General features: G+C 31.3%; 48 protein-coding genes, 2 tRNA genes and 1 pseudogene (1 of these 51 only partly in view). 19 read left to right on the forward strand and 32 right to left on the reverse strand.

The features are described from left to right. The first annotated feature begins 36 nt into the window (after positions 1-36). Positions 37-1,683 (forward strand): hypothetical protein, encoded by a 1,647-nt coding sequence (locus tag IM744_RS10085; RefSeq protein WP_194508020.1) that lies wholly within the window; start codon positions 37-39, stop codon positions 1,681-1,683. Positions 1,684-1,775: 92 nt separating this feature from the next. Here IM744_RS10085 and IM744_RS10090 read toward each other — a convergent pair whose 3' ends face one another. Then, on the reverse strand, positions 1,776-2,255 hold the full coding sequence (locus tag IM744_RS10090; RefSeq protein WP_194508021.1) for a Dps family protein: 480 nt from the start codon (positions 2,253-2,255) through the stop codon (positions 1,776-1,778). A gap of 101 nt (positions 2,256-2,356) precedes the next feature. On the opposite strand from IM744_RS10090, the gene IM744_RS10095 reads away from it, so the two are divergent. Beyond that, on the forward strand, positions 2,357-3,298 hold the full coding sequence (locus tag IM744_RS10095) for a LysR family transcriptional regulator (protein ID WP_194508022.1): 942 nt from the start codon (positions 2,357-2,359) through the stop codon (positions 3,296-3,298). 68 nt (positions 3,299-3,366) lie between these two features. Here IM744_RS10095 and IM744_RS10100 read toward each other — a convergent pair whose 3' ends face one another. From IM744_RS10100 to IM744_RS10125, 6 genes are all read right to left on the reverse strand, one after another. Continuing rightward, the gene (locus IM744_RS10100) at positions 3,367-3,564 is read right to left on the reverse strand and encodes a hypothetical protein (protein WP_040279783.1); all 198 of its coding nucleotides are present in this window, start codon (positions 3,562-3,564) and stop codon (positions 3,367-3,369) included. A 173-nt stretch (positions 3,565-3,737) separates the two neighbouring features. Further along, positions 3,738-6,299: a T9SS type A sorting domain-containing protein gene (locus IM744_RS10105; protein WP_194508023.1), complete on the reverse strand. Its 2,562-nt coding sequence runs from the start codon at positions 6,297-6,299 to the stop codon at positions 3,738-3,740. A gap of 140 nt (positions 6,300-6,439) precedes the next feature. Further along, positions 6,440-8,002, reverse strand: coding sequence for a helix-turn-helix transcriptional regulator (locus IM744_RS10110; protein ID WP_194508024.1), 1,563 nt, complete (start codon positions 8,000-8,002; stop codon positions 6,440-6,442). Positions 8,003-8,151: 149 nt separating this feature from the next. Then, positions 8,152-10,119 (reverse strand): T9SS type A sorting domain-containing protein, encoded by a 1,968-nt coding sequence (locus IM744_RS10115; protein WP_194508025.1) that lies wholly within the window; start codon positions 10,117-10,119, stop codon positions 8,152-8,154. A 103-nt stretch (positions 10,120-10,222) separates the two neighbouring features. Beyond that, positions 10,223-11,020, reverse strand: coding sequence for a TIGR00266 family protein (locus IM744_RS10120; protein WP_194508026.1), 798 nt, complete (start codon positions 11,018-11,020; stop codon positions 10,223-10,225). 118 nt (positions 11,021-11,138) lie between these two features. Beyond that, the gene (locus IM744_RS10125) at positions 11,139-11,594 is read right to left on the reverse strand and encodes a DUF4442 domain-containing protein (protein WP_194508027.1); all 456 of its coding nucleotides are present in this window, start codon (positions 11,592-11,594) and stop codon (positions 11,139-11,141) included. 144 nt (positions 11,595-11,738) lie between these two features. On the opposite strand from IM744_RS10125, the gene IM744_RS10130 reads away from it, so the two are divergent. The 6 genes from IM744_RS10130 to IM744_RS10155 all read left to right on the forward strand — a co-directional run bounded on the left by IM744_RS10130 (position 11,739) and on the right by IM744_RS10155 (position 16,857). Then, positions 11,739-12,188 carry a DUF4870 domain-containing protein gene (locus tag IM744_RS10130; RefSeq protein WP_194508028.1) on the forward strand — a complete coding sequence of 150 codons (450 nt, stop codon included), beginning with the start codon at positions 11,739-11,741 and terminating at the stop codon, positions 12,186-12,188. A gap of 186 nt (positions 12,189-12,374) precedes the next feature. Beyond that, positions 12,375-12,713, forward strand: a complete 339-nt coding sequence (locus tag IM744_RS10135; RefSeq protein ID WP_194508029.1) for a PadR family transcriptional regulator — start codon at positions 12,375-12,377, stop codon at positions 12,711-12,713. Continuing rightward, the gene (locus IM744_RS10140; RefSeq protein WP_194508030.1) at positions 12,713-14,569 is read left to right on the forward strand and encodes a PspC domain-containing protein; all 1,857 of its coding nucleotides are present in this window, start codon (positions 12,713-12,715) and stop codon (positions 14,567-14,569) included. The genes IM744_RS10135 and IM744_RS10140 overlap by 1 nt, the downstream gene beginning before the upstream one ends. Positions 14,570-14,661: 92 nt before the next feature. After that, positions 14,662-15,150 (forward strand): nuclear transport factor 2 family protein, encoded by a 489-nt coding sequence (locus IM744_RS10145; RefSeq protein ID WP_194508031.1) that lies wholly within the window; start codon positions 14,662-14,664, stop codon positions 15,148-15,150. Positions 15,151-15,185: 35 nt separating this feature from the next. Further along, a complete protein-coding gene (locus tag IM744_RS10150; RefSeq protein ID WP_194508032.1) occupies positions 15,186-15,914 on the forward strand; it encodes a head GIN domain-containing protein in 729 nt (242 codons plus the stop codon). Positions 15,915-16,023: 109 nt separating this feature from the next. Beyond that, on the forward strand, positions 16,024-16,857 hold the full coding sequence (locus IM744_RS10155) for a GIN domain-containing protein (RefSeq protein WP_194508033.1): 834 nt from the start codon (positions 16,024-16,026) through the stop codon (positions 16,855-16,857). 104 nt (positions 16,858-16,961) lie between these two features. Here IM744_RS10155 and trxB read toward each other — a convergent pair whose 3' ends face one another. After that, positions 16,962-17,945, reverse strand: coding sequence for a thioredoxin-disulfide reductase (gene trxB / locus IM744_RS10160; RefSeq protein ID WP_194508034.1), 984 nt, complete (start codon positions 17,943-17,945; stop codon positions 16,962-16,964). A 225-nt stretch (positions 17,946-18,170) separates the two neighbouring features. Between trxB and IM744_RS10165 the strand changes: the two genes are divergently transcribed. The 3 genes from IM744_RS10165 to IM744_RS10175 all read left to right on the forward strand — a co-directional run bounded on the left by IM744_RS10165 (position 18,171) and on the right by IM744_RS10175 (position 20,968). Further along, positions 18,171-18,554 (forward strand): arsenate reductase family protein, encoded by a 384-nt coding sequence (locus IM744_RS10165; protein ID WP_194508035.1) that lies wholly within the window; start codon positions 18,171-18,173, stop codon positions 18,552-18,554. A gap of 63 nt (positions 18,555-18,617) precedes the next feature. Next, positions 18,618-19,652 carry a helix-turn-helix domain-containing protein gene (locus IM744_RS10170; protein ID WP_194508036.1) on the forward strand — a complete coding sequence of 345 codons (1,035 nt, stop codon included), beginning with the start codon at positions 18,618-18,620 and terminating at the stop codon, positions 19,650-19,652. 194 nt (positions 19,653-19,846) lie between these two features. Further along, positions 19,847-20,968 (forward strand): helix-turn-helix domain-containing protein, encoded by a 1,122-nt coding sequence (locus IM744_RS10175; protein ID WP_194508037.1) that lies wholly within the window; start codon positions 19,847-19,849, stop codon positions 20,966-20,968. Here the strand turns inward: IM744_RS10175 and IM744_RS10180 are convergent. The 7 genes from IM744_RS10180 to IM744_RS10210 all read right to left on the reverse strand — a co-directional run bounded on the left by IM744_RS10180 (position 20,958) and on the right by IM744_RS10210 (position 24,997). Further along, a complete protein-coding gene (locus IM744_RS10180; protein WP_194508038.1) occupies positions 20,958-21,521 on the reverse strand; it encodes a hypothetical protein in 564 nt (187 codons plus the stop codon). The two genes, IM744_RS10175 and IM744_RS10180, sit on opposite strands and share 11 nt — an antisense overlap. 70 nt (positions 21,522-21,591) lie before the next feature. After that, positions 21,592-21,729, reverse strand: coding sequence for a hypothetical protein (locus IM744_RS10185; RefSeq protein ID WP_194508039.1), 138 nt, complete (start codon positions 21,727-21,729; stop codon positions 21,592-21,594). 23 nt (positions 21,730-21,752) lie between these two features. Continuing rightward, positions 21,753-21,914: a DUF1328 family protein gene (locus tag IM744_RS10190; RefSeq protein WP_194508040.1), complete on the reverse strand. Its 162-nt coding sequence runs from the start codon at positions 21,912-21,914 to the stop codon at positions 21,753-21,755. A 113-nt stretch (positions 21,915-22,027) separates the two neighbouring features. Next, entirely contained in the window at positions 22,028-22,741 is a 714-nt protein-coding gene (locus IM744_RS10195; RefSeq protein ID WP_194508041.1) for an SOS response-associated peptidase family protein, read from the reverse strand. Between the two features lie 117 nt (positions 22,742-22,858). Then, a complete protein-coding gene (locus IM744_RS10200) occupies positions 22,859-23,308 on the reverse strand; it encodes a ferritin-like domain-containing protein (RefSeq protein WP_194508042.1) in 450 nt (149 codons plus the stop codon). A 167-nt stretch (positions 23,309-23,475) separates the two neighbouring features. Further along, the gene (locus IM744_RS10205; RefSeq protein WP_194508043.1) at positions 23,476-24,558 is read right to left on the reverse strand and encodes a DNA topoisomerase IB; all 1,083 of its coding nucleotides are present in this window, start codon (positions 24,556-24,558) and stop codon (positions 23,476-23,478) included. 4 nt (positions 24,559-24,562) lie between these two features. Continuing rightward, a complete protein-coding gene (locus IM744_RS10210) occupies positions 24,563-24,997 on the reverse strand; it encodes a hemerythrin domain-containing protein (RefSeq protein ID WP_194508044.1) in 435 nt (144 codons plus the stop codon). A 419-nt stretch (positions 24,998-25,416) separates the two neighbouring features. Between IM744_RS10210 and IM744_RS10215 the strand changes: the two genes are divergently transcribed. Further along, entirely contained in the window at positions 25,417-26,460 is a 1,044-nt protein-coding gene (locus IM744_RS10215) for a helix-turn-helix transcriptional regulator (RefSeq protein WP_194508045.1), read from the forward strand. A gap of 129 nt (positions 26,461-26,589) precedes the next feature. Here the strand turns inward: IM744_RS10215 and IM744_RS10220 are convergent, their stop codons facing one another. The 3 genes from IM744_RS10220 to IM744_RS10230 are packed head-to-tail and all read right to left on the reverse strand — an operon-like array spanning position 26,590 to position 27,512. Next, complete coding sequence (locus IM744_RS10220; RefSeq protein WP_194508046.1) at positions 26,590-26,790, reverse strand: hypothetical protein; 201 nt, start codon at positions 26,788-26,790, stop codon at positions 26,590-26,592. A gap of 2 nt (positions 26,791-26,792) precedes the next feature. Then, entirely contained in the window at positions 26,793-27,143 is a 351-nt protein-coding gene (locus IM744_RS10225; RefSeq protein ID WP_194508047.1) for a phage holin family protein, read from the reverse strand. 3 nt (positions 27,144-27,146) lie between these two features. After that, complete coding sequence (locus tag IM744_RS10230) at positions 27,147-27,512, reverse strand: YtxH domain-containing protein (RefSeq protein ID WP_194508048.1); 366 nt, start codon at positions 27,510-27,512, stop codon at positions 27,147-27,149. A gap of 173 nt (positions 27,513-27,685) precedes the next feature. On the opposite strand from IM744_RS10230, the gene IM744_RS10235 reads away from it, so the two are divergent. The 3 genes from IM744_RS10235 to IM744_RS10245 all read left to right on the forward strand — a co-directional run bounded on the left by IM744_RS10235 (position 27,686) and on the right by IM744_RS10245 (position 29,764). Further along, positions 27,686-29,047, forward strand: a complete 1,362-nt coding sequence (locus IM744_RS10235) for an NAD-dependent succinate-semialdehyde dehydrogenase (RefSeq protein ID WP_194508049.1) — start codon at positions 27,686-27,688, stop codon at positions 29,045-29,047. Between the two features lie 11 nt (positions 29,048-29,058). Next, positions 29,059-29,211, forward strand: a complete 153-nt coding sequence (locus IM744_RS10240; protein WP_194508050.1) for a hypothetical protein — start codon at positions 29,059-29,061, stop codon at positions 29,209-29,211. Between the two features lie 76 nt (positions 29,212-29,287). Then, positions 29,288-29,764, forward strand: coding sequence for a hypothetical protein (locus IM744_RS10245; protein WP_194508051.1), 477 nt, complete (start codon positions 29,288-29,290; stop codon positions 29,762-29,764). Positions 29,765-29,943: 179 nt separating this feature from the next. Here the strand turns inward: IM744_RS10245 and IM744_RS10250 are convergent, their stop codons facing one another. The 10 genes and pseudogenes from IM744_RS10250 to IM744_RS10290 form a co-directional block, all read right to left on the reverse strand. Further along, positions 29,944-30,627: a GIN domain-containing protein gene (locus tag IM744_RS10250; protein WP_194508052.1), complete on the reverse strand. Its 684-nt coding sequence runs from the start codon at positions 30,625-30,627 to the stop codon at positions 29,944-29,946. Next, positions 30,608-31,762, reverse strand: a complete 1,155-nt coding sequence (locus IM744_RS10255) for a hypothetical protein (RefSeq protein ID WP_194508053.1) — start codon at positions 31,760-31,762, stop codon at positions 30,608-30,610. Before IM744_RS10255 ends, IM744_RS10250 begins: the two co-directional genes overlap by 20 nt. Then, positions 31,762-32,850 (reverse strand): hypothetical protein, encoded by a 1,089-nt coding sequence (locus IM744_RS10260; RefSeq protein WP_194508054.1) that lies wholly within the window; start codon positions 32,848-32,850, stop codon positions 31,762-31,764. Before IM744_RS10260 ends, IM744_RS10255 begins: the two co-directional genes overlap by 1 nt. A 146-nt stretch (positions 32,851-32,996) precedes the next feature. After that, positions 32,997-33,143, reverse strand: a complete 147-nt coding sequence (locus IM744_RS10265) for a hypothetical protein (RefSeq protein ID WP_194508055.1) — start codon at positions 33,141-33,143, stop codon at positions 32,997-32,999. A 145-nt stretch (positions 33,144-33,288) separates the two neighbouring features. After that, on the reverse strand, positions 33,289-33,435 hold the full coding sequence (locus tag IM744_RS10270; protein WP_194508056.1) for a hypothetical protein: 147 nt from the start codon (positions 33,433-33,435) through the stop codon (positions 33,289-33,291). A gap of 70 nt (positions 33,436-33,505) precedes the next feature. Continuing rightward, entirely contained in the window at positions 33,506-34,846 is a 1,341-nt protein-coding gene (locus IM744_RS10275) for a radical SAM/SPASM domain-containing protein (RefSeq protein ID WP_194508057.1), read from the reverse strand. Positions 34,847-35,142: 296 nt separating this feature from the next. Continuing rightward, a pseudogene (locus tag IM744_RS20660) lies at positions 35,143-35,301 on the reverse strand (IS3 family transposase); the annotation flags it as partial. 89 nt (positions 35,302-35,390) lie between these two features. Beyond that, positions 35,391-35,465 (reverse strand) — tRNA-Pro (locus tag IM744_RS10280). A 36-nt stretch (positions 35,466-35,501) separates the two neighbouring features. Beyond that, positions 35,502-35,590 (reverse strand) — tRNA-Ser (locus tag IM744_RS10285). Between the two features lie 95 nt (positions 35,591-35,685). Beyond that, positions 35,686-37,731, reverse strand: coding sequence for an HD family phosphohydrolase (locus IM744_RS10290; protein ID WP_194508058.1), 2,046 nt, complete (start codon positions 37,729-37,731; stop codon positions 35,686-35,688). Positions 37,732-37,895: 164 nt separating this feature from the next. On the opposite strand from IM744_RS10290, the gene IM744_RS10295 reads away from it, so the two are divergent. Further along, positions 37,896-39,074: an acetyl-CoA C-acyltransferase gene (locus IM744_RS10295; RefSeq protein WP_194508059.1), complete on the forward strand. Its 1,179-nt coding sequence runs from the start codon at positions 37,896-37,898 to the stop codon at positions 39,072-39,074. A gap of 9 nt (positions 39,075-39,083) precedes the next feature. Continuing rightward, positions 39,084-39,833 carry a C40 family peptidase gene (locus IM744_RS10300; protein WP_194508060.1) on the forward strand — a complete coding sequence of 250 codons (750 nt, stop codon included), beginning with the start codon at positions 39,084-39,086 and terminating at the stop codon, positions 39,831-39,833. A 51-nt stretch (positions 39,834-39,884) separates the two neighbouring features. Here the strand turns inward: IM744_RS10300 and IM744_RS10305 are convergent, their stop codons facing one another. Continuing rightward, positions 39,885-41,159: a tetratricopeptide repeat protein gene (locus IM744_RS10305; RefSeq protein WP_194508061.1), complete on the reverse strand. Its 1,275-nt coding sequence runs from the start codon at positions 41,157-41,159 to the stop codon at positions 39,885-39,887. Between the two features lie 27 nt (positions 41,160-41,186). Continuing rightward, positions 41,187-43,736 carry a DNA gyrase subunit A gene (gene gyrA, locus IM744_RS10310; protein ID WP_194508062.1) on the reverse strand — a complete coding sequence of 850 codons (2,550 nt, stop codon included), beginning with the start codon at positions 43,734-43,736 and terminating at the stop codon, positions 41,187-41,189. A gap of 258 nt (positions 43,737-43,994) precedes the next feature. Between gyrA and IM744_RS10315 the strand changes: the two genes are divergently transcribed. Both IM744_RS10315 and IM744_RS10320 read left to right on the forward strand, forming a co-directional pair. Next, the gene (locus IM744_RS10315; RefSeq protein WP_194508063.1) at positions 43,995-46,544 is read left to right on the forward strand and encodes an ATP-dependent Clp protease ATP-binding subunit; all 2,550 of its coding nucleotides are present in this window, start codon (positions 43,995-43,997) and stop codon (positions 46,542-46,544) included. Between the two features lie 85 nt (positions 46,545-46,629). After that, positions 46,630-46,998 carry a hypothetical protein gene (locus tag IM744_RS10320; protein ID WP_194508064.1) on the forward strand — a complete coding sequence of 123 codons (369 nt, stop codon included), beginning with the start codon at positions 46,630-46,632 and terminating at the stop codon, positions 46,996-46,998. A gap of 255 nt (positions 46,999-47,253) precedes the next feature. Here the strand turns inward: IM744_RS10320 and IM744_RS10325 are convergent, their stop codons facing one another. Together IM744_RS10325 and hutH are read right to left on the reverse strand one after the other, a co-directional pair. Beyond that, positions 47,254-56,562 (reverse strand): proprotein convertase P-domain-containing protein, encoded by a 9,309-nt coding sequence (locus IM744_RS10325; protein ID WP_194508065.1) that lies wholly within the window; start codon positions 56,560-56,562, stop codon positions 47,254-47,256. A 370-nt stretch (positions 56,563-56,932) separates the two neighbouring features. After that, positions 56,933-57,671, reverse strand: the 3' end of a protein-coding gene (gene hutH / locus IM744_RS10330; RefSeq protein ID WP_194508066.1) for a histidine ammonia-lyase. Its footprint extends 773 nt past the window's final position; the window shows 739 of its 1,512 coding nt (coding positions 774-1,512); the start codon falls outside the window, past its right edge; it ends in the stop codon at positions 56,933-56,935.

Raw genomic sequence — 57,671 nt, forward strand, 5'->3', positions numbered from 1 at the left:
TAAAAAATTGAAATAAAAATTCAAAAAAAAGAAATTATGAGAAATTTAAAACTAGCCTTTCTAAGCATCATATTTATTGCATGCTGTTTTACATCATGTACAAATAATGAACCCGTTATAGAAGAACAAAATATTGGGGCAAGCACATCTATTACAACATCTTTAACTCAACTAAGAACACAATTTGATAGTCAAGGTGATGTTATACCAACTGAAAACCCAACAGGTAACATCGTTTTTGATTTCTGTTTTGATTTTGTTTATCCATTAAACCTATCATATAATAATGGTACAACCGTTACGATAATTAATCTTGATGATTTAGTTGAAGTCATGATTTACTCATCAGATGATTTATATATCAATGGTATTGAATTCCCTTTTGATGTAGAAGTATATAATGAAGATCAAGATGCAATAGTAGTTGCTACAATTAACAATGAAGAAGAATTTGCTGACTTGTTAGAAGATTGTGATTTTGAAGATAATTGTAACTGCAATTTTGATTATAGTCCTGTTTGTATTGAATTAAATACTTCAAATGGCGAAAGTTTCATAATTACATACCCTAATGCTTGTGCTGCTGAATGTGATGGTTTTACCCAAGCTGATTTTGTAGAAAATTGTTATGGAGATTATAACTCTCCAGGAGGTACAGATTGTTTTACATTTAATTTCCCCATAACTATTATTACGGATAATGGAGCTACTATTACTGTAAACTCACAAACGGAACTCGACAATGCACTTTATAACGCTTACTATTTTAACTTTGTATATTCATTTGATGTTACCTTAGATGACGGAACAGTACTTACAGTAGGTAACGAAGAAGCATTTATTGCATTATTAGAATCTTGTCTTGAAAATAGTGATTGTACACTAGACATAGAAAGTCTACAATTTATATTGATGTCTTGTGATGTATATGATATCGAAATATACAATCAAAATGAAGAGATTGTAGATATTAACCAAGTGATGTTCAATGACGGTGGAGAACTTATTGTGAACGGAGAATTAACAGTAACAGATATTGGCACTTGGAGTGTGACAACCGTTAACAATACAACTACAATAATCATGGATGGTGCACTAAGTTTCCCTCTACTTAACGGTAGTTGGGAGCTTATAGACTGCTTTTCTGGAGATCTAGAATTTTCTAATGGTAATTATACAATTAAACTAGAATGCCAAGACTGTATTTGTACTACAGAAGTTAATCCAGTTTGTGTTGAAGTTGAAACAGGATTAGGTACTGAAATAATCACATTCCTTAATTCATGTGAAGCAGAATGTGCAGGCTATAGTGCAAACGATTTTGTAGACTGCCAAAGTAATACCGCAAATTGCTCTGAAGAAGAATTAGATACTATTTTAAATGATTGCGTTTGGTATGTAAATACAAGTTTATATCAAAATGTAATTCCTGAGTACTTTATATTTAATACAGATGGAAGTTTCTCTGTAGGAAACCCAGAAACAAATGAAACAGTTACTGTAGGTGATTGGAGTACTAACCAAAACCCAAGTACAAATCAAATATCTATGTCTTTTGGCACTGATATGGAACCTTACACACTAATAGCTGCCCTTGATTGGACAGTAGTTGTATGCAGTGAAGAATTTATTTTATTAGAATCTAATAACGAATTTTTACAATTAGAACGTGATTGTAACTAATACCCAATTTTAGTTGGTTGGTTTATTAATTTCCAAAACCCCTTCAGAATATAGTATTCTGAAGGGGTTTTCTTTATTATTTTCTTCGGAAATTAAACCGACTCACCCAACCAAGCTTTCATCATCCAAACTGTTTTTTCTTGTTCGGTAATAAAACCACTCATCATTGAGTTCGTCCCTTCATCATTTGCATCACCAGCATCATTTAGTATTTGACGTTCAATTTTCAGTAATTCAGAAAGTGAATCAACAATAAGTTGCACTGCCTTTTCATCTTCGGAAATATTCTTTCCCACAGGTATTTTAGCTGCTTTAAAATAATCCTCAAATGTATGTAATGGAGTTAATCCAAGAGTTAAAATTCGCTCTGCAATTTCATCTACTTTAAGATTTGCATCTGTATACAATTCTTCAAATTTAGGATGCAATTCAAAAAATCGTTTACCTCTTATATTCCAGTGAATTCCTCTTAAATTTTGATAATAAATCTGAAAATTTGCCAAAAGCGTATTTAAATCACTTGCAATTTCTTTTGTTTTTTTGGTCTCTAAACCTATACTATTAGTTGTCATAATCTTTATATTTTTGTTATACAAATTTAACGAGTATTTGAATCAAATTATCATAGTTTTTATGAATAGTTTTAATATCTTTATAGCATAAATCAATACAAATGACAATTACACAATTAAAATACGTATTAGCAATAGCTGAACATAAAAATTTCACCAAAGCAGCCGAAAAATGCTTTGTAACACAACCAACTTTAAGTACGCAAATACAAAAATTGGAAGATCAATTAGATGTCCAAATTTTTGACAGAAGTAAAAAACCTATTGAATTAACAGATGTAGGTAGAAAGATTGTACAGCAAGCAAAAAATATAGTTGATGAATCTGAACGTATCCAAGACATCGTAGATCAACAAAAAGGATTTATAGGTGGCGAATTTAGAATAGGAATCATCCCAACGGTAATGCCTACTCTTTTACCTATGTTTCTTAAAAACTTTATTAAAAAATACCCAAAAGTAAAACTCAAAATAGAAGAGTTAACTACCGAAGAAATTATAACTCGTATCATGGATGGTCATTTAGATGCTGCAATTGCTGCAACTCCATTAGAACATGAATCTATTAAAGAGCGCGTATTGTATTTTGAACCTTTTGTCGGCTACATCCCTAATGACCACAGATTAAAAAACAAGAAAAAAATTGACGTGTCTGATTTAGACTTAAATGACATGCTTCTCTTAGAAGATGGACATTGTTTTAGAGACGGAGTAATCAATCTTTGTAAAACATTAAAAAATCATGATGACGATCAATTTCAATTAGAAAGTGGTAGTATAGAAACTTTAGTTAAACTATCAAACGAAGGTTTAGGCATGACACTTCTACCTTATTTAAACACATTAGACCTCAATGAGAACATGTCTAAAATGTTACATCATTTCAATGATCCTTCTCCAGCGAGAGAGGTGAGTATCATTTATCATAAAAATGAACTTAAAATGCAAATCATAGATGCGTTACATAATGTGATTTCTGGTGTTATTCGTGGAGCTATTGCGTTTCAAAATGTAGAGATTATTAGTCCGTTGCCAAAAAAATAATAAACTCTAATTATTTGAGGTTGGCACATTTCAGAATAAAAAAAAGCGACAATTACGTCGCTTTTTTTTTATGGTTTTAATAAAATTAAACATTGATCTAATTCAGGGTTTTGCAGAATTAAAGATTTAATATAAATCTTAAGCTCTTCAATTTCGTACGGTAATAATCTTTGAAGTGCTTTTTGTAATTCTTTACAAAACAATGTGCTGTCAAAACTGACTTTACTAAGTACGGTTTTAGTGTACTCAAACATTGCTCTTGCCATTTTTTTGGTTTTAGGTTAAATAAAAAAGTAGATTTACTGTATAGGCTTTGTTTTAATTATTACATCATAAATGTAGTAAAAAATATGGTTCGAAATTGCCTCTAAACAAAAGTTTAACAAAAAGGCCTAAAAAGTTAAACCTTTTAGACCTTCAACATTGATTTAACTTATAATTAATTGATAATCACCTTTTGACTAGAAACAAAGTTTCCATTTACCATTCTTATAACATATACACCTGTAGAGATATTTTTAACATCGATAGTATTCACTCCAGGGTTAAGTTGACCTTTAGAAACAATACCTCCAACAACGTTATACATTACATACTCAAAAGTATCTGTATTATTAGGTATTTTGATATTTAACTTATCTTCTAAAGCTGGGTTAGGATAGATAATTGGTGTTTGATCTGCAGTAGTAGCAATTTCATTAACACCTAATGTAGTATTATTGATGCTTATTTCCCATAGCCCACGACCATACGTTCCAGCAACCAATTTATCTACTGTATAATTAATTTCAATATCACTAATATTTACATTAGGTAAACCTTGACCAAGTTTTTCCCAGTTTCCAGTACCTGTCTTAAAATAAGCTCCAATCTCAGTACCTGCAAAAAGAATTTCGTTAGCACCTTGATTTTGTTTAAAAACGACTTGTGTCATTTTAACATTTGGTAATCCTGCAGAGATATTTGTCCATGAGCTTCCACCATTTGTTGATTTAAATACTTTTGATCCATCAACATAACCGTTTACCGTAGCATAAATAGTGCTATTATTATTTTGGTCAAGCGATAATGAATTTAATTTAGCATTTGCTTCTGGTTCTGAAATTGCAGACCACGCAACACCATCATTACTCGATTTTCTAGCTCCATTTTCACCAATAACTAGTAAGTTATTTCCAAAGGTTTCGATATATGAGATTTGTCCTGCTCCAGAATTTAGGTTTGACCAATTTGCGCCTTTATCTGTAGTTTTGTAAACTTCAGCAAATCCGCCATATAATGTCGTCGGTATTGTAGAATTCATTTTTAATGTCCATACAAAAGGTGCTCCAGTTGTTGGAGTAGTCAAAAAGGTAGCTGAGTCATAACTAGGAAAACCGATATCTGTTCTACTTAAAACACCATTTTGTGCACCTAAATAACGTATTTGTGGGTTTGTATAATCAATAGCTGTACATGTACCGTCACCTGCTAAAGCAGATACCCATTGTAATGTACCATTTTTCATTTCTAAACTATAACCATCATTATCTTGATTACCTATTATTTTATGGTCTTCACTTTGTGGAGAAATCGCAACAGAATAAATTTGAGTAACTATTACACCATCTGAAATATAATTAACAGTAGGCTTCTCATCTGCAATACCAGTGTAATTAAAATAAATTAATCCACCATCATTAACTGCCCAAAAATCATAGTTTGAACCAGAACGAGCTCCCATTTCATGAATATCTGCATGACCATAAGAACCTGCTGAAGTGTTGTCTTCCCAAGCATTATTTAAAGTAGTGTACCAAACACCTCCATTATTATCTGAGTTAATTGCATCAACACCACCAGAAATAATTAAACCATTTTTAACAACTATTGCTTGATTATAAACACCTTGAGCATTGTATCCAGTTGAAGGAATCCCTAGAGCTGTTAATGTTGGCGTAGCATCTACTGGATTATAAGTAGATACTTGTCCTGCTTCATTTTGAACATAGAAAATACCAGTAGCTTCATCAGCTGTTGTAGCATGTCTTGTATAACTATTACCTTCAACTATCAACTGTATCCATGTTTCTCCATTATCCGAAGAAAACAACAATCCTCCCCAACTATCACATGCCATGATATTTGTTCCGTTTCTATGAAACTTCCCTATTGCAGCATCGTTATAATTATGGGTGTATTTATTAGTCCATGTTAAACCTCCATCTGTAGTTTTCTTAATATATTGATTGGTTCCTACAATAACAGTATTATCATCAATAACAATCAAGTTAGATGTTGTTTCTTGTTGGTCTAAAGTAAATGATAATCCTGTAGATTGGTACGTTTCACCAAAATCTGTAGATTTTAAAACACCTATTGATTTAATATGATCTGCATCATAATCTCCAGTAGATACATATATCGTTCCAGGAGTGTTAGCATCAATAGAAAGAGCATCAAGATCTGTAACTCCAATTGCTGCCAATTGATCTAGTTTTGGAGACCATGTAGCTCCATTATCTGTAGATTTCCAAATTCCTCCTACTGGAGCTGTTACAAATAAAACACTTTGTGCTTCAGGCACTTTAGAGAATTTCTTATAACTTGTAAGTCGTCCCATTTGCGGAGCATTAGGGTAACCATTAGCATCTGGAACCGTTTGAGGTCCAACATTTGACCAAGATTGTGAACTTTGAGTTGATCTACTAAAATTATTTGAAGCTATAGTTCCATCTGCATTTAATAATCCAGCGTTATAAAACCCTAATAATTCACTTGGAAAATTCCCTTGTAAATCTACACGGTCTTTCCAATAAAATGCCCAACGCTCAAACTGTTTAATTTTTTTAATATCTGTTTTAGATGTACTTTGTGTTAATGGTGCAAGTTCTTGCCTCATTTCATTGACGACATCAAAATAATTAGCTCCCTTTTTTAAAGGTGCTTTTTTGTAATCTGTGGTTTGGGCAAAAGACAAAACCGAAAAGATTAAAAATAAAAGAGTAATAGTTCTTTTCATAATAGTAATTATTAATATTGATTAATAGCTTAAAAAAAATTCAATTACAAATATGAAAATGTTACACATACAGTCATGCAATAACAACTACGCATTAACTACGCATATTGAAAAAACCGATAAAATGATATTAATAATGGTTAGTTAAACGTATTTTGAAGGTGATCAGCTAAGTTAGTTAGATTAGAATCTAATTCTAATTTTTTAGTAATTCTATAGCGTGTACTTTCTACAGATCTTATCGAAACATTTAGAAAACTAGCTATTTCTTTATTTTTAAACCCAGTAAATATGTAGTAGCATATTATAATTTCGGAGTCATTTAATTGTGGATAAACGCTCTTAATCTCATTGAAAAACTCAGCGTTTAAATCATTAATTAAGTCTAGATGACTTTCTCCATTTGTAAGTTCTGTCGCTGATTTAAGATGAATATCTTTATAAAGCTCTTTAATATTTTTACGTAATTCTAAAGGTTCTGAAACTGTAGAAATCACTTTAACCTCATCTTTCACTTTTAAAATATACTGTTCTAATCCAACAACTTTTACTTTAAGCTTTTCATTATTTGATTTTAAATGTTGAGAATTTTTCTCTCTACTCATATAGCCTTCAATACTATTTTTAAACTTTTTATAGTTTATCGTTACAACAACTAGGAAAACTAAAAGAACTAAAGAGAGTATAATCGCTAAATTTCTATTAAAAATTTTTTTAGTGCTTTCATTGGTTAATAGATTTTCAGACTTTATTAAAGATTCATTGATGTTAAGACTAGCAGTCATATTCTTTTCCAATAATTTATCCTGAAAATTAGCTAGAGAATCAATGTAGTTAGATTTACCAACCAAATCATCAATTTGCTCATAGTAACTTTTATATATATTGAAATATAACTCAATATCACTCGTATTCATAGCATATCTTTCAGCTTCTGCTTTTTTTAGATAATACATTGTAGAATCCAAGCGTATCTTATCAAGATGATACTCTGCAATACATAACGTTATGGATACTTTATGAACGTCATATAGGTATTTAGAGATTGTACTGTCTTTTTCTAACGCATTTAAACGCTGAAAATAAGTGTGTGACTTTTTAAGATCACCTTGATGGATATAATTAGAACTCAACATAAACAACGCATACATATAGTAATAACCGTCATCTTTAATACTCTTATATTCAGACAGATGTTTTAAAATTAGCGCATTACTTTTTGCATAATTTTTTTTATGAAGTTCTATATAGGCATACATCTGTTTTACTTCTGCTAATCCATTGATGTTATTACCTTTCTTATAATACGATTCTGCATCTTTGAGATAAGTGAAAGCTGTAGAATCCTGTTTTGATAAATACGTATTGTAGAATAACTCTATTGAAGATAGACCTGCAATGTCAAAATTATTCTCATCTTTTGCATATTTTAGAGCCAATAAAGAATTGTGAAAAAGTTCTGCTCCATTATTCAACTTATCGCTTAAGAGCACTTTCAGTCTATAATAGTCTGCTAAATGACCCTTCATGTTCAACTCTACAGGTTCGGGAATAGAGTCTAAATAAGCTTTAGCTAATTCTGGTTGATCTTCATAAGTATTATAAGCAGAATCAATGTGTTTTAGACAGATATCTAAATTTGAATTTTGAGCATAAATAGACAGATTAAAAATTAATAATAGAGTTGATAATACTATTTTCATAAGTTGGCAGAGGACTACTTTGATCCAAAAACAAATATAAGGCTCTTCAATTTCTTAGGCTAAGAAAATTAAAAAAGGCTTTGTTAAAAACAAAACCTTAAAATAAAATTAGAAAGCATCAAAACAAATCCCAATACTCTTAATACAAACTATTCTTTAATAATCTTCAAAGTTTCATTTCCTCGATTTGAAAACACCTTTAAAAAATAAATTCCAGAATCTAGTAAACTCAAATCCATTTGATGGCTAGCATCATTAAATTTCGAAGTTAATATTGCTCTTCCATTGATATCATAGATACTTGCTGAATTAATAACAGCTTCACTTTCTATCGTTAAGATATCATTTACTGGATTAGGATATATATTAGTTTCAACGAGGTTAGTGTTTAAAACACTTAAATTATCTTCTGCAATTTCTGTAGTGTAAGTATTAGTGATTATTGGAGCATTAAAATCGAAATAAATTTCTGCTTGGTTAGAAAATGTATCTCCTAAAACTAAACTTTCTAAGGTTTTAATTTTATAGAGTACATAACCATCATTAGTAGCATCATCAAAAGGTAAATTAATATTTTCAAAAATAAACTCGACGTCATTTTGAGTATTAATTCTTGTATAATAATCATGACTACCATCTAAAGGAACCAACGTATTGATATCAAATTTTGTATCATCAATATTATTTTTTACAACTATATTAGTTGCATTTGCTGTACCCAAGTTTTCAAAACGGATCATATAATGTACATACTTGTCAACATCATCAGGTTCAATTGTCTCTCCTTCTAAGCATGTAATATCGTTTGGGTCATAAGAATTAATGACGATTTGCTTTAAACCGAAATCGTTATTATTTGGAGTTTCATCATCTTGTATTGGATAAATTGTAGCTTCAAAATTTAGTTCATCTCCTGAATTTAATGGATAATTCGGATTTGTAGGAGTATTCAAAATGAAATTCACTTCTATTTCTCTAGTTTCAAAAGGTGCCAAATCAATATAATCCCAAGACAGTACATTATTTATGTTAGATATTTCAGAAGGTATTGAGCTTTGATACTGCATATAATCGCTATCAAAACTATAATCAAGATTTACATTTCCAGTCAACATTGTATTACCAATGTTTCGATAAACGACTTTATAAGTGGACTCAAAACCAGGAATCGCATCCGTAATTGGGATAATAAAAACTTCTAAATCATTATGAATTCCATTTGGAATGATGCAAAAATCCTGATTATAAGGACTTACCTCTTGAGGAAAACTGACTGTAATATTATTTTGTGGAAATGAGAAGTAATCAGAATTTTCAAATACTGGTGTTAATGTATTTGTACCTTCAGTAACTGGTATACTATAGTTTCCTGATGCATTAGTATAATAGGTCCAATTAAAATTAGCATTAAAAATATTTATTTTTAAGTTTGAATACAAGTAGTCATTTAAATCACAGCCATCAAGATTTGTATCGACTTTATTTTCGCCTTCAACAATAAAACTTTCACCACCTAGTGTAAATGAGCAATAAGAATTGGCAACAAGATTAGGAACTTCATAATTAATTAAATTAGTAACTAATGGTAAATCTATGTCATCAATACACATATATGCTAAGCTTGGAACATCAACTATTTCTATTTGTTGAGTGAAAGAATTACCATTTTTGATATTAAAATAAACAAGATTATAGTTTGAACTACATTGTAAACTAGTTAGAAAATAATTATTACTTATATCTAAACTACCTAGGTCATTAAAATTCAAAGTAAGCTCAGTTAATAGTAAATTGGAACTTAAATCAATATTCGTCAAACCATTATGATTACAATATAATATACTTAAATTGGTAAAATACTCTATACCTTCTATTGAAAGTATATTGCTAGAGCTAAGGTTCAAATAAGAAACAGATAAAGCTTCATTTATTTGAATTTCTCCATCGTTATTTACATCTATCTGATAAGAATTACCATTTAGATCTTTAGCTATAGAATTTGAATTATCAGATTCTAAAAGTCTATTTTTAAAATTAGCATCTGGTATATCAATAATTTGTGAATGACCAATAAGAATAGTAAACAAAAATAGAAAAGAAGTGAATAATAGTTTCATGTTGTTAGTGTTCTGGTTTAGTGTATATGCTATAGATACTCAAAACTAAAAAAGGTTGCGTCAAAACACAACCTTTAAATACATTTCTTACAGGAATTAAATTTTAAAATCGATTATCACCATCTAAAATATCACCCAATCCTCCAAGTATACTACCTTCTCCTTTACTATTTCCTCCTCTTGGTAATGAAGCTATTACGCGACCAGCTAATCTACTAAACGGTAATGATTGTACATAAACAACTCCTGGACCTTGAAGTTTTGCATAGAATAAACCTTCGCCTCCAAAAACAGTGTTCTTGATACCTCCAATAAATTCTATATCATAATCTACATCTTGAGTAAACCCAATAATACAACCTGTATCTACTCTTAATATTTCTCCAGGCTGCAATACTTTTCTAGCTGTAGTTCCTCCTGCATGAACAAATGCCATACCATCACCTTCTAATTTTTGCATGATGAATCCTTCGCCACCAAAAAGTCCGCGACCTATTTTTTTAGAAAATTCTATCCCTACGCTTACACCTTTTGCTGCGCATAAGAATGCATCTTTTTGGCAAATGAATTTACCATTATACTCTGTAAGATCTATTGGAATAATTTTTCCTGGATATGGTGATGCAAATGAAACGTTACGTTTCCCTGAAAGATTATTATAAAAAGCAGTCATAAATAGGTTTTCACCTGTAAGAATACGTTTTCCTGCTCCTAGTATTTTTCCGAAGAAACCTGTATCCTTTTGAGAACCGTCTCCAAAGATGGTTTCCATTTTAATACCGTCATCCATCATCATGAAGCTTCCAGCTTCTGCGATGACGCCTTCTTGAGGATCGAGTTCTATCTCGACGTACTGCATTTCTTCTCCGTAAATTCTAAAGTCTATTTCGTGTGATGTCATTTTTTGATTGTTTAATTATTGATTTGCTTATATGTTGAATAGTTTACCAATTTGTTACATGGTTCTATAAATTTAATCAAATTATTCTCTAATCAAAAAACCTTTAATACAATGACAATTAAGACCTTACTTTAAGCGTCCACTCAAAATTAAAATCGGAGACTTGTAAACCTTCTTTATTAATTCCTTTAGAATTTAAGGTTACTGTTTGTCCTTCTCCAGTTTCTATAGCTTTTGCAATTGCATCATCTATTTTTTGTCCTTGATCACAAGTAAATGTAATTCTACCAGTAGCTTTTTTAGTAAATGAAGCATTATTACTGGCTACAAGCATTGATATTTTCTTTCCACTTGATCTAATTTTAGACATTACCAAAGCTCCTGTTGTTAACTCTGCTGCCATACCTTGCACTGCCCAAAACATAGAATTAAATGGGTTTTGATTAAACCACCTGTGCTTTACTGAAACCACACAAGTGGTATCATTTAATGACTTTGTACGCACTCCACAAAAATATGCAGATGGTAGTTTAAATAATAAGAAGCTATTGAGTTTACTAGGTGAAACGTTCATAAATACTAGATGTTTCAGCTAAAATATAGAAAATATTCGGAATAACAATTTGTTAATATTATGTTAAATTTAAGTACTATGCGTAACATAATACCTTTTTAAAGACATATATTTGTATAAGAAATTACTATATGCTTTTTAATCATGACAACTAATCATCAAAAAAACATCGCCACATTTATTCATTTATCAACCTTTAGTAGGTTTTTAATTCCGTTAGGAAACTTCATAGGACCAATTGTTTTATGGATTATGAATAAAGACAAATCTGAATTTATAGACAAACATGGTAAGCAAGCCATTAATTTTCAGATGAGCATTTTATTATATGCTGTAATTATTGGAACGTTAACTATTCCATTTTTCATTTTTAAAGTTTTTAACGGTTTAGACTTTATTGATTTTCATGGGTTTCATGATTTTCATATTAATGTTAATGAGCCTTCGCCTCTATTATTAATTTCGGGAGGTATTTTAGGATTTCTTGCAGTTGCAGGATTTATTCTAGAGCTTATTTTTATAGTTATTGCGAGTTTAAAAGCTAGAGATGGTGAAATTTATGAATATCCTTTAACCATCAATTTTTTAAAATAAAATTATGTGAACTAATCACTCACTATTTATATATAACCATCAATTCAACAATCAAAAAATGAACAGTTTATTAAAATTTGAATCTCTTCGGAAAATGTCAAGACAGTCTTCACAATTAGTGTTAGACCCTCAGGATTTGCTTCAAGCCAATTTCCGAAGAAATTTAAAAAACATTAGAAAGAATTTATGAAAATAGAAAACACAAAAGCTCAAATGCGAAAAGGTGTCTTAGAATACTGCATTTTATCAGTATTAAAAGATGATGATGCTTATGTTGCAGAAATATTAAGCACACTTAAAGACGCAAAACTACTTGTGGTAGAAGGTACAATTTATCCGCTTCTCACAAGGCTTAAAAATGCTGGATTACTCAATTATCGTTGGGAAGAATCCACATCTGGACCACCAAGAAAATATTATGGTCTTACAGAGACAGGACAGTTATTTTTAAAAGAATTAACAACAACCTGGAACGAATTACAAAACGCAGTTAACATAGTAACAAGACAAAAAAACACGAAATAATGAATAAAACAGTCAACATAAATTTAGCAGGTATATTCTTCCACATAGATGAAGATGCTTACCTAAAATTACAACGCTATCTTGAGGCTATAAAACGTTCATTTACAGACTCTCAAGGAAGATCTGAAATTATAGCAGATATAGAAGCTCGTATTGCAGAATTGTTTACAGAGCGTGTACAAAACGAAAGACAAGTTATTGGTAATAAAGAGGTTGATGATGTGATTACAATCATGGGACAACCTGAGGATTACCTCGTTGATGATGAAATTTTTGAAGATGAACCTCAACAAAAAACATATTCTAGTAAACGTACCTCAACAACTAAAAAACTATATAGAGATACAGATAACTCTTATGTTGGAGGTGTATCATCTGGATTAGGTCATTATTTTGGTATTGACGCGGTTTGGGTTCGTTTAATATGGATCTTACTCATCTTTGGTGCAGGAACTGGAGTGTTACTTTATATCTTACTTTGGATTTTTGTTCCTGAGGCGACTACAACTTCAGAAAAATTACAGATGAAGGGTGAGCAAGTCAATATCTCAAACATTGAAAAAAAAATCAAGGACGGATTTGATAGCGTCTCAAGCGCAGTTCAAAACGTAGATTTCAAGAAACATGGTGACAAAATCAAGGAAGGTTTTGAAAATGTGTCTGATTCTATTCAAGAAGGTGTAAAAAAAGCAGATTTACCACGTCAAAGCGAACGTATTAAATCATCTTCTAGCTCTTTTTTTGAAGCTATAGGTAATATTTTTATGTTCTTTTTGAAGTTGTTTGCTAAATTCTTTGGTTTAATAATCATGTTTGTAGGAGCAGTAACAATAATTTCTTTAATCATTAGCTTATTTAGTTTGAGCTTCTTAGATAGCGTTCATTTTCCAGGAGTTGATTTCTATAGTGTTACAGATACATCAGGAATGCCAGACTGGTTGATGTCTATATTGTTATTCTTTTTCTTCGGAATCATAGCCTTTTTTGTATTCTATTTAGGATTAAAAATATTAATTTCTAATATGAAATCAATTGGTAAAACTGCTAAATACACTTTACTAGGTTTATGGATTATTTCATTCATTGCATTATCTATAACCTTTATAAAATTTGGATTAAGCTATAAAGAAGAAGGTTCTTCTATTAAAACCGAAAAATTAGCTTCCATTAAAGCAAATGATACGTTAACGATTAGAATGACAAACAATGATTTAATCACAAGTAGTTATTCTAGAAGGTTTCATAATTTTAAAACTGCATATAATGACAATGATGAAAAAATATTATACAGTCAAGCTATTAGACTTATCGTAAGATCTACTAAAGATAGCGTAGCCAAAATAAGAATTGAGCGTAGTGCAAGAGGTTTAGATTTTGATGATGCTAAAAACAGAGCTAAAAACATACGTTATAATTTCAATTTAGCAAATAACGAATTACTGTTAGACAACTATTTGACCATACCACTTGATGAGAGTAGAAAAGATCAAAAAATAACAGTAACCGTTTACTTGCCAGAAGGAGCTATTCTCTATGCAGATGAAAACACGTATCATTATCATAGTAACGATCATTACTATAATGACATACTAGACCATAATATGGAAGAACGCCATCTCAAAATCATAAGCAATGGAGTTGAGTGTTTAGATTGCCCAATTGACGAAGAGTTTAAAACCGAAGTTAATATAGAAGATGAAGAAGGCAATGGACTGCAAATTAATGAGGAAGGCATTAGAGCAAAATCTGACACCAATAGTCTTCAAATTGATGAGGATGGTATCAAGGCAGAAAGCGAAACGATTAGAGTCAACATTGACGATAATGGTATAAATATTACAACAGACGATAATTAACAACTCAACCTAATCAATCAACGGTTCAAGTATTTAAAATTTAACTAACCAACCAATTTTTTAATATTTGAACCATAATCATCAATCAAAAAATGAAGCAGTATTTACATCTAATTTTATTTTTCTTCGGAATAGGATTCAGCCTCAGTGCTCAGTCAAATGAATATTCTGAAGTCTATAATACATTAAAAGCTAATGATAGCTTAATATTTGAACGTGCTTTTAACCATTGCGAATTACAACACCTTGAGTATCTAATTCCTGAAGATTTTGAATTTTACCATGACAAAGCAGGAATTTTAGACTCTAAAGAGGCCTTTATAAAAGTGATGCAAGATGGAATTTGTAATTCAAATAATACAACTAAATCCACAAGAGAATTAGTTGGCAATTTAGAAATGTTCCCATTATACAATAACGGTAAATTATATGGAGCATTACAAAACGGAATCCACAAGTTCTTTGAAACCACCAACGGAAACAAAGTTTCTGGTAGTACCGCAAAATTTTCACACTTATGGATTTTAGAAAATGATAAATGGTATTTAAAGCGTGTTATAAGCTTTGACCATCAAATGTAATAACAATATTAATCATCAATTAAAAACAATCAATCATGACAACATTAACAAAAATCACAATTGCAGTACTAATGAGTTTACTGCTATTTTCTTGTAATTTTGACATTAACTTAAACTCAGGAGTTACAGGAAACGGAAATGTATCAACCAAAGACCGTACATTAACAGAAGACTTTACTAAAATAGAAGCAAGTAGAGGTCTAGATGTATATCTCACACAAAGCGATTCTCCATCATTAAAAGTTCAAGCAGATGAAAATCTACATGACCTTATTATTACCGAAATTGAAAATGGTGTATTAAAAATCTATGCTGAAAACAACATTAGAAAATCAGAATCTAAAAAAATAATGGTTAACGTTGCAAATCTAACCGCAATTAGTGCTACAAGTGGTAGCGAAGTGTATTCTACCAATACAATTATGGCAGATGCTATAACAATAAGCACAACAAGTGGAGCAGACATTGAGCTTGATCTAGAAGCACAATCCACAACATTAGAATCTACTAGCGGAAGTGATATTAAAGTAAAAGGTACAACGACAAAACTAAGTGCATCTGCAACTAGCGGAAGTGATATTGATGCTCAAAACCTTATATCACAAAACTGCACAGCCTCTGTTACTAGTGGAGCTGATATTGTTGTACATGCTGAAGAAAAATTTACAGCTAGCGCAACTAGTGGTGGAGATATTAAATACTACGGAAATCCAAAAAACGAAAGCATTTCTGATGCTGTCTCTGGTAATATACGAAAGCAATAAACCCATAAAAAACCCAACCAATCACTAGTTTTTTTAAAACCATTTCAAACTCAAATCAAGTTTGGGATGGTTTTTGTTTTATATTTGTTCTAATAACAAACAAATTATAATGAAAAACATTACTTTACTTCTATTACTAGTATTTGGTTTTGGCACATTTAGTTTTGCTCAAGAACAAGAAAAAATAAAAGGTGATAGAAACTTAACGATAGAACAAACTTACATAGATGGGTTTAAGAAAATCGTTGTTGGAAAAGATTTTGAAATTGAGCTTTATTATAACAAAAAGCCTTCGGTAGAAATTGAAACAGATGGTAACCTACATGAGTATATTGATATAAAAGTTGTTGATAGCGTTCTCACCATTACAACTACTCAAGAAATTCGTGCTAGAAAACTTAATATTAAAGTCAATTATGGAGATGCTTTCTCAGATATTGAAATAAAAGAAAATGCAGAGATTCGCTCATTAACATCATTAGAGTTAAATAATGCTTCACTAAAAACTAGTGGATCTGCTAGAGCATACCTTAATATTAAAGCGAACAGCTTTAGTTTTGTAAGTACAGAAAAAGCTAAGGTTAAGCTTAATATTACTGCGACTAACGTTACCATAGAAATTAGTGATAACACAAAAATGGATGCTTTAATAAATGGTACAGATGTAAAAATGGATTTATATCAACGTGCCAGTGCAGATATTGAAGGTACAGTAACAAATCTCAATCTTAGAACAGATAATAACTCACAATTTAATGGTAAAAACTTAACAGCTAAATCGTGCACTGTTCTTGCTGAAATGGATAGTGATGTTTATTTAGAAGTTATAGATGCAATTACAATTGATGCTACTGGAGCTAGTGAGATTTATCTCTTCGGAAATCCAAAAATTTCAATTAACAGCTTTACTGGAACAGTTAAACTACAAAAGAAAGAGAAGTAGAGTTATCAAGTTTCCGAAGTCAATATAATTTAAAACATAAATAAAAAGCCGAAGTATAAACTTCGGCTTTTTATTACAATTTATTTAAAAATCAGGTATTTTACCTAGTTGTAATTTGATGTAGAAACCTCAAATGTAGAGTCTTTTGCAGCTAAATAACGTTCTGCATCTAAAGCAGCCATACAACCCGTTCCTGCAGCTGTAATTGCTTGTCTGTATACATGATCTGCAGCGTCACCACTTACAAAAACACCTTCTACATTTGTTTTAGACGTTCCTGGTTTTGCATTAATAATGTAACCTGTTTCATCTAAATCTAAATAGTCTTTAAATATATCTGTATTAGGCTTGTGACCAATAGCTACGAAAAATCCTGTTATAGGAATTTCTGATTTTTCATTAGTCTTATTGTTAACGACTCTAACACCTGTTACTACTTGTCCGTCACCTAAAACTTCTTCTGTTTCTGTATTGAATAAAATTTCAATGTTTGGTGTGTTTTTAACTCTAGCTGCCATGATTTTAGAAGCTCTGAACTCATCTTTACGTACCAACATTGTTACTTTTTTACAAAGCTTTGATAAATAGTGTGCTTCTTCACATGCACTATCTCCTGCTCCAACAATAGCAACTTCGTGATTTCTATAAAAGAATCCATCACAAACAGCACAAGCAGAAACGCCTCCACCTAATTTAAGGTACTTCTGCTCTGAGTCTAAACCTAAATATTTTGCAGAAGCTCCTGTAGAAATAATCACAGTATCACAGTGAATTTCTTTTGTTTCGTTTACCCATACTTTATGTACATCTCCAGAGAAATCAACTTTAGTTACCCAACCATCACGTACATCTGTTTCAAAACGCTGTGCTTGTGCTTGGAGTTCCATCATCATTGCTGGTCCAGTAATTCCATCTGGATATCCAGGAAAATTCTCAACTTCATTGGTTGTTGTTAATTGTCCGCCTGGTTGTGTTCCTTGATATAAAACAGGTTTCATATTTGCTCTTGCAGCATAGATAGCTGCTGTATAACCAGCAGGACCAGAACCTATGATTAAACATTTTACTTTTTCTATTGTATCTGACATGTTTTCTTTTTTGTATTCGGTTTATTATTAACAAAAGTAGGATTTTTGATGAAAAGCTTACATCAAAGTTATTAACAGTTGAAATACCTTTATTTGATTTTTCAATAGTAAAAACCCACCAATTGAGTTAATCATTATTGAGTTTGAGTTAAGGCCAAAGAATGCTGTAAATTATATTTGTTTTAATAAAAATATAGAATGGGAATTATAGCAAAACACGATAACATGAATAAAATATATTATAGTTCTAAGTCTTCTATTGGCAAAAAGACATTGGCATATCTAAAAGCATCACATAAAGACTTATTAGATATTGATATTACTAAAACTAAAATTACAGGTACGCAATGGAAAGAAATTGCTCAAAATCTTGATGTAACTATAGACAACCTGGTAGATAAAAAATCTTTTGATTTTACAGCATACAAAGATTCTAATGTGGAGTTGAGCGAAACAGATTGGATTAAAGTTTTAAATAGTAGTCCTGAGGTACTCACCTACCCTATTGTTATTTTAAGCGATGTGTTTTATCAAATACATAATTCTTCGGAAATAGAAAAACTACTAGAACCGAACAGTAAAGGAATAGACGAAAAGAGATATATATAAAGGGCCTTTATATGTTAACTATATAGTAAATTTAGTTTTGCAAATAATTAAGCACCAAGTCAAATGATTAAAACCGTCACTATAAATGATACAAATATCTTAGGTATAATTTCATCATTATCTAAGCAGTTAGATATTGAATATACTAATGAAGGTGATGATTATTGTATTGATCTTGACAAAAAATTTGGTAGTGGTTATATAAGAGGTATTCAGTTTTCTCATGGCTTATCTGTCATTGAAGTGGATATAACATCCAAGAAAAAAATAATGTTAGAGTTTATTAAACAAGATATTAATACGCTTCAACTATTATTTAATATAGATTCTATTTTATTACATCAAACTACTGAGAGTGGAGAAAAACATAGCGTAAACAAATTTCAATATTGTATGTTTTCTAATGCTATTACTAATACACATCGCTTTAAATTCCAAAAAAATAAGCCTTATAGTTTTTTTATTATTCTCATAAATAGAAGAGAATTTGAGGAAAAACTGATGAGTATAGTAGATACCATGTCTGAAGATTTACAACTCATCTTTAAAGATGTTAATGGTGTTAACTTAATTCATCATACCGAATATTTCTCATTAGAAATTGCTCAATTTATTGAAGAATTTAGACAATGTGAATTAGAAGAGTTTATGAAACCCATCTATTTAGAAGGTAAAGCCTATGAAATATTAACCTCTCAATTACAATCTTTCAATAATGGAGATGACTCCAAAAATAAAACCTTGCTTAGAAAAGCTACCATTGATAAAATCGAAAATGCTGTAGCTATTATTAAAGAAGAATTAGATGTTAGAATTAACGTTTACTCCTTAGCAAAAAGAGTCGGACTTAATCAAAACACACTACAAAATGGTTTTAAAAACTTATTTCAAACCTCAGTTAATGATTATATCAAAAATCTTCGTTTGGATAAGGCAAAAATATTAATTGAGAATTCTGAATTAAACATCACTGAAATCACATATAAAATTGGAATAAATAGTCGCAGCTACTTCTCAAAATTATTTAAAGAAAAATTCAACATTTCACCAAGTGAATATATATCTAATGTACGAAACAAAGAAAACCAATCAGCTTAACGCATTAAAATCAACAAATCACACTTTAATACTATAAAAATTGATAGGTTTTTACTTTCAATAACATTTCAATAGTGCTATACAAAGTTTCTATTTTGTTAATCAATTGATATGCTTTCTTCTTTTTTTGTTGTTCCGCTAATAATCACACTTACTAACTAAATTATTTAATAATTACTAAGAAAAAACTTAGCATGAAGACTATTGAAATAATTGAAGTAAAACACAAACCTCTAGCAAAACAATCTTTCTCTCATTTAGAAAATGTGAATTTGATTGAACAAAAAGATATTTCCCTTTCAGACCAGTTACTCAACTTTGTATCTGAATCTATTGATTTTGAATCCAATCATACTGTTAATGGTACAAAAGAACTACTAATTAAAAATAGCTATGGTGGTGGCAAAATTGATTCTACAACTTTCGAGAATCAATTAAAAGTCATCAATTTCGATGTCTGTCTCAATGATGATTTAATAATTGACATATCACATAAAAAAGATACGCTTTACTTTATTTATACGTTTGAAGGTAAATGTTATCATAGTTTGAACAACTCTAAGAAACCATTTCAAGTTAATGAGTTAAGAACATTCTCTTTTTTATCTTGTAGATCTAATCATAACCAATTAATTATAAAAAAAGGACGTCCTTTTAAGTGTAATATTATAACTATAGATAAAGATGTTTATGTAAAGAATTTTGTTTTAAATCTTAGTATTGCTAATGGACCTTTGCATAATCTTCATACAATTTTTGAAACACTCAAAGAGCAACAGTTAGATTGCTCTTTTAGCTTAAACATTTCTAAAGAACTAAGAACAATTAATTCACAATTAAATAATGAGAGTATAACATCATCTCTTGAATTACAAAGTAGATATCAACTTATATTGTCATATCATATTGAGCAATTATATATAGTAAAGTTTAACAAAGAAGTTAATTATAGCATATCCAATTCTGAAATAAAAAAAATAAAAACCATTAGTAATCATATTATAGAAAACCCAAGTTTAAATCATTCTCAAGAACAGCTTTGTTCACATTTTTTTATATCACAAACAAAGTTACAAACGGGTTTCAAAGCTTTACATAAAACTACAGTCTCAAATTTCACAAGAAATGTAAGATTGGAGAAATCTGAAGATCTACTTTTTAATTCAGATTTAAACATTTCTGAAATTGTGTATAGTGTAGGTTTTACTAGTAGAAGTTATTTTAGTAAAATTTTCAAACAAAAATATGACTGCAATCCAACTGCATATAGAGCTCAGTTTATTAAAAACAAACATTATCTAACTCTTAGTCATTAGAAGAGTTGGCTTTATCTTTTTGTTCCTCAAGATCTTCTTCTTTATAGATGAGTTCATGATCTTGCTTTAAGCCAACTATTAAAATAATATTTGTTACAGTATTGTAAAGCATTAATATAACGACTACCATAGCACCACTTAATACAGATGATATGAATAAAGTTATCCAGTAAATGAAGCTAAACCAACCAGTTGGCACTTCACTAGACTCTGTTATTGGAATATTAAAAAGCTGAAACATAATAAGTGTTACAATAAATAAAATGGTATCAATCTTAGCTATATTAAGGACTTCAAGATAATGTCCATCTTTTAATTTAGATTCTGTACCAGAACTAATTCCTAATAAAGTAAGAAGTAAAGCTAAAATTGTTGCTGATGCTAACACAATTGTATTACACAACATATTTATTCCCGAAAGAGAGGCTTCTAGTAAATTTTTAGCTTCATATCCAGATATATTACCTAATAAAAATACTCCAGTAGTAATTATAAAAAAGGTAATAACTCCTCCATAAATAGCTCTTTTATTATTAAACAGAAATGTTTTCATATCTTTTAAAACTTAATTTTTGATAAAAAAAAGCCTCATTCCTGAGGCTTATCTATTTTAATTAAATTTATTAATCTACAGCATCTTCTACGTCATCTGCCACATCTTCTACTGCGTCCTCAACTTTGTCTCCTGTTGTTTCTCTACAGCTTGTAAATACTGTTGAAATTGTAAATAATACTAAGAATACTTTTGCTATTTTTTTCATAATTGATTGTTTTTAGTTAATGATTATTTTTTTATTACACCCTTGAATAAAGAGAGTACAAATAATACTATAAATATGAAGAATATAATTTTAGCAATTCCTGCTGCTGCTCCTGCAATTCCTCCAAATCCTAGTACTCCTGCGATAATTGCGATTATTATAAATGTGATTGTCCAACGTAACATAATTTTAAGTTTTTAAAGTTATAACCAAACTGACTATCAGCTCAGTACATAACAAATATCGCAAAATCAAGCCAACCTACTTAGCTCATTTCATGTTAACATTAACTCTTACACTAATTCCGAGATACATGCATAATTGTTTGATATTGATCACTGTTAACGATGCGATTAAACAACTTAGAGTTTTTATAAAAATTATTTTCTATAGGATGAGAGATAAACTTATAACGATCATGCGAATTCACTAATGATTTTAAATCTTTTATTTTTAAATTAGAATTCAACCAAGCTTCGTGATCTTTCTGTTTTAGTATTAAAGGTTTCTGTTTGCCTATATTGGGTATGTGATCATACTCAACTCCTGCATCTGTAACTAATAAAGAGCAAGTCAAAAAGCCATCATTTATTTTATTAAATATTCCAGCGATACAAAATGGCTTATGGTTTTTTAAATGAATATGATGTGGTTGCAATTTCCCTTCTACTAATTTTGATGTAAAATATCCATTAACTACAATAAGACAACGTCTTTCATCTAATGATTTTGAATAAATCTCTTCATTTAAATTAGCGTCATCTATATTCGTGTTTAGAGTATTTGTAAAACTTTGGAAAGTGTCCCAATCATCTTCGTAACCTTGAGGGAGTAATCCCCAAATCGCATAATCAATAGTTGCTGGTTTTTCCGAAGTTATAATTGGTACATTCGATTCATTTAAACCATTTATTATTGCCTTAGGTTCATACAAATTTGGATATTTAAAAGGAGTTCTAAATTCATTTTGAATATCTAGTTGATCGCAAGTATTAGATAGTTTATAAAACATATTTTTTTATAAAGTAAATGAAAATTACAAGTCTTGATTAACTCAAACAGAATAATAACGTCTTCAAATGAAAAGACACCTAAAAGGTGCCTTTTTTAATTAAAAATTTATTAGTGATTATCTCAAATCTTCTAATGTTTTAATATTTGATAATCCGTTTTCAATTGTGCTTTTTTGAGTAGCTAAGATTGATTTTGTAGATGATGGTAAACTTGTCTCATTTAAAACTTCTGCATATTCATCTATCGATGCTTTTTCTCCTCTTATAGCTTCCTCTAACATGGACTCTTCGTTATCTGCAGAGAATAAAGATTTCACGTCCATCCACGCTCTGTGTACTGTTCCTGTTAAACTTCCTCCTTTATCAACATCTTGATTAAAAGCTTTCAATTCACTTTTTAATTCGTGCCCAAAGTTATAACGTTCTTGTGCTTTTTGGCTGAAGTATGATTTCAAGGCTGCATGTTCAACATTCTCTGCTGCTTTTTTAAAACCTTTCTCAGCATCGTATGTTTTTTCTAATAAATCGTTTAATTTTTTTCCAACTTCTTCTGTGTAAGTGCTCATTTTCATTTGCTTTAAATTATACGATAGTTTATTTATTGATGTCCATCGATTTGCATCATAGTTAATAGATTAACTTTCTTTCAATGCTAAATTACAATACTTATATAGTGTTGATTACTTTGATTAGTTCAAGTTTTAACTCAATCAATACGTTAATAAAATTTTAACTAAATACTGGGCTTGTAACCCTTAATAAGTTCTAACACCGAGTTTTCTGTAGGTGTTAAATGTGTAGAAATAATAGGAGAAGGTTCAATAGTTGTAAAAATATCGTGTAAGGTATCGTTCTTGTAAGATGACACTATAATAGGATGTACATAATATTTTCTGCATACATTTCTCGTGTTTCCTAAAGCAGTAGCAGTAGAATCAAAAGCAGTCAATAAATTGTTTTTTATTTGTTTTTCTGAAATTGGCCTATCGTAATCCATTAACGTTTCAAAAAATATAACGCTAGCTGACCAAGTTCTAAAATCTTTTGCAGTGAATGATTTACCGGTAATATCTTTTAAATAATCGTTAACCATAGTGCTATCAACCCTATGCTTTTCTCCAAATTTATCATAAAATTGAAATAACTCCCAACCAGGAAGATCTTCACATTTACTTACTAAATTAACGAGTTTTTTATTTCGAAGTGTTATACTGTGCTCTTTACCTTTTTTTCCAACAAATTCGAATCTTAATCGATCTTTAAATAAATGAACATGTTTATTTCTAAGTGTTGTTAAACCGTAAGTTTTATTCTTTTTTGCATAATAGTCATTACCTATCCTAATATGGGTTTCTTCCATAAGTTTTACAACAAGAGCTAATACTTTAGTTTTGGTCCAATCTTTTTGGATGATATCCTTTTCTACTTGATTACGAATGTCTGGAAGAGAAGCACCAAACTCTGCCATTTTGAAAAACTTAGTCTGGTTTTTTATTTTATTCCATACAGGATGGTAACGATACTGCTTTCTGTTTTTAGTATCTCTGCCTGTAGCTTGAAGATGACCGTTTGGTAATATTGAAATCTTAACATTATTCCATGCTGGAGGAATGACAAGTGATTTTATTCTCTCTATATGAGTAGTCTGAGAAATTGATTCCCCATTATTGAGATACGTAAAATGCTCTCCTTTCTTCTTCCGAAGAATAGATAATTGATGTGCATTAACATAAACCAAATCTAACTTTTCAATGGCAGATTCTGGATTTCTGTCAATACTTTTAAGTAATGACGCTGTTAATTTCCTTTCAGCCATTATTTTACCTGTGAGATGACATGTAAGAGTTATAACTTTTTGCTAAATCCAACTTTTGTTTATCAGTTAGAACCTTACCTGATAATTGAAAAAACTTATGCTCTTCATCTTCTAAATGATGCTCAACTTTATGTTTTAAATCTTTAGCGATTTTTAACCAAGCTGGAGAATCATAATCTGTCTCTTCTAATTTTTCAACTAACTCATCAATCTCATGATGCTCTGCAATACCATGACGTGCTTTATCTTGCATCATATCTGAGTCAATTAATGGTTTGTAGTAATGACGCTCTTCTGCGTCTGCATGGATTCCTAATTCTAATTTTAAGGATTTAAAAATCTCATCACGTTCTTTAGTATCCCCAGAGGTTTTAACTAATTTGTCTAACAATTCTCTTTGAATGTCGTGATCTTTTCTAATAGCTTCAAATATGTTCATAGTACAAATATTTTTAAATTTCTATAAAAACCTCAGTGATTTAATCACTGAGGTTTATCTAACCAATCAACCTATCACTTAGATATCGACCTAAATGATAATATTTAAAATTACCATATTTTTAATGCTCAAAAGTGCTCTATCTAAATAGATATTGACGCAAATAAAAAAACTCAGTAATATTAATATCACTGAGTTTCTACTAACCAACCAACTTCATAAATATTGAAGTGTATGCTACCAAAACAAATATATTTTACTTAAAACCAATTTAAGTGCTCTATTAATTAATACTTTGACGTTTTCCGTTATGGTTGGTTAAAAAAAAAATTAAACTTGCCACACCATAGTTATTTAAGATTAAATTTGTGATTAAGCATTTTGAATTAAACATAATTAAAATTTAATACGACTGAGTCATGATTGAAATTGAAATTATTGCTGAGAGCTCTAAAGACACTTTACATCAAATACAAGATGTTTTGGGTGGTAATATAACAGAGACATCAAATGAATTTAATCTTATTTTTGATAATGAAAATGCAAAAGGGACGATTAAACATATTCCTTTTGATTGGGGAGTTAACCTCCTTGTTTTTGATATTACCTTTTTTAAAGAGTTTATTTTAAAAATTAAAGCAAGTGAGTTTAATCCAATTCGTTTTATCTACAATTATAATGGAGACTTCAAACATAGATTTGGCATCAATAATGAAGAAAAATTAGTAGAGCAATTTCACTCATTAATTTTCACTAATAAGACTGGAGGATATAACTATGTTCATTTTCCGAAGCATAAAAAACTAGAAATTAGCAGTATTCAAATTGTTAGAAAAAAATTTTTAAAAAAGAGAACCACTAATGTATCGTCATTAAATAATCGCTTACATGAGGTGTTTGTTGATACAGATCATGATGGCCGATTTTCTCATTATGGTGCACTAAATTTAAGAATGTCTGATTATACTAAAAAACTTAAAAAGATCAAGTCCAAAGGTATGGTTCGTATTCTCAAAATTGAATCTATTATATATGACATGTTATCCTTACATATAGAACAACATAATAAATTTCACAGAGGTGTTCAATTGCCTACGTCTTTATCTAAAACAGAATTAAAGATTGTTAGAAAATTAGGCAATAAGATTATAAAAGAACCTTCATATAATTATTCTTTAGACCAATTATCTGTAGAATCTGGTTTATCTCAAGCTAAGTTACAAGATGGCTTTAAGTTTTTATATAATAGAACCGTTACAGAGTATGTAAGACATATAAGATTAGAATCTTCTCGCGAGCTTATGCGTATGGCAGATTTAAATGTATCGCAAGTTGTTTATAGTATTGGATTTACTAGTAGAAGTTACTTTTCTAAAATATTTAAAGAAAAGTATGGCGTCACTCCTAACGAATACAGAAAAAACGCACTTAATAATTTAATCGTTGAAGAATCTGCAGCTTAAAGCTTCATTTATTTAATAGTATAAAAATAATTATATCATTACATATAAATTACTCAAATAAATTCGCAAACAAAAAAAGCACAGATTATACAATCTGTGCTTTTTTATTTATTATTTTTTAATGATATCTTATTTGATAATTTTCTTGAGAATCATAAATGAACTAAATTTAGTAGCATACTTGACTACAGTTTGCATCCAATGATAAGGAGCCAAATCATTTTTAATTTCACCTTTAACACCTTTAAGTTCCTCAAGCGCTATCTGTCTTTCTAAGCTTAAACGCTTTAGATTAAAATCTATGTCATCAAATGTTTTATAATTTTTCATATTTACTCTTCAAAAAATTTATCGGCTACAGAACTAATGATTTTAGTATTTATCCTTTCTCTCAAGTAATAAACAATTAGAGAAATGATAAGAAACACAAAACCAACAATTAGATACCCAAGTGGCATATTTTCTAGCGCTTCTCCTAAAGCCATTGCACCTGCTATAGCCATAAAAATAAAACCTAGTGTTAATAGAACTCCAATAACTGCAAATTTTGTAATTAAACTTAAAATCAATGTTAGCTGCTGAAACACTTTTAACTTAAAGTATTCTTTCGAGGCTTTAACATATCGCTCTGCAGTGTCTGTTGCCTTATCTGTAGTTTCGTTTAAAGATTCAAAAACAGTCATTTATTATGAAGTTTTTTGTAGTTTTTTATTCTTAGCCTTTAACTCTGCCAATTTATTTTCTAACGTTGTAATAACGTCATCTGCTTTGTGGCTCGCGTCAGTTACGATACTTTCAACCTTCTCATCTAAAGTTTGCTTTTGAGATTCAACAGTCGTCGCTACTCTATCTCTTAAATCATTAGCACTTGCAGATACTCTTTCTTTTAAATCTACAGCAGTGCTAGCTAATCTTTCTTTTTGTAATAGGGCTTCATCAGCAATTTTCTGTCTTGTATTTACTCCTTTATCTGGCGCAAATAAAACACCTAATGTAGCTCCAATTGCTGTACCTGCTAAAATTCCTATAATTATATTACTTTCTTTTCCCATGATATTAAAATTTATTTGTTAATTGTTTCAATACAAATATCTAACATATCACAAAACTGAGTTGACGCTAATCATATAAATATTGACTTAAACCAAAATTGTATAAACGTCAATACTTTTTTCTTATGAGTTAAGCTGAAATTGGACAACTCACTAATTTTAAAACAAAAATCATGTCAATAATAGAAACCACAAACCCGTACACTAATAATAAGATTAAAAGTTATACTAAGTTTACTTCAGAGAAAGTAAATTTAATGCTTAAAACAGCTGATAACACTTTTAAGGAATGGAAATTAGTTAGTTTAAAAGACAGAGCAAAGCTACTAGACAATGTTGCTAATGTTTTACATGAAAACATTGAATCATACAGTAAATTGATAACTGACGAAATGGGAAAGCCTATTTCTGAAAGCAAAGCTGAAATAGAGAAATGCATCCTACTTTGTGACTTTTATAGAAAAAATGCCGATTTATTACTAGCAGATGAACTTATAAAAACAGAAGCTCAAGAAAGTTTTATAAGTTACGATCCATTAGGTGTCATATTAGCAATAATGCCATGGAACTATCCATTTTGGCAAGTCATGAGATTTGCAATACCAACATTAACATCTGGTAACACAACACTATTAAAACACGCTTCAAATGTAACAGGTTGCTCATTAATCATCGAAGATATTTTCGAAAAATCAGGATATCCAAAGGGGTGTTTTCAAACATTGCTTGTTGATCATAATCAAATTGAAAAAATCATTGAAGATGACATTGTTAAAGCAATCTCACTAACAGGTAGCGAAAAAGCTGGAAGAAAAATTGCAGAGATAGCTGGTAAAAATCTAAAAAAGTCAGTGCTAGAATTAGGAGGAAACAATGCTTGTATTATTCTAGAAGATGCAAATTTAGAAAAATATATGGATACCATAGTCAAATCTAGAATGCAGAATACAGGTCAAAGTTGTATCGCAGCAAAACGATTTATTGTTGTAGAGTCCATTTATGATAAATTTCTTAAAAATTTTACCACTAAAATAAAAGATTTAAAGTCTGGAGATCCATCTAACAAAGACACTAATTTTGGTGTTATGGCAAGACAAGATCTTGCCAACACTTTAAAAGAACAGGTCGAAAAATCTATTAATAAAGGTGCAAATGTTTACTTCGGAAATAAAAAAGAACGAACCTATTATCAACCAACCATTCTCACAAACGTAAAACCAGGAATGCCTGTATTTGATGAAGAGACCTTTGGCCCAGTAGCATCAATAATAAAAGTTAAAGACAAACAAGAAGCATACGATATGGCTTCAAATTCAAAATTTGGACTTGGCACAATGATTTTTACTAATGATATTGAAGATGCAAAAAAACATATTTCAAATATAGAAGACGGATCATTCTTTATTAACGAACTAGTAAAATCTGACCCTAGACTACCTTTTGGAGGCACTAAAGCTTCAGGCTACGGAAGAGAGTTATCTAGAGAAGGCATCTTAGAATTCGTAAATAAAAAAACTATATATATTAATAAATAAAACTATAAATCATGAAATTCATAAAGGAAGAAGAAGAAAAAACAAGAGATTATATTTTACAAAAAGATAGCACAACAAAAGCGACATCAAAATCCATAATAGTTATATTAATTTTACTCGTTCTTGCTGTAATCGCATCAGGAATATATTTTTTAAACAATTAATTTAATTCCACTACAAGTTATTACTCGTGTTTTTTTTGTAAATTTAGTACAATTCACAACTTAAAACCATCTCATTATGAAAGCTTTATTCTTATCATTTATATTTATGTTATTGGTTTTTTCTTGTAAGCAAAATCCCAAAAATGAAATTAATGAAGCAGTAATAGATGTTTCAAATCCTGAAACTATAAATTCATTAGAAGGTGCTTGGGAACTTGTTGGTTATTATAATTACAAAGACAATAAAGTTATTGATTCCTTCAAAACATCCGAAGGATATAGACAAGTAAAAATGTACACACATAATAAAGTAATGTGGAGTAAATATGTCCCTTCTGACTCATCTGAATGGTTTGGTTATGGAAAATACTCCATAAAAGAGTCTGAATTAATTGAAGAACTTGAGTATGGATCTGAAATGATGAGTAGAATTATTCAAGAGAAAAAAGAATTTAAGCATGAACTTATTATAAATGAAGATTTTTTTAGCCAAATAGAAATTGATGAAGATGGTAATAGAATCTATGCAGAAAACTACAAACGAATAGAATAAAGAAAGTTACTATAATCTTTTTATGATTTGAAATTGTAGAAATTTTAAATAATCAAAATATTTAAAAATATAAATTCCTTACAAATTGATAATATTATTTGGAGCATTAATACTATCATACCATCCTAATATTATTATTCATAATTAAGTATATTTACTGTTTTTAATTATAGCAAACCTCAATTCTTTTGTGCATCTTTTTTTGTTTCAAAAGATAAATTTTGAACATCTATATCTCCCATTTCATCAACGTAGGAAATAAAATCAATACACTTACCTTGTAAAACAATATCTCCATTACCTGTTAATTTGGCATTAATTATTTTAGTATCTAAATTAAATAAATTAATATCTCCATTGCCTTCCAATTCTATGCTTAAGTTATTAGCTTTAACTAATTTTTTAGATTCTATATCTCCATTACCTTTAAGAAAAAAATTAATATCTGAAGCTGTTATTAATTCAGTTTTTAAAATTATGTCTCCATTACCTTTTAAAGAAATCATATTAAGATTTTCGCTTAAAGGTATATTAATAATTATGTCACAATAATTATTATTACTTAGAAAACCTTTAGAAGAGCATTTTTCCTCGTAAACACCTTCATCAACAAAAATCTTTAACACACCACCTTCATTTATGACATTAACATAATCAATAATTCTTTCATCAGCTGAAATATCAATGTAATCACTATCGCTATCTATTAAGTTCACAGTTGGACTTCCTACTAATTCAATTCCTTCATAATTAGTGAAATTGATCTTTTTACTAATCTGTTTTACTTTACTTTGGGTATTACACGAAAAAAAGCTAGATAATAAAATAATCAAGATTGTAAATTTAATCGATGGGTTTTTCATTTCTAAAAATTGGTTTTATGAATTTAAATAAAGTTGCTAGCATCACAGATGCTATGATTAAGGATATTAAAAGTTTAAATACAATGCCAAAATCATTTATAATTAAGTCTATAAATCCTTTTTCTTGTAAAGAAGAATAAAATTCATTTATAGATTTTGGTATACTTGGCAAGTATTTATGAATTAAATAAAATACGAAAAGATATTGCCCTATACTATAAATTAACATGGAATAATTTAGTTTTTCTTTCCTCTTTATTAATTCAATAAAATAAGAATATGATTTTTTATTTAAATTAGGAATATTAAAATAATCTGAAATAACCCAATAACCATCATTTCTTACAAAAGGGAATAACGAATATGCCATTACAAACAAATTCGTTTTTATTACTAATAACACTAAATATGTAAAATGGTTATATTCATTAAATAGCAGTACATAAACTAAAAAAAAACAATTGATAATCCCCTGAAAATAAACACCTCCCAAATTGACAATTACTCTTTTATTCTTATTGAGCTTCCAAATTCTGGTAACATTTGAATACAGTACTGGAAAGAAAATATAAAATCCAAAACCAATCTCTTTAGGTCTAATCTTGTAGTGGCTTGATGCAGAGGAATGACCCAATTCATGAAAAATCATTATTGTTAAAATTGCTAAGTAAACAATAACAGTATCAAATAAAGTAACCTCAAAAATGGTATGTTCTTGGTATTTGTTGTTGGTAAAAAAATACAAGAAAACACTCAAAGCCAATACAAATGGAAAAAAAAATTTAAAAAAAGATTTGTCGAAAAAGACACGTAAATACTCTGATAATAGAACGACAGATTTTTCTGGTAATATTTTAATTGCCAAATTAATATAGCTTTTAGATGTCTTTTCTTTGGTAATTATCTTATCTATTTTATCAGATATTAATTGTAGAATCTCGTCATAGTCGTTTAAATTAATTCCATGGTCTCTAATAAATTGATTTTTGTTGTGTATATTACTTTTTATTTCTTGTAAAATTTTATAAAACAATTCACTTACTGAATAATAATTATCATCATAAATTACAATGAAGTTATCATCAATATCACTAAGTTCTAGTTTCTCGATATGTTCTTTAATTACTAAATCCATTATATAAAAACTTCTTTAATTATTAGACTATCTCTAAGGTTATCATTCTTTATAAAATATTGTAGTTCTTTGCCATTTAATACAATTTCTTTTATATACATTTTGTTTATAAATCCATATAGAGCTTCTGATAATTGTATGGTCTCAACATTTATAATATCAAACAAGTAAAAATTTTCTTCACGAATTAAAAAATCATATTTTTTTTGATTGAAAGTATAATTTTTATCTAAAACCAATTTCTCTTTGTCTATTTTTTGTTCGTGATTTGCATAATATTGATGAATAGTGTGCAATGTTTCCCATTGCGTTGGATATTTATTGAATAATGGCTGGAAAATTTCCCATAAATATTGAGTTGCATATATAGCAGATTGATTTTTATCTGACAAATTACTTATTATAGGCTCACAAATTTCAATAATAATTTTGTCTCCTTCAAAATATGTAAAGATTGGTACTAAAGGCATCTGAAAATGACTTGCTAAATGAGGAATACCTCTTCTTGCATATATTTCAACATCGTTTAATTTCACAAGAACCTTATTCTTATTTTCTTTTATGTTATCGGCACCAGCTCCAATGTCTACATAGGAAAAAAAGCTTTTTCCTTCTTTTCTCTTTTTTAGAATATTTGCCATACCAGCTCTAGTGTCACCTACTCCAAAATTTTCATCAGTAAGATCAATGTTGTTGTTTTTTGCTAAGTTTAAGTATTGATCTTTTTTGTTATAAGCTTCTGTGCTTCCTATAAACAAAAAATTTACCTTTTTCTCACATAAAAAGAAAGGCAGAATTATTAATGGCCCTAAATGAAAAGAACAATAAAATGATGGTTCATTTATTTTTAATTTTTCAATTCCTTTTACAACTATATTTTTTCTTATCTCTTTATATTTTTCTGAACTTTGTTGTGAATTGATACTATCATATAAATATTTTTTGTAAAAATCATCATCACTTAAATGACTATTTTCTGTGACTAACTTTCTTTTATTTGCTATTACTTTCAAAAACTGAAGTCTAGTTTTTGAGTCAACAGAAGACCAATCATTTATTTTTGTATTACCATTCGTTAATCCATTCATGAGACTACTTTTAATATTTTTTTTAGGTAAGTGAACTAATCATGTGTTGCACTCACTTCATCATTCAAAATAATTTTAATTGTTATGATAAAACTTTAAGTATAATTAAAAAAGAAGCCCTAGAAAATCACTAGGGCATCCTATGATTATTTAGGCTTGCATTCACCATTAGAACCGCAACAACAACCGTTTGTCGCATCTTCAGCTTCTACAGCTACTAATTGAACCATCTCTAGTCTTTCTTCAAGTTCAATAACATCAAACTCTCTTTTTAAGTTTTCTAACTTATTCATAATAATAAAATTAAATTTATGCCTACTCTTTTGAGGGTTTTCGACTTTCCCCTATTGTTGACCAACAAATTCCTCTTATCAATTTTTAGTAGTAATATTTCAAATAAAACCCCAGACAGATATTAATCTAGGGCTTTGAATTCAATTATGCTGGCTTACAAGTACCATCGGAACCACAGCAACATCCATTAGTTGAATTTTCAGCTTCTAAGCTAATCAACTGAACCATTTCAAGTCTTTCTTCTAGTTCAATTACATCGAACTCTCTTTTCAAACTTTCTAATTTATTCATAATTATTAAATTAAATTTTCGCCTACTCTTTCTAGGTTTTTCGGCATACACCTCTATTAAAAGGTCTCATTTACAATTGTAAATACTTATCTTTATTTTTACTGAATTCTATTAATAATCTATCTTCAATGTTATATTTTATTGGAGGGCATGGAGATATTCCTTCTTTCCATAATTTTGGGCAAGCTCCTCCGCAAATTGGAAGGATTCTACAGTCAGTACATGGTATTTCTCCATTTAGTATATCATCATTCCAAGACGAGTAAGGTCTATTCTTATTTATATATTCCTCATCATTCAATTTACCAACTTTGTATAAATCTTCTTTTTCATATGCAGGCACCTGAGAAATTTCAGTACAATTATATACATCTCCATAAGCATCAAATACTTCAGCATGCTCGTAAAGACTAGTACAAACAATATGGGTTTTAGCACCTGGCAATATTGATAATGGATGCTTTTTCTCTATTAGTTCTAGAAAAGTATCTATTTGAAATTTTGCATATTCTTCATGAGTTAATGATTTTAAATGTGCATCATTTCCCCAAGAATGTATTGGAGCTGTGTAAAAAGAAATTTTATTTAATATATTTTCTTTTTCTAATAAATCAATTAAAGCATAAGTGCTTTCAAAATTTGAAGTATCTACATTACAACGAACTGTTATAGAACAATTAGACTGATCAAATCTTTCATCATTAACTATATTTTTTAAATTATTAAAAATTAATTTAAATGTCTTTTCTTTTAACTTTGTGTGCCTTCTTATGTCGTGATGTTCTTCAGTTCCATCTAAAGTAATTTCAAACTTATTTACTTTGTATTTTTCTACTAAGTCAAAAAATATTTGTTTTTTCAGACTGAGACCATTAGTTACCATTTTTGCAGAATAGCTACAGCTTTTTGTACTGGCTAGGTTCATTAACTCAACAGATAGCTTTCTTATATTTTTTAATCCCATTAGAGGTTCTGCGCCAAACCAACCGATATGTAATTCTTTGTATTCTTTTAAATTTAAATTATTAGAAATTCTTTTTAAAATTTTCAAATTCAAACTTTCATCCAATAAATCTTTGGTATGTACCTGCCCACAATAGTCACACCCTAATTGACAATTCGCAGATGGAGATATAACTTGATATAACATATCCTCATTACTTATAGCTGTTTTGTTTTCTTGTATAATGTGATTGAGCTCATTAAAGTTTTCTTCTACTATTACGTTTAAAGAAATTAATTTTTTCAAGAAGCTTGAATCCATGTCAAAAAAAGAACCAGCTATTAACTTATCATACAATTCTATTTTTAATAATGTCAGAGTAGTAGATACTGTAGAATAAACCAATCTATAATTTTGATTTATTATGGGTTCTGAAAAAACCAGATAATGTGATAGTTTATATTTCATGTTTTTATTCAAACATAGGCATATAAACACTTAAGTGAGTAAGCTTAAAACATAAAAAAAGTAAGGAGCATCCATACTTAAAAAAACCATAAAACCCTGATTTAATGCTAAATAAAATCCTTTTCTTTAGTTTTAAATAGGAGTTCTTTATTATAGAAACTCTCTGTATTAAAAATTTGTTTCAAATGGCACCTCCGTTTTTCTAGAGCAGAAAAAGAATTCCTAAAAGGTCTTCCACAATAGTACCCTACAGAAAGTTCTATAAATATTCTCTAGGATTAAATCAGAAAATACTGTCTTCTAAGGAATTTTAAAACAGTATTTCTGCCTTGTATACTATATACTTTTTGAATCTGTTTGTAAGTGTAGTTAAATTTTTCTACTTCTGTAACTAAGGCTAATTTAAAACCTAAATTGTAATCGCGTTGTTTACTCTTAACAATCTTTTTATCTATGCTTTTTCTAATAAGTTATTTTGTGTCAACTTATTTTAGGGTACGATATGTAAATAAAAAAAGCTGAACATCTGTTCAGCTTTTTTTAGTCGGGGTGGCAGGATTCGAACCTGCGGCCTCCACGTCCCAAACGTGGCGCGATAACCGGGCTACGCTACACCCCGAATTGATTATCTTTTTAATATCACAAATAAAATTTGCGGAGAGACAGGGATTCGAACCCTGGGTACCTATTTCTAAGTACGACGATTTAGCAAACCGTTCCTTTCGGCCACTCAGGCACCTCTCCGGTAAATTATGAACTTAGCATTATATCTCAAATGCGGATGCAAATGTAAGTTTTCATTAACAACAACGCAACAATTTTTTAATTTTTTTTTAAAATTATTCTGGGTATTCAATTCTTAGGTGAAATATGTTCGCCAGCTTAGCTTTTAAGACTTTCTTTATAGACTGTATCTCTTTAAAAGTAATATTAGCGTTCAAAAACTGACCATCTTCCATTTGCTTATCTATAATAGATTCTACAAATTTATCAATCTTAGTAGATGTAGGCTCTTTTAAACTTTTAGATGCTGCTTCTACACTATCACACATCATCAATATAGCTGTTTCTTTACTATATGGTTGTGGTCCTGGATATCTAAAATCTTCTTGCTTAGTTTCCTCGTTTAAATCTTTTTCCTTCCTATAGAAGTAATAAACCAAACTTGTACCATGATGAGTTCTTATAAAATCAATCACTCGATCTGGTAAATTATTTTTCTTAGCAATCTCAATACCATCCAAAACATGGTCAATGATAATTTTAGTACTCTCACGTGGCGACAACTCATCATGAGGATTTATTCCGGTGGCTTGGTTCTCTGTAAAATAAGTTGGATTTTTCATTTTCCCAATATCATGATATAAAGCTCCCACTCTAATTAACATAGCATTTGCTCCAACTTCATTTGCTGACGCTTCTGCTAAATTAGCGACATTGAGCGAATGATGAAATGTTCCTGGTGCCTTATTAGATAATTCTTTTAAAAGCTTTGTATTGGTGTCTGAAAGTTCTAATAAGGATACATCTGAAACCAAACCAAACAGTTTCTCATAAATATAGATAAGTGGCTGAACAAATAATGTAGCAAGTCCACATATTACAAACAAACCAAATGTAGAAGGATCTATGCTTGTTATATTACCTTCTTGTATTACGAAAAAAGCAAAATACGCAATAATGTATATAAGTGTGATTTGACCTACGGAAATAAATAAATTTGCACGTTTATATAATTCGGAAACTGTTAATATAGTGACAATACCAGCTATAATTTGAAGAAACATATACTCATAACTATTAGGCACAATAAAGCCTAACAATAATACTGTGAGTACATGAGCAAATAATCCCAATCGTGCATCAAAAAATGCTTTCAAAACCAATGGTAGAATACATAATGGTACTACATAAACATATTTTGAATTATAATTAATGACTAATGTTGTCAATAGAATCATTAATAAAATATTGAAAAAGATAAAGGTCACTTTAGTGTTATCTAGAAAGACTTCCATTCTATATTTCCGAAGAAATAATAAAAGCATCAATAATGTCAAGGCTACGAGTAAAGAATAGGCGAAAATGATTAAATTATAATTTGAGTCATTCCAAACTTGAGATTCATATTCGGTTTCAAGTGATGTTAAAACATCGTATTTATTGCCTTCTACAATCTCTCCTTTAGAAATAATGAGTGTTCCTTTTTCAATACTACCTCTAACACTTGATATAGCCTCAAGTTTTTCATCTAAAGCATTCTGCGTCAATGATGAGTTAAGTTTTAAATTAGGCTTAATAACATCAAAAAAGAGAGAGACAAATGTTGCATCATATTTGGATAATCCATTAGCACTCAACTCATTTTCAATGATGCTTCTAAATCCATCTAACTTAGTTAGATTAGAGAATTGAGTTTCTCCATCTTGGGTTTGCCCATCTACTAAAATGACGTTTTTACTTTCAGAATATTCGTAGTCTTCATCTAAAACTCCAAATTCATAAATAGAATTGATTGTGGTTTGACCTACTTTAAATAAATTTCGATTTTTATTAATTACACTGTCTGCAAATGACGTTTTAAATTTTTCTGAATAGGCATCTAAAATACTAGATTTTATAGATTTATCAATATCAAAATATACTGCACTTCGATCTGAAGCCTCATTTTTTTCTTGATCAATTTCTTTAGAAGATTTTTTTATTGCAAAATCAAAAGGCGCAAGAAGACTTTCTGATTGCCAAGGTTTTCCTTTATCAAAATCGTATCTAAATTTTCCGCTCTTCGGAAATAAATAAACGATCAAAAAAGTCGTACTTAAAAACAAAAGCACTTTATACAAAAGCGCATGATTACGATACCATTTATTAATTATATCATTCATTTTAAAAAAATTTAAGCACTTCAAATAAATCAAAAACGCTTTTGAACTGAGTGCTTAGACTTTCAAAAGTAAGAAAATATAATAGAACTCATGTAATTGTATCTAAGCCTCTATTTAATTAAAAAATGATTAATTTTGCAATAAGAAAACAAAACAAAATCAAAATGAGTAGAGAGGTCGTTATCGTATCAACTGCAAGAACTCCAATTGGAAGTTTTTTAGGAGCATTATCAACTATTCCTGCACCAAAATTAGGAGCTATAGCAATTAAAGGTGCATTGGATAAAATAAATCTTAAACCAGAATTGGTTGAAGAAGTTTTAATGGGAAATGTTGTACAAGCTGGAACTGGTCAAGCTCCTGCAAGACAGGCAGCAATTTACGCTGGCATTCCTGATACTGTTCCTTGTACTACTATTAATAAAGTTTGTGCTTCAGGTATGAAAGCTGTTATGCAAGCTGCTCAATCTATTGCTCTTGGTGATACAGATATAGTTGTCGCTGGTGGAATGGAAAACATGAGTTTGATTCCACATTATCTTCATGCGAGAACTGGTACTAAATTTGGACCTACAACTTTAGTTGATGGTATGCAAAAAGATGGATTAGTTGATGCTTATGATGAAAATGCAATGGGTGTTTGCGCAGATGATTGTGCAAAAGAATATAAATTTTCTAGAGAAGATCAAGATGCTTATGCAATTCAATCTTATAATCGCTCGTCTGCAGCTTGGGAAGCTGGTAAATTTAATAATGAAGTCGTACCCGTAGAAGTACCTCAGCGTCGTGGAGAGCCAATTATAGTTGTTAAAGATGAAGAATACAGTAATGTAAGAATGGATAAAATCCCTACATTAAGACCTGCATTTACAAAAGATGGTACTGTAACTGCTGCAAATGCATCTACTATAAATGATGGTGCTGGCGCAATGGTTTTAATGAGTAAAGAAAAGGCTGAAGAATTAGGTTTAACTCCTTTAGCTACAATAAAAAGTTATGCTGACGCTGCTCAAGAACCAAAATGGTTTACTACATCACCTTCTAAAGCATTACCAAAAGCTTTGGATAAAGCTGGAATGACTATAAGTGATGTTGATTTTTTTGAATTTAATGAAGCTTTTGCTGTAGTTGGTTTAGCTAATATGAAAATTTTAGGTTTAAACGATAGCAATGTCAATGTAAATGGTGGCGCAGTTTCTTTAGGTCACCCATTAGGTTGTTCTGGAGTAAGAATTATCATTACCTTATTAAGTGTTTTACAACAAAACGATGCCAAAATTGGTGCTGCTACTATTTGCAATGGTGGTGGTGGAGCTTCTGCAATTGTAATAGAACGTAATTAATATATTTTAATGCAATACGGAATTTGTAATCTGAGCATTGTACCTCTTAGAATTGAACCCAGTGATCCAACTGAGCTTGTTTCTCAAGTGCTTTATGGTGAAATCTTCAAAGTGTTAGAACAGCGTAAAGCATGGAGTAAAATTCGATTAGCTTTTGACAAATATGAAGGCTGGATAGACAATAAGCAATATCTAGAAATCACTGAAGAAGATTACAAAAATATAAAAAGTCAAAATCACAAATTATCTTTAGACTTGATTGAATACGTTCAAGATAAAGATAATAAGTTATATACAATTCCTATTGGTTCTTCCTTAAATGGATTAGAATTGTTGGATCATACTTTTGATGGTAGTTATACTACTTTAAAACAAGATAAAGGAAACCTGATAACAACAGCTTTCACCTATCTCAATGCACCATATCTTTGGGGAGGAAAAACTCCTTTTGGTATAGATTGCTCTGGTTTTACACAAATGGTCTATAAATTAAATGGCTATGCTATTTTAAGAGACGCTTCTCAACAAGCTACTCAAGGACAAGCATTAAGTTTTATTGAAGAAAGTGAGCCTGGAGATTTAGCTTTTTTTGATAACCAAGATGGACAAATTGTGCATGTCGGGATTATTATGGAAGACAACTATATTATTCATGCTCATGGAAAAGTAAGAATAGACAGACTAGATCACTCAGGGATTTATAATGTAGATAGACAAATTCACACGCATAAACTAAGGGTCATAAAAAAAATTATATAAAAAAAAGCGATTAGAAATTCTAATCGCTTTTTTTATATCAATTACAGAACTTTAATTTCCTGCTTCAAGTTCTTCAATTTTAGCTTTCATAGCTTTGTACTTATCAGTTTGACCACTACCTCTGTATATATTCATTAAGGTTTGTGCTGCTTGAATATCTTTTGGCTTCAACCTTAGCGTAGTCTCTAGATATGGTATAGCAGACTCAAATATCGTAGTCCTTTTAGCTCTTAATTCATCATAGCGTTTATTATCTGCACTTGAATTTCCAAGAGAATTCATTTCTTCAACTATAGCTCCTTCTTCAGCTAAAATTAAAACAGCCATATTATTATAAGCATCTGTATATGATGGATCTAATGCGATTGCTTTTTCATAGTACTTCATTGCAGCTTCTTTTTCGCCAGCTTCTGCAGCAATAACTCCTAAGTTATATTGTAATTCAGGATTATCAGGATCTTTTAAAGTAGCCTCTTTCATTAATTCTGTAAAACGCTCTTTATTACCCATTTTCAATTGAACATTAGCTTCAGAAATCAATAATCCTAAATCATCAGGATTTTGTTCTCTAGCTAACTTCATTGCTCCAATAGCTTTTTCATTATCACCATTACTTAAGTGAATTAATGCTATATTTTTAACTATCTCTGCAGACTTAGATTCTGTTTTCTTATCTTTTGGTGCTGTATGCGTTCCTGCTCTTACAGATAAGTCTCTTAATGATTTATTATCAAAAGTCTCAACCTCTCCAGACTCATTATTAACAGCATTGTATTCTTTCCCGATACCTGTAAAACCTAGATCTCTAAGTTCTTCATAGTATTTAAGTGACGTATTATAATCTTGACCTGTCACTGCTGTAGATGCAGCATAGTATAAGTATAATGTATCTTTAGGAGACATACGGTAAGCTTTATTAAAACCTGCAGATGATGCAGTGTAATCTTTACTTTGTAAAGCTGCATTAGCTTTAGTTAGAAAGTTATTAAGCATTTGAGACTTTAAGTCATTAATAGTTGAACCATATTTACCTTTAGTAGATCCTTCAACTTTTTGCACCATATTGAAACTTTCAATGGCTTCATCCATATCTGAATTTGAACCTGTACCATTAGCATATAATGCTTGACCCTTTAGGAAATAAAATTTAGCTTTTAATTTGTCATCTGCATTAGTTATTAGTGATTCTGCAGATTGAATTGCTGATTTTGCATCTGCAAAATTACCTGATTTAATTGCCTTCTCAGCTGTTTTAAGCTCGCTCTTTTGTGCAAAAGAAAGCGTACTTACTAACAGTGCGATTGCAACAATAAATTGTTTTTTCATTATTAGTTATTTTTAGTATTAATATATTTATTCTTCTTCGTTAGAATCAAGAGTTATGCCATTTTCATCAACATCTTGATTATCAATATTCTCATCATCAGATTCCTCTTCTTCGTCTTCTTTCATGACCTTAGCAACTGCTGCGATAGAATCACTTCCTTTCAAATTAATGAGTTTTACACCTTGTGTTGCTCTACCCATAACACGTAGATCTGCAACTGCCATCCTAATAGCTATACCAGATTTATTAATGATCATTAAATCATCTTCATCTGTTACTGTTTTAATAGCAACTAAGTGACCTGTTTTTTCTGTAACAGAAATGGTCTTCACTCCTTTTCCTCCACGGTTGGTGATTCTATAAATAGCTTCTCCATCTTCTGGATCATCGATATAGCTTCGTTTTCCGTAGCCTTTTTCAGAAACAACTAAAACAGATTCTTCTTGAGGGTTCTCAATAGCTATCATACCAATAACTTCATCTTTATCATTAGATAAACGAATTCCTCTTACACCAGAAGCATTCCTACCCATTGGTCTAGTTTTCTCTTCTTCAAATCTAATTGCTTTACCAGATTTTAATGCTAGCATCACTTGACTATTACCTGTCGTTAGTTTTGCTTCTAGTAATTCATCATCCTCTTTGATTGTAATAGCATTAATACCATTAGTACGAGGTCTAGAATATTGTTCTAAAGATGTTTTCTTAACCTGACCTTTTTTAGTAGCCATAATCACATAATGACTATTGATATAGTCTTCATCTTTTAAATCTTGAGTACAGATAAAAGCCATGACTTTATCATCTTGCTCAATATTTATTAAGTTTTGAATTGCTCTACCTTTTGAAGTCTTACTTCCTTCTGGAATTTCATAAACACGCATCCAGAAACATTTTCCCTTCTGTGTGAAGAACAACATATATTGATGGTTTGTACCAACAAATAGGTGTTCTAAGAAATCCTCATTACGAGTTGTTGATGCTTTTTGACCAACACCTCCTCTATTTTGAGTTTTATATTCTGTAAGTGATGTTCTTTTAATGTAACCTGCGTGAGAAATAGTAATTACCACTTGCTCATCAGGAATCATATCTTCGATACTTAAATCACCACCAGCATATTCTATTACAGATCGACGTTCATCACCATACTTATCTTTAATGACTAAAAGTTCTTCTTTGATAATTTCATAACGACGATCTACTTTATCGAGAATATCTTTTAAATCCTCTATAGTTTTCATCAACTCGTCATACTCATTACGAAGCTTGTCTTGTTCTAAACCTGTAAGTTGACGTAATCGCATTTCTACGATTGCTTTTGCTTGTATTTCTGAAAGTTCAAAACGCTCAATTAATTTAGCTCTTGCTTCATCTGCATTTGAAGATGCACGAATAATTGCAATAACCTCATCAATATTATCTGAAGCTATGATTAAACCTTCTAAGATATGTGCTCTTTCTTCCGCTTTGCGTAATTCGTATTTTGTACGTCTTACAATAACTTCATGTCTATGCTCAACGAAATAATGAATCATTTCTTTAAGATTCAATAATTGAGGACGACCTTTTACTAATGCAATATTATTGACACTAAAAGAAGATTGTAATGCTGTATATTTATACAACATGTTTAAAACGATATTAGGAATTGCATCACGCTTTAAAACGTAAACAATACGCATCCCGTTTCTGTCAGATTCATCTCTAATGAGAGAAATACCATCTATCTTTTTATCGTTAACTAAGTCGGCAGTTTTTTTAATCATGTCTGCCTTGTTAACTTGATAAGGAATTTCAGTAACAACAATACTTTCTCTTCCTTGTACTTCTTCTATTCTCGCTTTTCCACGAATGACAATTCGTCCACGACCAGTTTTAAAAGCTTCACGGACACCATCATAACCATATATTGTTCCTCCTGTTGGAAAATCTGGAGCCTTAATATGTTGAATTAATTCATCAATTTCGATGTCGTTGTTCTCAATGTATGCAATAGTACCATCAATAACTTCAGATAAATTATGTGGAGGCATATTCGTTGCCATACCTACTGCAATACCAGAAGCTCCATTGATTAACAATCCTGGAACTCTCGTTGGAAGCACTGTTGGCTCCTGTAGCGTATCATCAAAATTTAATTTATGATCTACTGTTTCTTTATCAATATCTGCCAACATTTCTTCAGATATCTTCTTCATTCTAGCTTCAGTATAACGCATTGCTGCAGGACTGTCACCATCAATAGAACCAAAGTTTCCTTGACCATCAACGAGCATATAACGTAAACTCCATTCTTGAGCCATACGAACCATGGCATCATAAACAGATGTATCACCATGTGGATGGTACTTACCTAGAACCTCACCAACAATTCTTGCTGATTTTTTATGAGCAGTATTTGACCTAACACCAAGTTCATGCATACCATAAAGTACACGTCTGTGAACTGGTTTTAAACCATCTCTCACATCTGGTAATGCACGTGACACAATGACCGACATTGAATAATCAATGTACGCAGATTTCATTTCATCCTCAATGTTGATAGGGATCAATTTCTCTCCTTCTTCCATATATTATATAAATTAGATTTTTTGTAGGTTTTCAAATCAGGCTAAGATAAGGATTTCCGTAGTGTTTAAGCGCGTTATCTATTCTAAATTTAGAACTATTTATTAACAAATTTCATGTAAACTTTTAATAAGTCTTTTGTTAAAAACTTTGAATTTGTAAAGTTTTTTTACTCTATTAGTAGCAGACCTTTATTTAAGGTATAGTTTTTGCCTTTTTATAGGTAGATTTTATTATTTTTAATGCAGAAAGAGATTACTATGGATGACAATTTTTCCCCAAGAGTTAAAGATGTAATTGCGTATAGCAAAGAAGAGGCATTGCGATTAGGTCACGATTTTATTGGTACTGAACATTTAATGTTAGGACTACTTCGTGATGGTAATGGTAAGGCTATAGATATATTAAATGCGTTGGATGTTGACCTTAACCACTTAAGAAGAAAGGTTGAGATTTTAAGCCCTGCAAATCCTAATATAACTGTGTCTTCAAATGAAAAAAAGAATTTACATCTCACAAGACAAGCAGAACGTGCTTTAAAAACTACATTTTTAGAAGCTAAGTTATTTCAAAGCACGTCTATAAATACTGCACATTTACTGTTGTGTATTTTAAGAAATGAAAATGACCCAACTACTAAACTTTTAAATAAGTTGAATATAGATTACGATAATGTAAAAGAACAATTCAAATTTATGATTACAAACGATGATGATTATTTAGAGATTCCAAAGAGTGAGTCATTCTCAGATGATGAACCTAATCAAGAAGATGAAGCAAAAGAAAATCCTTTTGGACAATCCACTGGTAAATCAACAAAAAAATCTAAGACTCCTGTTTTAGATAACTTTGGAAGAGACCTCACTGTTATGGCAGAAGAGGGTAAACTCGATCCTGTTGTTGGACGAGAAAAAGAAATACAACGCGTCTCACAAATTTTGAGTCGTCGTAAAAAGAATAACCCTTTATTAATTGGTGAACCTGGAGTAGGTAAATCTGCAATTGCTGAAGGTTTAGCTCTCAGAATTGTAAAACGTAAAGTATCCAGAATACTTTTCAATAAACGCGTAGTCACTTTAGACCTTGCTAGTTTAGTTGCTGGAACCAAATATCGCGGACAATTTGAAGAACGTATGAAAGCGGTTATGAATGAACTAGAGAAGAATGATGATATTATTCTTTTCATTGATGAAATTCATACCATTGTTGGTGCAGGTGGAGCTACAGGAAGTTTAGATGCTTCAAACATGTTTAAACCAGCATTGGCTAGAGGAGAAATACAATGTATTGGAGCCACTACATTAGATGAGTACAGACAATACATCGAGAAAGATGGTGCATTAGAGCGTCGTTTTCAAAAGGTAATTGTGGAGCCAACTACTGTAGAAGAAACTATTGAGATTCTCAATAATATCAAAGGTAAATACGAGGAACATCACAATGTAGATTATACAGATGCTGCAATAGAAGCTTGTGTAAAACTTACCAATAGATATATGACAGAGCGTTTTTTACCAGACAAAGCTATTGATGCTTTAGATGAAGCAGGTTCTCGTGTACATATTACAAACATTACTGTGCCTAAACAAATTCTTGAACTTGAAAAGAAATTAGAAGAAGTCAAGGAAACCAAAAATACGGTTGTTAAAAAACAAAAATACGAAGAAGCAGCTAAATTAAGAGATGATGAAAAACGTCTTGAAAAAGAATTAGCAATTGCTCAAGAAAAATGGGAAGAAGAAACCAAACAACATAGAGAAATTGTATCTGAAGACAATGTAGCAGATGTCGTTTCTATGATGACTGGAATACCTGTAAATAGAATTGCTCAAACCGAAAGTAATAAATTAGCCGAATTACCAGAATTAATTAAAGGTAAAGTTATTGGTCAAGATGAAGCTGTTGCTAAGGTCGTTAAAGCTATACAGCGTAATCGTGCTGGACTAAAAGATCCTAACAAGCCAATTGGCTCATTTATATTTTTAGGTCAAACAGGAGTTGGAAAAACACAATTAGCAAAAGTTTTAGCTCGTGAGTTATTTGATAGTGAAGATGCACTCATTAGAATTGACATGAGTGAATACATGGAGAAATTTGCGATCTCTAGATTAGTTGGAGCACCTCCAGGATATGTAGGTTATGAAGAAGGTGGACAATTAACAGAGAAAGTGCGTCGTAAACCATACGCAGTAATTCTTTTAGATGAAATTGAAAAAGCACATCCAGATGTCTTTAACATGTTATTACAAGTTTTAGATGATGGTTATTTGACAGATAGTTTAGGACGTAAAATTGATTTTAGAAATACAATCATCATTATGACCTCTAATATTGGTGCTAGAAAACTTAAAGATTTTGGACAAGGTGTAGGTTTTGGTACATCTGCTAGATCTGCTCAAGCAAGTGATAATACGAGAAGCATTATTGAAAATGCACTTAAAAAAGCATTTGCTCCAGAGTTTTTGAATAGAATTGATGACGTTATGGTCTTTAATGCTTTAGAAAGAGAAGACATCGATAAAATCATTGATATTGAACTAGCGCACCTCATGAAACGAATTAAAGATTTGGGGTATGAACTTAAGCTTACAAAAAAAGCTAAAGATTATATAGCCGAAAAAGGATTTGATAAAGAATATGGAGCAAGACCATTAAAAAGAGCTATTCAAAAGTATATTGAAGATGCACTTGCCGAAGAGATCATTAATTCTCAACTTCAAGAAGGAGATACTATACATATGGATTTAGACAGTAAATCAAATGAATTGACAATTAAAATTGTTAAGCCTGAAACTAAAACAGAATCTTAAATAGTCACTTATAAAAATAAAAAAGCCTCTTAATATTAAGAGGCTTTTTTTTTGTTTCAAGGTTTTTAATGTTTAACTTTAGAATATGACAAATAGCATTACACTTGATTTTTGTGAAATTCATCTTTATGAACACTACATGATCGTTACTGTAAACGCAGGAGTCAACATGACTATGTATAACAATACCACTCTAAAACAAGTTGCCGATGCGCATTTTAGAAACAAACCATTTGTCTATATCACACACAGAGTAAACTCTTACTCTGTAGATCCAGCAGTATATAAAGAAACTTCAAAAATTAATAACCTCGTTGGGTTTTGTGTCGTTTCAAAAAATTACATGGCTAAGACTACTGCACAAATAGAAAAGCTGTTTTTAAATAATAAGCCTTTTGAAATTTTTAATGATTTAGCTCAAGCTATAGAATGGGCAAATTCTGTAGCTAAATAAACTTTTCCTTGTCTCTTCGGTCCCGATAGTTATCGGGATTAAAACTCACCACATTTTATAATTAATTCACTTGTATTGCCTATCTATTTCTATGTTTAATGCTGAAATAGGAATACTTCACTCCTATTCATTTAAAGCATTATTTGTTAATGCAAAGCACATTTCCGTAGAAAAATAGGTACAAAAAAAAGGCAGCTATAAATAGCTGCCTTTAATATATACCCCTAGAGAATTTCTCTAATTATTTATCAATTATTACTTACCAGAAGAAACTATCTTCTTAGTAACAGATCCTTGACTAGTAGTTAACTTCACATAGAACATTTGACTTGAGTATCTAGATAAATCAAACGTTGATACATCTTTAGATCCTGTAACATAATTCTTGTTAGTTTCACTAAAGACTTGTAAACCTTTAGTATCAAATAACTCAATAGTTACATCTGTATCAAATTCAAATGAGTAAGCAATGTTTACTTCATTGTCAAATGGTACTGGGTAAGCAGTAAAGTCGATTTTAACAGTATTCTCTTGATCTGCTAATTGCTGTCTCGCATTAGCTGGGTCACAAGTTATAGATAACTCATAATCACCAGTATTATCACTAAATCCAGTGACATAGACTTGATATTCTTGTCCTACAACAGATACGAATTCAACTTGAGAATGGAAACTACTATGCGTACAATTTGTAGCATTTGTAGTATCATCATCACCAACTACACATGTAGCAGCTTCATCTGTAAAGACACCTAACTTAGTATCATACGTTGTATTAGCACTACATGTAGATACTGTAACATAATCTCCTGTACCAATAAAGGTATAGAAATCACCTTGTCTATCTGTTAAGCTAGTATCACAAGAAGGTAAACCTGTATTTACGTCAGAATCATCAGTATTACCGTTTACAACATCTCCACAAGCAATATCACCTTGAATATCACCTTGACCAACAACTGTAATTATTTGATCACAATTGTCTGAATTACCTGATTCATCAGTTGCAGTCCATGTACGTATAATGGTTGTTACACCAGCATCGTTAGTAGATGAAACATCAGAATACGTTACCTCAGGCTCATCATCACAATTATCTGAAGCTATAGCATAACCTGTAGCATCTGGTGTAATATCTACACCATCATAAGTTATGTTCACAGCCCAGCTATGTAAAACTCCTACATCTCCTCCAGCGTCATCAATAATGAATAATTCCCAAGTACCATTCTGATCTCCAGATAAGGTTGCTATAAAGTCAGCAAACGTTACCGTACCATCATTAGGCTTGTAAGAAGCATCTATAGCATCATTAAAAGCGTCAGTAAGAATTGCATCTGGTGCAATTGGTGCTGCAGCAGAATCACTAAATGAGATATTTGTATTTACAAAATCAACATTGTCAGTAGAACCATTACCTGTATCATCTGGTATCAATAAGATAGCTTCAACTCCTGAAGGAGATACAAGCGTAATCTCTAAGTCACCTGACCAAGTATGTGAAATATTCATATCAATTGTGATATCTTGGATAGTAGCGTTAGCTGGCATTCCAGATACTTCAGCAAAATAAGAAACCTCACCAGAAGTAGCTCCAGGAACAATTTCTCCTCCTACTGAGTCAACTCCACTTGCAAGTCCAGTAACACTTCCGTATATCTCAACATCAGCAGGACATGCAATCTCTGGATTTACTATATCATTAGCACAAGGATCTATAGACCACGTATAAACAACATCACAGGTATCTGTGTTACCACAGCCATCATTTGCAGTGAATGTTCTTATTAAAGTGTAATCTTCAGTAGCAGCTCCTCCATCTTCACAAGTAACATCTAATAATTGACAAACAGAACTACCTGGATCCCAATCACTTGATTCACAAGACGGATATAAATCATCTACATTAGAGAACCAAGCTATTTCTCCTTGCTCTTTAACAACCCATTGATCATTTTCAAATGATAATGAATAAGAATTATTAGGGAACTCTGGAGAGTTTCCAGGATCAAATGTTGCATAACCGTTAACATCAACACCTGTTGGCTCGCCAAAAATAACGCTACCATAGATAGTTTGATTAATCAAACAATCAAATGTAATTCCAGACAATACCTCACTAACTTCAGAAGTTAAAACATCTGAATAATCTTGAGTTTGACCATCAGCTTGACAGTTATCTGTATAAAATGCTTTATCAGCAAATGCAGTAGGCGCTTCAGCAACTATACCAAAGTCTTGACCTTCTGGACAAGTTACAACTGGTGCAGTTGTATCTCTAATAATATATGTACAAGTGAACAATTCATCTGATTTGTTACCACAAGCATCTTCAGCTTCAAAGCTTATAGATATTGTAGTTAAACAATCTCCTGCATCTATTAGAACATCTATAACTTCTAAACTGATATCCTCAAGAGGCGTACAGTTGTCAGAAACACATTCTGCAATTGGTAAAATTTCTTGTCCAGCAACAGTCCAAACTGTTAATGGATTAATAATATCACCAACATTCAATGAAATAGTTGCACTAGCTGGGCAAGATTCGATTTCAAATTCTTGGAATTGACATTCAAGATCAAATTCTGGACCTGAAACATCACCACCTTGGTAGTTCACTTTTACAAGAGAAGATTCGTTTCCACAAGCATCTACTGCTGAGTATTCAAATACTCTAATCCACTCACAGTTTGTACCGTAAATTTTCTCAACTTTAGTAACAGTTACTTCACTACAGTTATCTGCGTAAAGTGCTGCAATCTCCTCTTCACTAGGTTCTCCTAAATCAGAATCGATACATAAGTCTAAAGTATTTTGACCCATTGGTAATTCTCCTTCTAATGTTGGAGCCATTGTATCTGCACCACTGTTTACGATTACGATGTTATCTGCATAGTTCTCACATGCATCAACAACAGTATACTCATAAGTTGCAGTCCATCCACAATCATCACCAGTAATTACTGGCTCTAATGGAGTAATAGTTACTGTTCCACAATTATCTGTGTAAGCCTCGTTAAGAGCATCTAATGATGGTGCACCAGGATTATCACTTAAACACTGTAAACCTGTAACACCTTCTGGTAATGTTCCTGTTAATTCAGGAGCAGATTGATCTCCACCGTTATAGAATACTTTTACTGGATTAGCAAAGTTTCCACAATCATCTTGGATTTCATATCTGTACATTACTGCCCAATGACAATCATCTTCTTGAGGTGCAGATACTGTTTTAGTAACATTTACGTTACCACAGTTATCTGTAAATAAAGCAGCGATTTCAGCTAGAGTAGGTCCTTCTGGACGATTTTCAAAACATAAGTCTAAGTTAGACTCACCTTGAGGTAATTCTCCTACTAACATTGGTGCTGTTTCATCAATTACTGTAATAGTTTGACTAGCAGTAATTGTACGATCACAATCATCAGTGTACGTAAAGTTCACTACAAAAGTTCCACAGCTTCCTTCGAAAGCTTCAGCTTCACCTTGAACAGATCCAGAGATTAAACAAGCTCCAGTTCCTTCATTTGAATATGATAAGAATTCTGGCTCATAAGATGCTAAATCTTCACATGCAATAGATGCATCTTCAATTTCATCAAATACTGCCATTGGTGCTGGCTCAACTGTAACAGTTTGGCTAGCCTCAATTGTTCTATCACAATCATCTGTGTAAGTCCAGCTTACTAATATAGTTCCACCACACTCTGTATAATCTGGTGTAGCTTCTCCATTAACAGAACCTTCTATTAAACACACTTCGTTAGAAGCTCCGTTTGTATAGCTTAAAGATGCTGCTATAAATGAGTTAGCTTCTTCACATGAAATTGTCATGTCTTCTACTCCATCAAACTCAGCCATTGGTGCTGGCTCTACTGTAACTGATTTTTTAGCTGTGATTGTTCTATCACAATCATCTGTATAAGTAAAGTCTACTGTAAGGATTCCTCCACATTCTGAGTAAGTTCCACTTATCTCTCCTTCTACTGATCCTGCGATTAAACATGCTCCAGTTCCTCCGTTAGTGTAACTTAATGAACCTGCTACAAATGATCCTGCTTCATCACATGAAATTGTCATGTCTTCTACTTCATCAAATGCTGCTTCTGGTGCTGGTAATACTGTAATAGTCTTACTAGCTTCAATTGTTCTGTCACAATCATCAGTGTACGTCCAGTTTACTGTAAGTGTTCCTCCACATTCTGTGTATTCTCCACTTAATTCTCCTTCTACTGATCCTGCGATTAAACATGCTCCAGTTCCTCCGTTAGTATAACTTAATGAACCTGCTTCATATAAATTAGCTTCTTCACATGAAATCTCCATGTCTTCTACTTCTTCAAATGCTGCCATTGGTGCTGGCTCAACTGTAATCGTTTGGCTAGCCTCAATTGTTCTTTGACAATCATCAGTGTATGTCCAGTTTATTGTAAGTGTTCCTCCACATTCTGTGTACTCTCCACTTAATTCTCCTTCTACTGATCCTGCGATTAAACATGCTTCATTTTCAGCTCCGTTTGTATAAGCTAATGAACCTGCTTCGAATGAATTTGCTTCTTCACATGAAATTGTCATGTCTTCTACTTCATCAAACTCAGCCATTGGTGCTGGTAATACTGTGATCATTTTCTTAGCTGTGATTGTTCTGTCACAATCATCAGTGTAAGTCCAATCTACGATAAGTGTTCCTCCACATTCTGTGTATTCTCCACTTAATTCTCCTTCTACTGATCCTGCAATTAAACATGCTTCATTTTCAGCTCCGTTTGTATAACTTAATGAACCTGCTACAAATGATCCAGCTTCATCACATGAAATTGTCATGTCTTCTACTTCATCAAATGCTGCTTCTGGTGCTGGCTCAACTGTAATAGTTTGGCTAGCCTCAATTGTTCTTTGACAATCATCAGTGTATGTCCAGTTTACTGTAAGTGTTCCTCCACATTCTGTGTACTCTCCACTTAATTCTCCTTCTACTGATCCTGCAATTAAACATGCTTCATTTTCAGCTCCATTTGAATATGATAATGAACCTGCTGCAAATGATCCTGCTTCATCACATGAAATTGTCATGTCTTCTACTCCATCAAACTCAGCCATTGGTGCTGGTAATACTGTAATCATTTTCTTAGCTGTGATTGTTCTGTCACAATCATCAGTGTAAGTCCAATCTACATATAATGTTCCTCCACATTCTGTGTAAGATCCACTTAATTCTCCTTCTACTGATCCTGCAATTAAACATACTTCATTTTCAGCTCCGTTTGTATAAGCTAATGAACCTGCTACAAATAATCCTGCTTCATCACATGAAATTGTCATGTCTTCTACTTCATCAAATGCTGCCATTGGTGCTGGCTCTACTGTAATAGTTTGACTAGCCTCAATTGTTCTTTGACAATCATCAGTGTATGTCCAGTTTACTGTAAGTGTTCCTCCACATTCTGTGTATTCTCCACTTAATTCTCCTTCTACTGATCCTGAGATTAAACATGCTTCATTTTCAGCTCCATTTGTATAAGCTAATGAACCTGCTACAAATAATCCTGCTTCTTCACATGAAATTGTCATGTCTTCTACTTCGTCAAATGCTGCCATTGGTGCTGGCTCAACTGTAATCGTTTGGCTAGCCTCAATTGTTCTTTTACAATCATCAGTGTAAGTCCAGTATACTGTAAGTGTTCCTCCACATTCTGTATATTCTCCACTTAATTCTCCTTCTACTGATCCTGAGATTAAACATGCTTCATTTTCAGCTCCGTTTGTATAAGCTAATGAACCTGCTGTAAATGATCCAGCTTCTTCACATGAAATTGTCATGTCTTCTACTTCATCAAATGCTGCCATTGGTGCTGGCTCAACTGTAATCGTTTGGCTAGCTTCTATTGTTCTATCACAATCATCAGTATATGTCCAGTTTACATATAGTGTTCCTCCACATTCTGTGTATTCTCCACTTAATTCTCCTTCTACTGATCCTGCAATTAAACATGCTTCATTTTCAGCTCCGTTTGAATATCCTAATGAACTTGCTGTAAATGATCCCGCTTCTTCACATGAAATTATCATGTTTTCTACTTCGTCAAACTCAGCCATTGGTGCTGGTAATACTGTAATTATTTTCTTAGCTGTGATTGTTCTATCACAATCATCAGTATAAGTCCAATCTACGCTAAGAGTTCCTCCACATTCTGTGTATTCTCCACTTAACTCTCCTTCTACTGATCCTGCGATTAAACATGCTTCATTTTCAGCTCCGTTTGAATATCCTAATGAATCTGCTGTAAATGATCCTGCTTCATCACATGAAATTGTCATGTCTTCTACTTCATCAAATGCTGCCATTGGTGCAGGACTAACTGTAATCGTTTTTCTAGCTGTAATTGTTCTATCACAATCATCAGTATACGTCCAGTCTACATATAGTGTTCCTCCACATTCTGTGTATTCTCCACTTAATTCTCCTTCTACTGATCCTTCAATTAAACATGCTTCATTTTCAGCTCCGTTTGAATATCCTAATGAACTAACCATATATTGGTTTGCTAGGTCACAAGCAATAGTAATGTCTTGTACTTCATTAAACACTGCCATTGGTGCTGGCTCAACTGTAATCGTTTGGCTAGCCTCAATTGTTCTTTGGCAATCATCAGTATAAGTCCAGTTTACTGTAAGTGTTCCTCCACATTCTGTGTATTCTCCACTTAATTCTCCTGTTACTGATCCTGCGATTAAACATGCTTCATTTTCAGCTCCGTTTGTATACCCTAATGAACCTGCTGTAAATGATCCAGCTTCTTCACATGAAATTGTCATGTCTTCTACTTCATCAAACTCAGCCATTGGTGCTGGATTAACTTTTATTTGCTGTCTTTTTGTGATTGTTCTATCACAATCATCAGTATAAGTCCAGTCTACAAATAATAATCCTCCGCATTCAGTGTACTCTCCACTTAACTCACCTTCTACTGATCCTGCGATTAAACATGCTTCACTTGAAGCTCCGTTTGTATAATCTAATGAACCTGCTACAAATGATCCAGCTTCTTCACATGAAACTGTCATGTTTTCTACTTCGCTAAACTCAGCCATTGGTGCTGGTTCTACTGTAATAGTTTGACTAGCCTCAATTGTTCTGTCACAATTATCAGTGTAAATCCAGTTTACTGTAAGTGTTCCTCCACATTCTGTGTATTCTCCACTTAATTCTCCGTCTACTGATCCTGCGATTAAACATGCTTCATTTTCAGCTCCGTTTGTATAAGCTAATGAACCTGCTGCAAATGATCCTGCTTCATCACATGAAATTGTCATGTCTTCTACTTCATCAAACTCAGCCATTGGTGCTGGTAATACTGTAATTATTTTCTTAGCTGTAATTGTTCTATCACAATCATCGGTATAAGTCCAATCTACGCTAAGAGTTCCTCCACATTCTGTGTATTCTCCACTTAACTCTCCTTCTACTGATCCTGAAATTAAACATGCTTCGCTAGAAGCTCCGTTTGTATAAGCTAATGAACCTGCTGTAAATGATCCTGCTTCATCACATGAAATTGTCATGTCTTCTACTTCGTCAAACTCAGCCATTGGTGCTGGTAATACTGTAATTACTTTTTGAGCAGTAATTGTTCTATCACAATCATCAGTATAAGACCAATCTACATATAGTGTTCCTCCACATTCTGTGTATTCTCCACTTAATTCTCCTTCAACTTCACCTACTATTGAACAAGGTCCATTTCCATTTCCATTTCCATTTCCGTTTCCGTTTCCGTTTCCGTTTCCGTTTCCGTTTCCGTGATTAGAATATGATAACACACCTGCTACATAATTATTTGCTTCATCACATAAAATTTCTTCATTTTCTACTGGTTCAAATTCTGCCATTGGTGCTGGTAAAACAGTAATTGTTTTCTTAGCTGTGATTGTTCTATCACAATCATCAGTGTAAGTCCAGTCTACATATAACGTTCCTCCACATTTTGAGAATTCGCCATTTAATTCACCTTCAACTTCACCAGAAATTAAACAAACTCCTGTTCCGTTGTTAGAATACGATAAGCTTTCAACTTCATAATTATTTGCATCATGACATGAAACTGTCATATCTTCTACTGCGTCAAACTCAGCCATTGGTGCTGGGTCAATTGTAATAACAAATGGTCCTGCACTTAATGGACGATCACAAGAATCAACTCCATCATAAGTAACAGTTATTGTACCACCACACTCAGTATATTGTGTACTTACTTCTGCTTCAATAGAACCAGAAACTGAACATGCTCCTTGAGCAACTCCATTACTATATGTAGCGTTTGGTACTAAATAAGCTTCTGCATCTGTACATGAAATATTTGAAGGTAATTCTGGTACCTCTAGAATAGATTCTGGAGTAGGTAATACAGTAATTGTCTGTGTTTGACTATCGCTATTACCACAACCATCAGAAACAGAATAAGTTCTTACTAATACACCTCCTAAACATGAATCTATTTCAGCAGGACTATCAGAAACTGTAATTTCTAATTTATCTGTACAATTATCTGAAGCAGAAATATTTTTGAAATTTGCTTCTGGGATTAAATCTACACAACTTACAGTTACGTCCTCAGGCACACCTTCTAAAACAGGCTCCTCACTATCACTACCATTATATACTAAAACAATAGGTTCTGCAGTATTACCACACTCATCACTAATAGTATAAGTATATTGTGCCATCCACTTACAGTCACTACCTTTAGAATAACTTGTTTTCACAACGGTTACCGTTCCGCAGTTATCCTCAAACATAGAAGCAATATCTTCTTCAGTAGGTCCTTGAGCTTTATCTAAAAAGCAAAGATTTAAACCTAATTCTCCTGTTGGTAACTCCATATCTTTATTAAAAATAGGCGCTTCTGTATCTCCACCACTATAAGAAACAACTAAATCTGAAGCCATGTTTCCACAAGCATCGCTAATTGTATACGTATAATCAACAGACCACTCACAATCACTTCCTGATGGAGTACCTGACTTAGTAACAATTACGTCACTACAGTTTTCTGTATACAAAGCAGCAACATCTTCAATTGATGGACCTGCAGGAACACTATCTAAACATAAGTTTAAATTTTGACCACTTTCAGGAACTTCTGCTCCTTCATTTAATAATGGTGCTGTTTCATCTTCTCCATAATATTCAACTGCAAATGCAGTACTAAAATCTCCACAATCAATAGTGTAATAGATTTTTAAATACCAACTACAGTCATCACCTTCTGGATATAAGGTTTTAACTACTTTGGGAGTAAGTTCTCCACACACATCTGCGTAAAGCAGAGCTACTTCTGCTTCAGTAAATCCACTAGGAGCGTCTGACAGACAGCCACTAACGAATGTACTTCTTGCTGATTCTTGGGCGAACATTGTACTTACACTAAACGCGAAAAGCATGAAAAAGGCCAGAGCCTTCATGCTTGTAAATCGTTTAGTCTTAAGATCAATGCTACAACACGATAAATTCGTGATAGATTGCCAAATTTTGGCGCGTCCACCACTTCGGGTAAAATTGCTCATAAACATAACATTTGGTTTTAAATTAAAATTATTTTAACATTTATATTGACAATACAAGTATTGCCAGCAAAACGTAAATACAAGATTTACGTGTAAGCTTAAAATCAAATATTGACGCACTGTATATACAGAACATCAACTAGAATGAAATCATTCTAAATCAATAAATGCTAATAATCAATTGTTGTGCTATCAAACAATTTTTTGGTAAGAATAATAGATTAATTTGCTATTAATTTAATCTATTATTAAGTATAAATGGAATAGAATTCCTATCTACTTAAAATCAAAAATAGAGCATAAAATGCTGTCTACCAAATAATTTTAACCTTTTTTTAAGGATTAAACCGTTGAACATTTTTTTATGCGTTTAATCGAAAAGTATGTCATTTTCAATGCAAAAATCACAGATAAACTGCTGCGTTTTATTCATAAGTATATAAAATACTTTATCCTCAGCAACAAATTGCACTTCAGACCTGTAACTTTTTAGAAAAGAATTTATTAGAGCCGAAGATTTTAATGGTTTCCTAAAATAAAGCGCTTGCGAAGCGTTTAATAATTCAATTGCCAATATACGTTCTACATTATTCACAATAGTGTAACATTGAGTCGCTGCATTTGCACCCATACTTACATGATCTTCTTGACCATTACTGGACACAATACTATCTACACTAGCAGGTGTTGCAAGTTGCTTGTTAGCACTCACTATACTTGCTGCTGTATATTGCGGAATCATAAAACCAGAATTTAACCCAGGATTATCAACCAAAAAAGCAGGAAGACCTCTTAATCCTGAAATTAACTGATAGGTTCTTCTTTCAGAAATACTTCCCAACTCTGCAACCGCAATTTTTAAATAATCTAAAGCTAATGCTAAAGGCTGACCGTGAAAGTTTCCACCAGAAATAATTTCATCTTCTCCAACAAAGATGTTTGGGTTATCTGTAACCGCGTTTATTTCGGTCTTAAATGTTTTATGAACAAAATCTAATGTATCTTTTGTTGCGCCATGAACTTGAGGCATACATCTAAATGAATACGGATCTTGAACATGCGCTTTATCTTGTTTTATCAACTCACTACCTTCAAGAAACTCTCTTATA

The sequence above is a fragment of the Psychroserpens luteus genome, assembly GCF_015319355.1.
Taxonomy (GTDB): Bacteria; Bacteroidota; Bacteroidia; order Flavobacteriales; family Flavobacteriaceae; genus Psychroserpens; species Psychroserpens luteus.

Bases quoted from the DNA above. Each gene is read 5' to 3' on its own strand.
- IM744_RS10085 (WP_194508020.1), top strand. From the start codon at position 37: ATGAGAAATTTAAAACTAGCCTTTCTAAGCATCATATTTATTGCATGC.
- IM744_RS10090 (WP_194508021.1), bottom strand. From the start codon at position 2,255: ATGACAACTAATAGTATAGGTTTAGAGACCAAAAAAACAAAAGAAATT.
- IM744_RS10095 (WP_194508022.1), top strand. From the start codon at position 2,357: ATGACAATTACACAATTAAAATACGTATTAGCAATAGCTGAACATAAA.
- IM744_RS10100 (WP_040279783.1), bottom strand. From the start codon at position 3,564: ATGGCAAGAGCAATGTTTGAGTACACTAAAACCGTACTTAGTAAAGTC.
- IM744_RS10105 (WP_194508023.1), bottom strand. From the start codon at position 6,299: ATGAAAAGAACTATTACTCTTTTATTTTTAATCTTTTCGGTTTTGTCT.
- IM744_RS10110 (WP_194508024.1), bottom strand. From the start codon at position 8,002: ATGAAAATAGTATTATCAACTCTATTATTAATTTTTAATCTGTCTATT.
- IM744_RS10115 (WP_194508025.1), bottom strand. From the start codon at position 10,119: ATGAAACTATTATTCACTTCTTTTCTATTTTTGTTTACTATTCTTATT.
- IM744_RS10120 (WP_194508026.1), bottom strand. From the start codon at position 11,020: ATGACATCACACGAAATAGACTTTAGAATTTACGGAGAAGAAATGCAG.
- IM744_RS10125 (WP_194508027.1), bottom strand. From the start codon at position 11,594: ATGAACGTTTCACCTAGTAAACTCAATAGCTTCTTATTATTTAAACTA.
- IM744_RS10130 (WP_194508028.1), top strand. From the start codon at position 11,739: ATGACAACTAATCATCAAAAAAACATCGCCACATTTATTCATTTATCA.
- IM744_RS10135 (WP_194508029.1), top strand. From the start codon at position 12,375: ATGAAAATAGAAAACACAAAAGCTCAAATGCGAAAAGGTGTCTTAGAA.
- IM744_RS10140 (WP_194508030.1), top strand. From the start codon at position 12,713: ATGAATAAAACAGTCAACATAAATTTAGCAGGTATATTCTTCCACATA.
- IM744_RS10145 (WP_194508031.1), top strand. From the start codon at position 14,662: ATGAAGCAGTATTTACATCTAATTTTATTTTTCTTCGGAATAGGATTC.
- IM744_RS10150 (WP_194508032.1), top strand. From the start codon at position 15,186: ATGACAACATTAACAAAAATCACAATTGCAGTACTAATGAGTTTACTG.
- IM744_RS10155 (WP_194508033.1), top strand. From the start codon at position 16,024: ATGAAAAACATTACTTTACTTCTATTACTAGTATTTGGTTTTGGCACA.
- trxB (WP_194508034.1), bottom strand. From the start codon at position 17,945: ATGTCAGATACAATAGAAAAAGTAAAATGTTTAATCATAGGTTCTGGT.
- IM744_RS10165 (WP_194508035.1), top strand. From the start codon at position 18,171: ATGAATAAAATATATTATAGTTCTAAGTCTTCTATTGGCAAAAAGACA.
- IM744_RS10170 (WP_194508036.1), top strand. From the start codon at position 18,618: ATGATTAAAACCGTCACTATAAATGATACAAATATCTTAGGTATAATT.
- IM744_RS10175 (WP_194508037.1), top strand. From the start codon at position 19,847: ATGAAGACTATTGAAATAATTGAAGTAAAACACAAACCTCTAGCAAAA.
- IM744_RS10180 (WP_194508038.1), bottom strand. From the start codon at position 21,521: ATGAAAACATTTCTGTTTAATAATAAAAGAGCTATTTATGGAGGAGTT.
- IM744_RS10185 (WP_194508039.1), bottom strand. From the start codon at position 21,729: ATGAAAAAAATAGCAAAAGTATTCTTAGTATTATTTACAATTTCAACA.
- IM744_RS10190 (WP_194508040.1), bottom strand. From the start codon at position 21,914: ATGTTACGTTGGACAATCACATTTATAATAATCGCAATTATCGCAGGA.
- IM744_RS10195 (WP_194508041.1), bottom strand. From the start codon at position 22,741: ATGTTTTATAAACTATCTAATACTTGCGATCAACTAGATATTCAAAAT.
- IM744_RS10200 (WP_194508042.1), bottom strand. From the start codon at position 23,308: ATGAGCACTTACACAGAAGAAGTTGGAAAAAAATTAAACGATTTATTA.
- IM744_RS10205 (WP_194508043.1), bottom strand. From the start codon at position 24,558: ATGGCTGAAAGGAAATTAACAGCGTCATTACTTAAAAGTATTGACAGA.
- IM744_RS10210 (WP_194508044.1), bottom strand. From the start codon at position 24,997: ATGAACATATTTGAAGCTATTAGAAAAGATCACGACATTCAAAGAGAA.
- IM744_RS10215 (WP_194508045.1), top strand. From the start codon at position 25,417: ATGATTGAAATTGAAATTATTGCTGAGAGCTCTAAAGACACTTTACAT.
- IM744_RS10220 (WP_194508046.1), bottom strand. From the start codon at position 26,790: ATGAAAAATTATAAAACATTTGATGACATAGATTTTAATCTAAAGCGT.
- IM744_RS10225 (WP_194508047.1), bottom strand. From the start codon at position 27,143: ATGACTGTTTTTGAATCTTTAAACGAAACTACAGATAAGGCAACAGAC.
- IM744_RS10230 (WP_194508048.1), bottom strand. From the start codon at position 27,512: ATGGGAAAAGAAAGTAATATAATTATAGGAATTTTAGCAGGTACAGCA.
- IM744_RS10235 (WP_194508049.1), top strand. From the start codon at position 27,686: ATGTCAATAATAGAAACCACAAACCCGTACACTAATAATAAGATTAAA.
- IM744_RS10240 (WP_194508050.1), top strand. From the start codon at position 29,059: ATGAAATTCATAAAGGAAGAAGAAGAAAAAACAAGAGATTATATTTTA.
- IM744_RS10245 (WP_194508051.1), top strand. From the start codon at position 29,288: ATGAAAGCTTTATTCTTATCATTTATATTTATGTTATTGGTTTTTTCT.
- IM744_RS10250 (WP_194508052.1), bottom strand. From the start codon at position 30,627: ATGAAAAACCCATCGATTAAATTTACAATCTTGATTATTTTATTATCT.
- IM744_RS10255 (WP_194508053.1), bottom strand. From the start codon at position 31,762: ATGGATTTAGTAATTAAAGAACATATCGAGAAACTAGAACTTAGTGAT.
- IM744_RS10260 (WP_194508054.1), bottom strand. From the start codon at position 32,850: ATGAATGGATTAACGAATGGTAATACAAAAATAAATGATTGGTCTTCT.
- IM744_RS10265 (WP_194508055.1), bottom strand. From the start codon at position 33,143: ATGAATAAGTTAGAAAACTTAAAAAGAGAGTTTGATGTTATTGAACTT.
- IM744_RS10270 (WP_194508056.1), bottom strand. From the start codon at position 33,435: ATGAATAAATTAGAAAGTTTGAAAAGAGAGTTCGATGTAATTGAACTA.
- IM744_RS10275 (WP_194508057.1), bottom strand. From the start codon at position 34,846: ATGAAATATAAACTATCACATTATCTGGTTTTTTCAGAACCCATAATA.
- IM744_RS10290 (WP_194508058.1), bottom strand. From the start codon at position 37,731: ATGAATGATATAATTAATAAATGGTATCGTAATCATGCGCTTTTGTAT.
- IM744_RS10295 (WP_194508059.1), top strand. From the start codon at position 37,896: ATGAGTAGAGAGGTCGTTATCGTATCAACTGCAAGAACTCCAATTGGA.
- IM744_RS10300 (WP_194508060.1), top strand. From the start codon at position 39,084: ATGCAATACGGAATTTGTAATCTGAGCATTGTACCTCTTAGAATTGAA.
- IM744_RS10305 (WP_194508061.1), bottom strand. From the start codon at position 41,159: ATGAAAAAACAATTTATTGTTGCAATCGCACTGTTAGTAAGTACGCTT.
- gyrA (WP_194508062.1), bottom strand. From the start codon at position 43,736: ATGGAAGAAGGAGAGAAATTGATCCCTATCAACATTGAGGATGAAATG.
- IM744_RS10315 (WP_194508063.1), top strand. From the start codon at position 43,995: ATGGATGACAATTTTTCCCCAAGAGTTAAAGATGTAATTGCGTATAGC.
- IM744_RS10320 (WP_194508064.1), top strand. From the start codon at position 46,630: ATGACAAATAGCATTACACTTGATTTTTGTGAAATTCATCTTTATGAA.
- IM744_RS10325 (WP_194508065.1), bottom strand. From the start codon at position 56,562: ATGAGCAATTTTACCCGAAGTGGTGGACGCGCCAAAATTTGGCAATCT.